The organism is uncultured Chloroflexus sp., from assembly GCF_937129525.1.
Classification (GTDB): domain Bacteria; phylum Chloroflexota; class Chloroflexia; order Chloroflexales; family Chloroflexaceae; genus Chloroflexus.
This window is the reverse complement of the sequence record NZ_CAKZNK010000065.1, coordinates 1-43,737: the sequence shown is the minus strand read 5'-3', so window position 1 is coordinate 43,737 and position 43,737 is coordinate 1. Positions and strand designations below refer to the sequence as shown.

31 protein-coding genes and 3 tRNA genes are annotated in these 43,737 nt (G+C 57.4%); 10 read left to right on the top strand and 24 right to left on the bottom strand.

Annotated features, from left to right (window positions below; translation table 11 throughout):
• The 3 genes from Q0650_RS07695 to Q0650_RS07685 form a co-directional block, all read right to left on the bottom strand.
• Positions 1–811 (bottom strand): acetyl-CoA carboxylase biotin carboxylase subunit family protein (locus Q0650_RS07695; protein WP_298817550.1); only part of this gene is annotated, 811 nt, incomplete at its 3' end.
• 11 nt (positions 812–822) lie between these two features.
• Positions 823–2,208: a CUAEP/CCAEP-tail radical SAM (seleno)protein gene (locus Q0650_RS07690; protein WP_298817548.1), complete on the bottom strand. Its 1,386-nt coding sequence runs from the start codon at positions 2,206–2,208 to the stop codon at positions 823–825.
• 308 nt (positions 2,209–2,516) lie between these two features.
• Entirely contained in the window at positions 2,517–3,401 is an 885-nt protein-coding gene (locus tag Q0650_RS07685; RefSeq protein WP_298817546.1) for an acyl-CoA desaturase, read from the bottom strand.
• A gap of 742 nt (positions 3,402–4,143) precedes the next feature.
• On the opposite strand from Q0650_RS07685, the gene Q0650_RS07680 reads away from it, so the two are divergent.
• Both Q0650_RS07680 and Q0650_RS07675 read left to right on the top strand, forming a co-directional pair.
• Positions 4,144–4,220 (top strand) — tRNA-Glu (locus tag Q0650_RS07680).
• Positions 4,221–4,222: 2 nt separating this feature from the next.
• A tRNA-Asp gene (locus Q0650_RS07675) sits at positions 4,223–4,298 on the top strand.
• An 80-nt stretch (positions 4,299–4,378) separates the two neighbouring features.
• Here the strand turns inward: Q0650_RS07675 and Q0650_RS07670 are convergent.
• From Q0650_RS07670 to Q0650_RS07660, 3 genes are all read right to left on the bottom strand, one after another.
• Positions 4,379–5,641, bottom strand: coding sequence for a S41 family peptidase (locus Q0650_RS07670; RefSeq protein ID WP_298817544.1), 1,263 nt, complete (start codon positions 5,639–5,641; stop codon positions 4,379–4,381).
• Positions 5,642–5,714: 73 nt separating this feature from the next.
• A complete protein-coding gene (locus Q0650_RS07665) occupies positions 5,715–6,791 on the bottom strand; it encodes a M42 family metallopeptidase (RefSeq protein ID WP_367280802.1) in 1,077 nt (358 codons plus the stop codon).
• Positions 6,792–6,926: 135 nt separating this feature from the next.
• On the bottom strand, positions 6,927–8,216 hold the full coding sequence (locus Q0650_RS07660) for a CCA tRNA nucleotidyltransferase (protein WP_298817542.1): 1,290 nt from the start codon (positions 8,214–8,216) through the stop codon (positions 6,927–6,929).
• Between the two features lie 219 nt (positions 8,217–8,435).
• On the opposite strand from Q0650_RS07660, the gene Q0650_RS07655 reads away from it, so the two are divergent.
• Positions 8,436–8,512, top strand: a tRNA-Val gene (locus Q0650_RS07655).
• A 98-nt stretch (positions 8,513–8,610) separates the two neighbouring features.
• Here the strand turns inward: Q0650_RS07655 and Q0650_RS07650 are convergent.
• The 8 genes from Q0650_RS07650 to Q0650_RS07615 all read right to left on the bottom strand — a co-directional run bounded on the left by Q0650_RS07650 (position 8,611) and on the right by Q0650_RS07615 (position 19,406).
• Positions 8,611–9,780, bottom strand: a complete 1,170-nt coding sequence (locus tag Q0650_RS07650) for a CPBP family intramembrane glutamic endopeptidase (protein ID WP_298817540.1) — start codon at positions 9,778–9,780, stop codon at positions 8,611–8,613.
• Positions 9,781–10,122: 342 nt separating this feature from the next.
• On the bottom strand, positions 10,123–10,779 hold the full coding sequence (gene pgmB, locus Q0650_RS07645) for a beta-phosphoglucomutase (RefSeq protein WP_298817538.1): 657 nt from the start codon (positions 10,777–10,779) through the stop codon (positions 10,123–10,125).
• A gap of 99 nt (positions 10,780–10,878) precedes the next feature.
• Positions 10,879–13,047: a glycoside hydrolase family 65 protein gene (locus Q0650_RS07640; RefSeq protein ID WP_298817535.1), complete on the bottom strand. Its 2,169-nt coding sequence runs from the start codon at positions 13,045–13,047 to the stop codon at positions 10,879–10,881.
• 151 nt (positions 13,048–13,198) lie between these two features.
• The gene (locus tag Q0650_RS07635) at positions 13,199–14,125 is read right to left on the bottom strand and encodes a carbohydrate ABC transporter permease (protein WP_298817533.1); all 927 of its coding nucleotides are present in this window, start codon (positions 14,123–14,125) and stop codon (positions 13,199–13,201) included.
• A gap of 73 nt (positions 14,126–14,198) precedes the next feature.
• Positions 14,199–15,089 carry a carbohydrate ABC transporter permease gene (locus Q0650_RS07630; protein ID WP_298817531.1) on the bottom strand — a complete coding sequence of 297 codons (891 nt, stop codon included), beginning with the start codon at positions 15,087–15,089 and terminating at the stop codon, positions 14,199–14,201.
• Positions 15,090–15,207: 118 nt separating this feature from the next.
• Positions 15,208–16,530 (bottom strand): ABC transporter substrate-binding protein, encoded by a 1,323-nt coding sequence (locus Q0650_RS07625; RefSeq protein WP_298817529.1) that lies wholly within the window; start codon positions 16,528–16,530, stop codon positions 15,208–15,210.
• Between the two features lie 151 nt (positions 16,531–16,681).
• Entirely contained in the window at positions 16,682–17,701 is a 1,020-nt protein-coding gene (locus Q0650_RS07620; protein ID WP_298817527.1) for a LacI family DNA-binding transcriptional regulator, read from the bottom strand.
• Between the two features lie 271 nt (positions 17,702–17,972).
• The gene (locus tag Q0650_RS07615) at positions 17,973–19,406 is read right to left on the bottom strand and encodes a cyclic nucleotide-binding domain-containing protein (RefSeq protein WP_298817525.1); all 1,434 of its coding nucleotides are present in this window, start codon (positions 19,404–19,406) and stop codon (positions 17,973–17,975) included.
• A 115-nt stretch (positions 19,407–19,521) separates the two neighbouring features.
• On the opposite strand from Q0650_RS07615, the gene Q0650_RS07610 reads away from it, so the two are divergent.
• From Q0650_RS07610 to malZ, 4 genes are all read left to right on the top strand, one after another.
• Positions 19,522–21,315, top strand: a complete 1,794-nt coding sequence (locus Q0650_RS07610; protein WP_298817523.1) for an aldehyde ferredoxin oxidoreductase family protein — start codon at positions 19,522–19,524, stop codon at positions 21,313–21,315.
• 86 nt (positions 21,316–21,401) lie between these two features.
• Entirely contained in the window at positions 21,402–22,508 is a 1,107-nt protein-coding gene (gene proB, locus Q0650_RS07605) for a glutamate 5-kinase (protein WP_298817521.1), read from the top strand.
• Between the two features lie 120 nt (positions 22,509–22,628).
• Complete coding sequence (gene gltX, locus Q0650_RS07600) at positions 22,629–24,140, top strand: glutamate--tRNA ligase (RefSeq protein ID WP_298817520.1); 1,512 nt, start codon at positions 22,629–22,631, stop codon at positions 24,138–24,140.
• Positions 24,137–25,990, top strand: a complete 1,854-nt coding sequence (gene malZ, locus Q0650_RS07595) for a maltodextrin glucosidase (protein ID WP_298817518.1) — start codon at positions 24,137–24,139, stop codon at positions 25,988–25,990. Before gltX ends, malZ begins: the two co-directional genes overlap by 4 nt.
• Positions 25,991–26,099: 109 nt before the next feature.
• Here malZ and Q0650_RS07590 read toward each other — a convergent pair whose 3' ends face one another.
• Both Q0650_RS07590 and Q0650_RS07585 read right to left on the bottom strand, forming a co-directional pair.
• Positions 26,100–26,600: a hypothetical protein gene (locus Q0650_RS07590; protein WP_298817516.1), complete on the bottom strand. Its 501-nt coding sequence runs from the start codon at positions 26,598–26,600 to the stop codon at positions 26,100–26,102.
• A gap of 166 nt (positions 26,601–26,766) precedes the next feature.
• Positions 26,767–27,603, bottom strand: coding sequence for a DMT family transporter (locus Q0650_RS07585; protein ID WP_298817514.1), 837 nt, complete (start codon positions 27,601–27,603; stop codon positions 26,767–26,769).
• Between the two features lie 322 nt (positions 27,604–27,925).
• Here Q0650_RS07585 and Q0650_RS07580 point away from each other — a divergent pair, with 322 nt between their 5' ends.
• The 3 genes from Q0650_RS07580 to Q0650_RS07570 all read left to right on the top strand — a co-directional run bounded on the left by Q0650_RS07580 (position 27,926) and on the right by Q0650_RS07570 (position 30,851).
• Positions 27,926–28,285: a hypothetical protein gene (locus Q0650_RS07580; protein WP_298817513.1), complete on the top strand. Its 360-nt coding sequence runs from the start codon at positions 27,926–27,928 to the stop codon at positions 28,283–28,285.
• Positions 28,286–28,315: 30 nt separating this feature from the next.
• The gene (locus tag Q0650_RS07575; RefSeq protein WP_298817511.1) at positions 28,316–29,584 is read left to right on the top strand and encodes a hypothetical protein; all 1,269 of its coding nucleotides are present in this window, start codon (positions 28,316–28,318) and stop codon (positions 29,582–29,584) included.
• An 85-nt stretch (positions 29,585–29,669) separates the two neighbouring features.
• Positions 29,670–30,851, top strand: coding sequence for a thiolase family protein (locus Q0650_RS07570; protein WP_298817509.1), 1,182 nt, complete (start codon positions 29,670–29,672; stop codon positions 30,849–30,851).
• Positions 30,852–30,861: 10 nt separating this feature from the next.
• Here Q0650_RS07570 and Q0650_RS07565 read toward each other — a convergent pair whose 3' ends face one another.
• From Q0650_RS07565 to Q0650_RS07530, 8 genes are all read right to left on the bottom strand, one after another.
• Positions 30,862–32,022, bottom strand: coding sequence for a PP2C family protein-serine/threonine phosphatase (locus tag Q0650_RS07565; RefSeq protein WP_298817508.1), 1,161 nt, complete (start codon positions 32,020–32,022; stop codon positions 30,862–30,864).
• Between the two features lie 67 nt (positions 32,023–32,089).
• Positions 32,090–33,220, bottom strand: coding sequence for a glycosyltransferase family 4 protein (locus tag Q0650_RS07560; RefSeq protein WP_333691531.1), 1,131 nt, complete (start codon positions 33,218–33,220; stop codon positions 32,090–32,092).
• Positions 33,221–33,231: 11 nt separating this feature from the next.
• Positions 33,232–34,620: an FAD-dependent oxidoreductase gene (locus tag Q0650_RS07555; RefSeq protein WP_298817505.1), complete on the bottom strand. Its 1,389-nt coding sequence runs from the start codon at positions 34,618–34,620 to the stop codon at positions 33,232–33,234.
• A 1,063-nt stretch (positions 34,621–35,683) separates the two neighbouring features.
• Positions 35,684–39,436, bottom strand: a complete 3,753-nt coding sequence (locus Q0650_RS07550) for an FtsK/SpoIIIE domain-containing protein (RefSeq protein ID WP_298817503.1) — start codon at positions 39,434–39,436, stop codon at positions 35,684–35,686.
• The gene (locus Q0650_RS07545) at positions 39,420–39,749 is read right to left on the bottom strand and encodes a hypothetical protein (protein WP_298817501.1); all 330 of its coding nucleotides are present in this window, start codon (positions 39,747–39,749) and stop codon (positions 39,420–39,422) included. Before Q0650_RS07545 ends, Q0650_RS07550 begins: the two co-directional genes overlap by 17 nt.
• A 159-nt stretch (positions 39,750–39,908) precedes the next feature.
• Entirely contained in the window at positions 39,909–41,996 is a 2,088-nt protein-coding gene (locus tag Q0650_RS07540) for a hypothetical protein (protein WP_298817499.1), read from the bottom strand.
• Entirely contained in the window at positions 41,993–42,787 is a 795-nt protein-coding gene (locus Q0650_RS07535) for a hypothetical protein (protein ID WP_298817496.1), read from the bottom strand. Before Q0650_RS07535 ends, Q0650_RS07540 begins: the two co-directional genes overlap by 4 nt.
• 95 nt (positions 42,788–42,882) lie before the next feature.
• The gene (locus Q0650_RS07530) at positions 42,883–43,161 is read right to left on the bottom strand and encodes a WXG100 family type VII secretion target (RefSeq protein WP_298817493.1); all 279 of its coding nucleotides are present in this window, start codon (positions 43,159–43,161) and stop codon (positions 42,883–42,885) included.
• Positions 43,162–43,737 lie beyond the last annotated feature (576 nt).

Sequence of the window (43,737 nt, the reverse complement as noted above, 5' to 3'; positions counted from 1 at the left end):
TCCGCAACTCGGCGTGAAGTGGTCCCTGCTCCAGGCCGATGGCTTGCGCTGCTGCTGCCGTGACCTCGTTGATCTCCCTCTGAACCGCTATCGGCAGGCGTGATGGCGTCACATAGATCGTCTCTTCGAAGAATGGCCCGTCAAGCGGATCGGGCTTATCAAACAGCGCCAGAACCTGCACCTGTCCACGATCGATCAATCCCTCCAAAGCGACTTCAAACCCTGGAATAAACTCTTCAACCAGAAATTCGTGTGTTCCTGTCCCTTCAATTTGATCAAGCAGCGCTGCCAGTCGTCTCGCCGCAGCGATGAATTGAGCGGGATTGTCGGCCCGGATGACGCCACGACTCCCGTTGAGTCGGAGCGGCTTTACCACGCAGGGATAGTCGATGGTCTGCGCCAGTGCGGTCAGATCATCAGCAGTCGAGTAGAGGTGAAATGCCGGCGACGGCACACCGGCGCGGGCAAAGAGCTGGCGCATCAGATGCTTGTCTCGCGCGGCAGCAGCAGCTTCAGGCCGGTTAAATGGCAATCCCAATCTGACGCAGGCGCGCGCGGCCAGTTCAACGCCGCTGTCATCAATCGGCACAATCGCAGTAAGTGGTTGAGTCGCGTGCAGATCGCAGATTGCGCGCAAAGCCGCTTCCTGATCGCTAAAGTCAATCAGTAACTTTCCCGGTAGCGCGCGAGCCAGCGTCGGTGGAGTGTCTTCGGCAACTGTTATCTGCGCTGCAATGCGTTCGGCAGCGGCCAGAAAGGCCGGTAACCGGTACGACGACGGGGTGGTAAGCAAGAGCAGATGTGGTTGCATAGGCAGTAAAGCTACACATAACGCGCTGTCGATTGCGTATCGGTTGGTTCCGCGCAGCAATACCACGGCTCGCTCAAGCGCGGGATCGGCGCAGTTGGTGGCAGCGTAAGCGGGCGCGGTCCAGGCCCGATCACCTGATCGCACAGATCGAGCACTCTTTGGTAGAAATCGCTCCGCGATAATTGACACCGGTCACTACATTGAGCCATCTCAAGCACTGCTCGCTGCAAAGCATCCATGGCCGGATCGGGATGCTGCCAGGGATAAACTAATCCAACAAGATCGAATGGCCCAATCAGCGCCCGCACCTCTGGCAGGCTGAGCAGGTGTGAGCCGGCTGGAATCAACAGACGCAGACCATACTGTACTGGCGCGACGCTCTCGATCAGATCGAGTTCGGCGATACCCAGAAGCAGATCGCGATACTTTTGGCGCGTCGTCCAGGGTGTGAAAGCTACAAAGGTGGCGTTGAGCGCGATGTCGTTGGCGCGTAACAACGCAACCGCGCGGGCAACATCGGCGCTGGTATGACGTTTGGCGAAACGGGTCAGGATGTCGTCATCAAGCGACTCGATGGCGCTAACGACCATGATACAGCCGGTGGCGCGCAATTCCGGCAAGAGATGGGCATAACGCAAAATATGCTCAATCTTGATCGTTACATCATAGGTCAGGTCAGGAAACTCGGCATGCATTGCGCGCGCGATGGGCAAGACGTGACCAGGACCATTGAGAAAATCGGGATCGCCAAAGGTGATATGGCGAGCGCCAGCGGCGACTTGAGCCCGAATATCGGCCAACACCGTCTCGCGCGGCACTACCCGAAAGCGACCGTTGTAGACCGGCACGATTGGGCAATGGCGACAGAGATGTTTGCAACCGCGAGTAGTTTCGGTATAGCCGGCAATCCGGCTGTCAGTGGCCGTGATCAGGGTAGCGTAACGGTCGAGCGGCGGTAAGTCGCGGCGATCAGGTGGGATCAGATTGAGCCGGTTGAGGGCAATCGCATCAACCGATGGTGGTCGTTCACCGCTGGCCAGTCGTTGCCAGATGGTAGTAATCAGCTCTTCGACTTCACCGCCGAGGCAACAATCAGCGCCGGCAGCGCGCAGCATAGCGGCGTTAAGCGGCGCGTAGAGGCCATAACAGACAATAAAGGCGTCAGGAGCAGCGGCGCGCAGGCGTGGCAACAGGGTCAATGCCAGGCGAGTGGCAGTGTGCATCGGCACTGACAGAGCGATCAACCTGCTATCGGCAACCATTGCCGCTGTCAGTGGCATGACGCTGGTATCCACGCAGGTGACCTCAGCGCCGGCCCGGCGGAGCCATGCTGCGACTGAGGCCAGGCTGAGCGGTTGATGGCCCAGTTCATAGGTCGAGATGAGTAAAGTTTTCATGTGGTTTATTGTACTGCAAGTTGGCAGGCTGGTACAGCGGATGATCGCTGGCGCTCAAGCGGTTTCTGGCCGGTGTTCAGATCGGCGAAGTGTGTCTGATCCAGAACGGTGGGGCCGGCTGGGACGCAGCCCCAGCGCATTCGGTTGTTGATGACAACAGGAGAGCGTGGATAGGAGTAGTGGCGGATATGGGGAAGTCGCGCTGTCCCCCGACCGCGCCCGGTGTATACCCAAGACAGGCAAACGGCACGGAAGGTGTTCCCCTTCCGCACCGTTTCTAAGCGGTGTTAGCTTATGCTCGAGCTACCTTAATCGCCCATTACTTCGCTCAGAGCGGTTGTCACCTGGCGCTTGCGCTGATCTTCCGGCTTCACCCGGTAGACATTCCACACCAATCCCAGTTTTTCAAGCGCGCGAATGATGTACGCTGAGATGTCGATCTGCCACCAGCGCAGGCCGTGGAAAGCTGAGCGCGGGAAGGCGTGATGGTTATTGTGCCATCCTTCACCGAAGGCCAGCAAACCTACGATGAAGTTATTGCGGCTGGCGTCGCGGGTGTTGTAGTCGCGGCGACCAAAGGTGTGGCAGATCGAATTGACGCTCCACGTGATGTGGTGGGTGAGGAAGATTCGTACCAGACCACCCCAGATCAGACCGCTCCACCCGGTGATGAGTGTTGGAATAAGAATGCCCAGCGCTGCCCACAAGTACCACGTCTTGCTCACCCACACGATGGTTGGATCCTTGGTCAGCCACTTGCCATACATCTCAATGTTGTTCTTGTGGGTGAAGAGCCAGCCGACGTGTGAGTGCCACAGACCTTCGAGCGGACTATGCGGATCTTCCTCGTCATCCGAATGCGCATGGTGCTGAATGTGAGTTGAAGCCCACGAGATGGGGTCACCTTCGAGCGCCATGCAGCCCATAATCAGAAATAGCGCTTTCAGAGGACGCGAAGTTTCAAAGCTCTTGTGGGTCAGCATGCGGTGGAAACCGATGGTGATCCCGAGGCCGGAAATAACGTACAGCGCGAGCATTAACGTCACATCGAGCCAGTCAACGTATTGCTGCCAGAGCATTACCATCGCATAGATAGTGCCGAGGAAGGGTAAGAGCACGATCAACAAAACGACAAATTTTTCGAGCGGGGTCTTCTCCAGTTTTGGTTCAGTTGTGGGAACGGTGCGAGCCATATTCTGTCACTCCTTGCAACGAGATGCGAAATCTGTTCGATCTATCACAAGAATAGAGCTTACGGCGGATCGACAGAAGTGGCTGCTGGTTAATCTCTGGTCACGATCTGAAGGGTGGTCAGGGATGACTGTAGTCATAGGGTGCGCATTATGCTGGGGCAGTAGCTCGTTTTGCGCATCCGGTCAATCGGTTACGTTTCAGCGCAGCGAGACAGTGACAACGCCGGTTACTTGCCAATCTGCTTGCGTCCTTGAGATTACATTGCCATCAGAGTGTAGAGAATGATCAGCGCAACTATCGATAACCCTGCCACTTTTATCGATTTGCAGGCTGACATGATGCCATCGACCAAAGATGACGCGACACTAACGTTTCACCGCCGGTTTGCAGAGTTCAACACCGCGCATTACCACGGTACAAACAGCGGGAGGTGGCTCGAATAAACTTGCTGGCACTCTGTTTGAAGAATGCTCAAATCCGACATTGCCGGAACTGCTCAGTAAAGGAGCTGTAACATCAGCTATCGGCTGAAGCTGGCATGAAGTTGATCTGAACAGGATTGTATGCTCAGGTATGAAAAGAAGCCTTTGCCATGTTAAAGAACGCGCAGTGCGCTGAACGTCACTTTGCTCCTGTCGGACGCTATGCGCTGAACTGTCTCATATAACGAAAAAGCTCAGAATTTGCCGATTTGCAATCTTTGCCAACCTGTGGTATACTCCCAAGCGTGTTGAGCGGGTTGGCCCCATCGTCTAGCGGCCTAGGACGCCACCCTCTCAAGGTGGAGATCGCGGGTTCGAATCCCGCTGGGGTCACCAAGGGGCCCGTCGTCTAGCGGTTAGGATGCCACCCTGTCAAGGTGGAGGTCGCGGGTTCGAATCCCGTCGGGCCCGCCAAAAGGCGGAAACAACACTGGCCAGTTATCTGGCCAGTGTTGTTTTTTCTGCTATCAGGATCGAGCGGCTCTGATGCGGGGTTATTGTTGCAGGGTGGCAATTGCCGCCAGTAACTGTTCATCGCCACTCGCGGCCAGTTCGGCTGCACTGAGATTGCGAGCTTCAGCCGGTAACAGGATCGGAGCATCAATTGGTTGAGGCACGACTCGATCAGGCTCGATACCCTTGCCGCGAATCTGTCGGCCTGCCGGTGTGCGCCACTCCTGGGTGCCGAGGAGCAGTTGCGCGCCACCATTGAGACGGAATGGAGTGAGTACAGTGCCGGTTCCAACGGTTGTTTCGCCAATCAGCACGGCCCGGCCAGCGTCTTGCAAGGCTCCGGCCAGAATCTCGGCGGCGCTAGCTGAACCACCATTGATTAACACAACCATTGGGATGTCTTGCGCGATACCAGCGATGCGAGTGGTGGTGACGCGCTGTGATCCATCGCGATTGCGCTCAATCAAAATTGGTGTGTTAGCGGGCAAAAACTCACCAGCGATGGTGATCAGCGCGCTGAGCAGTCCGCCCGGATTGTTGCGCAGATCGAGGATAACTGCTCGCGCTCCGGCGTCATTGGCGGCAGTCAACGCCTTCCGTAACCCACTCGCGGCCTGTTCATCAAATGATGTGATGCGAATCAGAGCGATTTGATCGGGGAGTAGCGCCCAACTAACACTCGGCGCAGTGACTCTGGCGCGGGTGATGGTGAAACGTAACAGCCCTGCGTCCCGCCGACTTACTTCAAGCGTGACCTGCGTGCCAGCAGGGCCGCGAACGCGCGCGACCAGTTCATCGATCGTCCAACCGGTAATTGAGGCGCCATCGACTGCTAATATCCGATCACCGGCACGCAGACCTGCCGCTGCCGCCGGAGAGTTTTCTATAAGGGCCAGGATCAACAACTCGCCGTTTCGCTCTCCGACATAAATGCCGATCCCTTCAAACTCACCGCTCAGTGACTCTTGCCACTGCGCTGCCTCGGCGGCGGTTAAGAAGCGCGTGTGGCCTTCATCGCCAAGCGTTGCCAGCATTCCATCGACTGCGCCTTCCAGCATGCGATTCGGATCAGCCGCAGTCGGGTCAACGTATCGCTCGCGGGCCAATTGCCATACATCCCAAAAGACGGCAAAATCGGCGCAGACATCGGCTGATTCCGGGCAGGAGCTGTCCGCTTGAGGTCGGTTGAGCCAGATGCCGAGCCAGATGCCACCGCTCATGCCACCGAGAAGCATGATCAGCATGAGTGCGCTCACCAGCCAGAGCGGGAGGCGAAACTGAATGATGCGAAGGAGCGTAGACATAAAAATTTCTCTCGTTTGGGTTATGATTCCGGCAGGTTTGGCTATGTTGTACGTGCCCGCGCGCTTGTTGTGATTATGGTCCCTGCTGTAACCGTTGCACTGTGGCGCTATCGAGCCGACGGATCAGCGCGACCAGCAGTTGGACTGTTTGCTCAATGTCACGGCGATGCACGATTGCCGACGCCGAGTGAATATACCGTACCGGTGGCCCAATCACGATTGTGGGAACACCGCTGCCGAAAATGTGCATGCGTCCGCCATCGGTGCCGCCACCGGGCATCAAATCGAATTGGAGTGGAATACCCTCTTCGGCGGCAACATCGATCACCAGATGCCGCAAGCCGGCATGGGCAATTAGCGATCCATCGATAAGGAGAAGTGCCGGCCCCTGACCAAGGCGACTCATCGCATCATCGGCGCCAACGCCGGGCATGTCGCCGGCGATGGCTGTGTCGATAGCAATGCCGATGTCGGGTTGGGTTATGTAAGTGGTCGTCGCAGCGCCCCGCAGACCGACTTCTTCCTGGGCATTGCCGATGCCAAAGACGATGTTGGGATGCTGCTCATTGTTCAGGCGGCGCAGGGTTTCAATCACTATCGCGCAGCCAACGCGGTTGTCCCATGCTTTTGCCAGCAAGAGATCAGGATTGCGCATTGGGGTCAATGGGCCGACCGGCACCACCGAATCACCGGGTCGCACTCCCCAGGAAACTGCCTCTTCACGCGATGCGGCGCCGATGTCGATATACATCGCCTTTTTGTCAACCATCCGACTGCGCTCTTCATTGCCAAGGATGTGGGGCGGTTTGACGCCGATCACACCGATGATCGGGCCGCTGCGCGTGATCACTTCCACCCGCATGCCCAGGAGCACGTGATCCCACCAACCACCGAGCGGTTGAAACTTGAGGAAGCCATCATCGGTGATGCGAGTGACCAGCAATCCAATCTCGTCGAGATGCGCAGCTAACGCGATGCGTGGGCCGCTTTCCTGCCCGACATGACTGGCGATGATGCCGCCTAGATGGTCAACTTTGACCTCGCCGATTGCTTCAAGGTAGCGGCGCATAACGTCTCGCACCGGCCCTTCATAGCCTGAAGCCCCCGGAGCTTCGGTTAAATCTTTGAACAGTTGCAACATTGCATCCACAGTTTTGTCCCTTCTTCATCGTAAGTAGATAGGGAAGGATTAATCCTGCTGGCCAATCCACTAACGCCATCGTTCCCCAATCGCTAACTGATAACTGGTAACAGATGTATCAGCCCTATTTCGGCACAAAACCTCTCATTTCAATCGGGATCCGGCGCTAGCCAGTTGTTGCCGTACCCATTGTTCAGCGGCGGCTCGATCGCCGATGAAACCATCTAGCATGGCGGCGCGCAGGTCGCGTAACATCTGACCGAGTTGCGGTCCCGGCGCTACTCCCAATTCGCGCAAATCATCGCCATTTAAGAGCGGGCGTAGCAGGCGCCATTCGCGCAAGTAATGAGCGGTTATTTCTGGTACTGGTGATTCTGTTGCGTAGTGTAACACAGCGATTGCGGCTACGCTATAGTTGCGCAATAATGTATCGAGCTGACTTGGACGACCGGCTGCCTTTATTGCCGGAATGAGGCCTCGCAGCGCGATCATGTCATCAATGAGACGGCGCGCGGGTGTAGCGAGATGGTAACGTTGCTGGAATGTTTGCAATGCGTCGTCACTCAAATCGTAGAGCAGTAATCCGGCCAGTACCAGCTCTGTTGGCGCGATGCCGGCAAGCTTGAACTCATCGCAACGATAACGGTTCAGCCGTTCGGCGAGCGCGGGTGTCCAGCTCAGACCGGCAACCACCTGTTCGGTCATTCCCCAACGGTCAGCGAGCGCGATAACTGCCACCGGATCGGGTTCAGTCAGCGTCAGGCATAGTTCAGTCTGGATTCGCTCTGGGGAAAGGAGGGCGAGATAACCCGCTTCCAGGGCAGTCGTAATCTGCCGGGCCGTCGCGGGATCGGGCGTAAGATCGAGCCGGGCTGCCAGTCGAACGCCACGTAGCAGGCGAGTGGGATCGTCGCGCAGGCTGCGCTCGTGCAGTAGGCGCAGGCGACGCGCCGCGAGATCGGCAACGCCACCGATCGGATCGAACAATGGCATCGGTAGCAGTCGGTCTGCCTGAGCTGCCAGTCGGATCGCCATGGCATTGATACTGTAGTCGCGCCGGTGCAGATCAATGGTAAGCGGCGCCGGGTATACCTCCGGCAAGACTGCCGGCTGTGGATAATGTTCAGCGCGGGTTTGGGCCAGATCGATCAGCCATCGCTCAGCTACAATGGTTGCCGTACCGAATGATGGATGGCGAGCCGTTATTTCGCCGTTCCAAATAGTTGCCAGCATCGGCGCCAATTGATTGACATCACCCTCGACGGCCAGATCAATGTCGCGTCCAATCGGCACATCTAAAAGCAGATCGCGCACTACCCCCCCAACCAGCCAGAGGGTTGCATCGACAGTGGCAGCTTCTTCGGCGGCGCGAGCTAACAGTTGTTGGAGGGCTGGATCCAGGCGAAATAGAAGCTGGTCGTCATCGAGCATCATACGAACATGTGAAGCTTTGCATTAAATCAGGTAGACTTGTGACGCACCACGCTGTCTTATTGTCAGTCATAACATAGAGTGGTGGACATGCGCCAACTGTTTCGTTTTTGCCCACCATCTATGTCGCGTTCATCCTGTGAGCCGGCTGATCGTGTTTCCACTCCAACGTGATCACGCGCTTGACAGCACAGGCATTCAATGATAGGATAAAGCTCGCGCGGGCGATTAGCTCAGTTGGTTAGAGCGCCACGTTGACATCGTGGAGGTCAGTGGTTCGAATCCACTATCGCCCACCACTCCATTGTAACATTTTTCCCTCTCTACTGATTACATGAGGTTAAATGTGCTCATTTGCCGGTAAAAACCGGCAGTTCTTTTTCCAGCGCGAACACTCTCACTGCCCAAACACTACCGCCAGCATAACCATCACAAAATTGTAGAGACCATGCACGATGGCAGCGGTTGTCGTGTTCGTATATTTCCGCGTGAGACCACAAACCATACCGACGATAAAGACCACCAGCAAGGCGTCCCAGTGGTACTGAAAGGCATGCAGACTGGTGAAAAAGAGGTTCGAGATCCAGATCCCCAGCCGTGGCTGTAACACGCCACGCACGGCCAGTTCTTCGCCGAGACCGGCGGTCACCCCGATCACCAGCGCGCCCAGCGGGCTGATGGCGAAGGCCATTAATTCGCCAAATGCTTCATCATCGGTAGTTGGCCAGCCCATCATTTGCCAAAGCGTATCCATCAAAGGCAAGATGAACGACATGATTCCGGCCAGACCAAGCCCAACCACAACGCCTATGGCCAGATGCGATGATGTGGGTTGTGTCAGGCCGAGCCGTTCCAGCGTTGCGCTGAAATTGCGGCGAATGCCAAAGCCTACAGCGAGAAAGGCAGCCGGAATCGTCCAGACCAGGCCGTAGACCTGGCTGCGCAACTGTTCATCGGCGCTCAAGTCGCTAAACTCTTCGCTGCCGAGCGAGTTGATCAAGGCCAGCAATGGCGGCTCACCGACCACCAGCAGCGGCACGAACATCATCAGGGTGATGGTCACGACGACCATCAGCGCAATCGTATGCACAAACGATGAGGGATCGAAAGGGGTGAATCGGGCCAGACCCTGTCGCAACGGCGGCAGCAGCGTGAGCATGCCGATCCCGATGGAGGCAAAGATGCCCAGCATGAGGCCGAGAATGCCGAACATTGCATTCGGTGAGATGTTCGGCGGCTCGGTTGAGTTCAACCCTCCCGGCGGGAGATCGATCAAGCTGACAATACCCAAACCGAGCGCATACACCGCAGTTAAACCGAATAACAGCGCAACCCAGAGACCGGTTGCAATCCAGGCCCAATTGAATTGCGATCCGGCGAAGTAGGCCAGTATCGCCAAACCAACAAAGGGAAGGGCGTTGAAGCTTGCCGAAGTGAAAAGGCTCAGCTCGCCGCCGACACTGGCGCCGACGCTGATCAGCAAGATATACCCTGCCACTCCGGCTATCCAGGAACCTGGACGGCGGATGGGTGGTTGTTGTGAGGTAAGAACTACCGGTTCTGACATGTTGTCGCTCCTTTTAAGCCAGCCGATGGTTGCATACGCAGTGTGCCAGAAATGAAGCCGGCTTGCAAGTTACAAAGTTGTGCTAGCTAGAGGTAGGCCGAACTTTGCGTCAGCAGGCAAGGTGTAAGAACGCGCATCTACGAGTTCTTACACAGACAATGCCTGTTGGGCTGATTTTGTTGCCAGGGCCAGAGAAATGAGGATGGATGCCTGGGGCGTGGCTCGATCTGCGTTGTCAGGCTCGATCTGATCGGCGAGCAGGGAATGCAGCATATGTGACCGGCGCTACGGTCATTTGCGCTGTGTTGCCTGCTGAACCTGCTCGCCCGAACGCGGCAAGATTTAGACAGAGACGGGCAAACGGGCAAGGAGCTGATCGAGGCGCACTTTTGATAGATCGGGCAATATCACATGCGCTTTGCCAACCCGTTCTTGGGGGCCGATCCCAATCACGTAAAACCCGCCGGTCAACGCCGCTTCGACGCCGGCAGTCGCATCTTCAACGACCACGCATTCAGTTGGTGACAGACCGAGGAGTGTAGCAGCGTGTAAAAACAGATCGGGCGCCGGTTTCTGGCGGGTTACGCTGTAGCCGTCGGCCACGGCGTCGAACAGTTCGGCAATACCGAGTCGTTCGATCACCTCGCGCGCGTTTTTGCTCGCCGAGCCGAGCGCCGTCTTCAGTCCGGCATTGCGAATCTCAATCAGAAGTTCGCGCGCGCCGGGCAGCATATCCTGGGGAGTCATTTCGCGGATGTATCCAAGGTAATAGCCGTTTTTGCGCTCCATCAGCTTGCGCAGGGTCTCTTCGGGATAGGCGCGACCTTTGAGTAACAGCAGAAGCGACTCGCGACGTGAAATGCCACGGAGGGCTTCGTTGTCGGCGCGCGTAAAGGGGATGTCGAGTTCATCGGCCAGGCGCTTCCAGGCGCGATAGTGGTATTCGGCAGTGTCGGTCAGCACACCGTCGAGATCGAAGATGAAACCTTTGATCGGCATAGACAACCTCATTTGGTCATAGTCAATACAACAGGGAACGAACAAAACCGCAGGCGAGAAAATATCTCTGCGTCTATTCGTTCCCTGTGTGATGAACAATTATGCTCTATCGGTGGTATAGCTCCCGTCAGGGTAGCATGTAACCGTATGTTGTACCCCGCGCAGCGTGAAGCGGAAGGTCAGGCGCTGCCAGCGCCTGGGCAGGCGTGGATGTACTTCCCAGGTGCCGTTGGGGTGGATCCGCAATCCGCCAAACCCAAATACCACCGCCTGCCACACGCCGCCTGCCGAGGCAGCGTGAATGCCGTCACCGGCATTGCCACGCACATCGCGCAGGTCGGCGCGCGCTGCCCTGATGAAGTGTTCATACGCTTCGGCGACATCACCCATCTGGCAGGCGACAATTGCCTGGATCGGCGGGCCGAGCGATGAGCCGTAGGTGTGATCGGTGCGCGGAGTGTAATAGTCATAGTTGACCCGGATCATGCTATCGCTGTAGTGCTCGCGCAAGAGAAATTGCAGCATCAGCACGTCAGGTTGCTTGATGGCCTGGTATTCGTTGGCGCCCTCGATACCAAAGATTTCATGCATCGATTTCGCGCGCGGTTCGTAGTCGGCCAGATTGACATCCTTCAGCTTGAAGAACCCGTCGAATTGTTCGATCAGGCCGTTGGCGCTGACGTTGACGCAGATCTGTTCTGCCACTTTATGCCAGTGTTGCAGGCGTTCTGGCGAAAGGTCGAGGCGTTGACGTAATTCGGCACCTTTGTGCGGCGCATGCTGATCAAGCCACGCCAGCGTTTCCAGTCCGGCGCGCAAATTCCACTGTGCCAGCAGGTTGGTGTAGGCATTATTATTCACGTGATCGTGGTATTCATCGGGACCGATCACGTCGGTGTAGCCATAACAACCGCGTTCAGCCAGCCATTCGGCCCGCGAAGCAAAGAATTTGGCCGTATCGAGCACAATCTCGGCCCCGCGCTCGATGTACCATTGATCATCACCGGTTGCCTGCCAGAACTGTTGCACGGCGTAGGCCACATCCGCCGAGATATGGATCGCCAGATCACCAGTCCATACTCGGGCCAGCTTCTTCCTGTCATGGAAGTCAGGCACCCACGTTGGTGTCACTTCCTCGCCGGTGTCGGCGCTCTCCCAGGCGAACCAGGCGCCCTCGTAGCCGGCAGCGCGGGCTTTGGCGCGGGCGGCAGGCAGGGTCAAATATCGGTAGTCGAGCAGATTGCGCGCAATGTCGGGCGCAGTGTACGTGAAGAGCGGCAGCATGAAGATTTCGGTATCCCAGAAGGCATGGCCGCGATAGCCAAAGCCGGAGAGGGTTTTAGCGCCGATGTTGACCCGCTGATCGTGACGCGGCGCGGCGATCAATAACTGGAAGATGCTGAAGCGCACGGCCAGATCAGCCTCTTCGTCGCCTTCAATCTCGATCTGACAGCGTTCCCATTCGCGCGCCCATGCCTGCCGTTGCGCGGCCAGAGCCTGCTCCCAATCGGTAGCTGCCTGCGCATGGTGATGAGCCAGGGTAAGCGGCGAATCTGTGTCACGCGAAGTGGCAATACCGACAAATTTCGTTACCTCCACCGGCTGGCCTGCGCGCGCCGGATAGATCTGTTGTAGGGTTGGAATATTCTCAACATCCCAAAATGCAGTGCTAGCCGCGTTACCGGTCAGACGCATTGCCAGCGCTACCTCGATCCCGCTTTTGCGGGTGCGGGTGCGTAAGAAGACGGTGTCATCGGCGAGTTGACCTTGATCGAGCCAGCGCCAGTGCAATAATCCTTCATTGTCAGTCTGGCCGTTGATCGCAGCGCGTACCTCGATCTGCCCGTCAAATTCAGGGATGATCTCGCAACGCGACGCTAGCAGATGCTGATCGGCCAGCGAGGCAAAGCGCGAGAAGATCAGGGTGGCTACCCGACCCTGCGGCGATTGCCAGCGAACTTCGCGGCGCAGCAGGCCGCTGTGCAGATCGAGTTCGCGTCGGTATGCAAGTATTGTCCCTGTCGCCAGCGAAAACTTCTCGCCGTCGAGTAACACCTGCATCGCGAGCCAATCGGGAGCGTTGGCTAACTCGGTAAAGACGATAGGCGCATCGTCGAATACCCCGTGAATAAACGTGGCGCGGCGGTCGTTTGGATAGCCCTCCTCGAACGCGCCGCGCGTCGATAGATAGCCGTTGCCGATGGTAAAGATGGTCTCTTTATGGTGCTGTTTGGCTGAGTCGAAGGTGTCTTCTACAAGGATCCACATACCTCACCTGTGTCTCTATTGACCGGAACATGCAGGCATACAGGATTGATGGCGCGCAAGAGGTGAAAGGCAACGTTTGAATGCGGGTGTATCCATTCCGGTCATGCCTTCACATCTCCGCGCCGTTGCGTGTTCCGGTCTTTGCGATACTTCATCCCTCCTTAGAGCCGGTGGCGGCAATACTGCGCACGAAGTATTGCTGAAAGACGAAGAAGATGATCAAAATCGGTAGCGTGTTAAAGATCGAACCGGACAGAATGATCGAGTAGAGCGTATAGTATTCGCCACGGAACCACTGCAAGCCGATAGGCAAGGTAAACTGCTCGGGTGAGCGCAGTACCAGCAATGGCCACATGAAGTTATTCCACGCCCCCTGAAAGGTCAGCAGGGCGAGCGTTATCAACTGAGTCTGACTGATCGGCAGCACGATGCGGAAGAAGGTGCCCCAGCGCCCCGAACCATCCATCATTGCCGCCTCTTCCAGTTCTTTGGGAAATGATTTGTAGAACTGGGTCATCATGAAGACGCCGAAGGCGTCGGCTACACCGGGCAGGATGACTCCCCAGGGGCTATCGATCAGGCCAAAACCGGTCGGGATGCGCCATTCCCCCAATTCCAGGCCGCCGCGGATCAAGCCCGGCCCGATGATCAGGAACGAAGGGATGAGTGTCACCACACCCGGCATCATCATTGAGATGAGCAAGAGATTGAACCAGAACGACTTCAGCGGAAACTCAATACGCGCGAAGGCGTAGCCGGCCATCGCGCAAAAGAGCACCCGGAAAATAGTGACAATCACCGAGATGAAGACGCTGTTCCATACCCAGCGCGGGAAGAGTTCGAACGTGCCGAGGATGGTTAAGTAATTGTCGAGCGTGAATGGGATCGGCGCCCAGATCGGTGGCGTATAGATGTTGGCGACCGGTTTGAACGAGAAGACCAGTGTAAAGTAGAGCGGCGCCACTGAAAGTACCGCCCAAAACGCCAGCATCGCAAAGAACAGGTATTTGCGCAGCCGGTCGAAGAAGACGGTGCGTTCATAGACCTGCGCTTGTGAAGGTGTCGTTGTCACTGCCATTGTCAGAAACCTTTCTTCAGGTTCTTGTTTTACGCGGCAGAAGCCGCCTAATCTGCCCTTCGCGCGCTTGCGGTTAGCGCTCCGCTCCGCTGCCGCTGCCTTCAATCACTCGTCGTTGCAACAGGGTCACCATCAGAATGATCAGGGTCAAAATCACCGCCAGCGCAGAAGCCTGGCCCATCTGAATGCGCGTATCACGGAAAGCCCACTTGTAGATCAGGTAGGTGATCGTTGTCGTACTATCGAGCGGGCCGCCGGCGGTCATGACATAAATCTGGTCGAAGACCTGGAAACAACCGATCACACCGACCGTTACCACAAAGAAGATCACCGGTCGCAACATCGGCACAGTGATGTAGAAGAACTTTTGCAGACCATTCGCGCCATCGATCTCGGCAGCTTCGTAGACGGCCAGCGGAATATCCTGCAACCCAGCCAGGAAGATGAGCATAAGCGTCCCGCTGGTGGTGAAGATATTCATCCCCATAATCACGTAGAACGCGGTGCGCGGGTCATCGAGCCAGTTAACCGTCAGGCCGGTGATCTGATTGAAAATACCCTGCGGCGCGAAGATCCAGATGAAGATAAGTGAGATCACCACTGAAGAGGTGACCGATGGCAGGTAGAAGATGGTGCGGAAGAACCGTTGGAAGCGCAGGTTCTGATCCATCGCAAATGCCAGCACCAGACTGAGAAAGGTCTGGATCGGCACGACGATAAGCACATACTTGAAGGTGTTGGGCAACGCTTTCGCCAGAAAGAGTTCATCTTCCAGCACCCGCTGATACCCTTCCAGCCCCCACCAGCGCGGCGGTCTGAGCAGGTTGTATTCGGTGAACGAGAGGTAGACCGCGTAACCCAGTGAAATGAGGCTAAAGATGATGAAGATGATCAGCCATGGTGAAATAAAAAGGTACCCATTCAGTGCTTCAAACAACTTGCGGCGGTCGCTCTTCGTTCGCATAGTGCGTCTCCCGTCGGGATGGGCCGGAAGGCCATGACTAACTACACTGCGTCGTTACTGCAAGCCGGGTAGATGGTGGCGACCGGTGACAACGAGAGCCGGTCGCCACCCAGACACCTTAGCGCAGCGCCCTTCGGATCGACTCCGCCGCCTGCTTCATCGCCTCTGGCGCGGGTTGATTCTCTTTGAACATACGCTCAAGCGCCTTGGACATCTGATCGTTGACATCTGAGCCGACCACGCCCCAGAAGAAGGGTCTGGCGCCGAAGAACGAGCCATTAAAGATTGCCGCCGAGTTGGGATTGTTCTTCAGATAGTCGCTGTTCTGCAATGACTGGCGCGACGGCAGCGCGAAGCCACTCTCGAGCACCGTCTTCTGGCTGGCCTCACTGGTCAAGAAGTTGACCACCTTCCAGGCTGCCTCGGGGTTCTTGGTGTTGGCCGAGATGCCCCACGCGACGGTGAAGATCAGGTTACCCTCGCCACCGGGGCCGGCTGGCGGCATCACCACGCCGTATTGCGTATTGGGGAACTGGTCGCGCAGATAGGGGATCAGCCAGCCACCTTCGTAGACCATCGCGCACTGACCCTTGCCGAAGAGCGTACCCTGCCAGCCTTCGCCAAGATCGGAGGGCAGCGCGCCGATTTGGGCCGCGCGGAACGAAGCGTAGAACTCAGCCGCTTTCACCGCCGCCTCGCTGTCAAGCAGCACGTCAGTGTAGTCGCCATTCATTACCATGCCGCCGTTCTGGAAGACGAAGACCGGGAATCGGCCCGGATCGGGTGGAGTGCAGAAACCGTAGATCGGCTTGTTTGGATCGCTCAGATCGGTCAGCGCCGCCGCCGCTTCCCGCAGATCGTCCCATGTCCAGTCGTCGGTCGGGTAGGCAAGACCGGCCTTGTCAAACAGTGCCTTGTTGTAGAACATCCCCAGCGTGTTGAAATCTTTGGGAATGCCGTAGGTTTTACCCTCGTAGGTGAAGGCATCGATCAGCGATGGAATGAACTCGGTGCGAGAAACTCCGCTGGCTGCCATCAGATCATCGAGTGGCAACAAGGCATCGTTCGCCGCCAGCTCAAGCCACCAGAAAATATCGACGTAGAAGATGTCTGGTTCGGTGCCTGACGCAATCGAGGTCAGCAACACCTGCTTGTAATCGCCGGTAATGGGTTCGTACTTGACCAGAATGTCGGGGTTCTCGACCGAGAATTTGTAGAGCAGCGACTCGAGCAAGGCGGTTTCAGCCGGGCTGGAAGCCCATCCCGACAGCCGCACTGTAACCTTCTCGGCAGGAACAACCACTGTCTCGCGCACCGTCACCGTCTCGCGCACCGTCTGCGGCGTTGGCGCGGATTGTTGCTGGGTTGTGGTCTGACCGCAGGCGCTCAGCGCCAGCGCCAGGGTGGTCAGGATCAGCAGGAATTTGATCAGGCGATTCATGGGTTCTCCTCTCTTCACTAAAATTATGTACCATTCTTAATTGTGAAAACAGTTACGATTTTAGATCATTTTTTACCCTCCTTTACTGGCGCAGCAACCCCCTACCGACCATCGACGGCGCGTGATCGGGAATGCAGATTGAGCTGGATTGTCAGGCAGAAGCGCGAATGATCAGGGATGGTTGCAGCAGAACGTGTTTCTGTGCGAGCGTTTGCCCCTCAACGAGCGCCACCAGCAGCTCGACACACTTGCGGCCAGCCTCGGCAATCGGCTGGCGCACGCTGCTCAGCGGCGGAACGAGATATTGCACCATCGGCGCATCATCGAAGCCGATGATGGCCAGATCGGTTCCGATTGTCAGGCCGCGTTCACGGGCAGCGGCCATTGCCCCAATCGCCATCGTATCGTTGAGCGCCATAATTGCCGTTGGGCGCCGTTCGGCGGGGAGATCGAGCAGATGTAATGTCATAGCCCGCCCAACCTCGAACGTGCCTTCACCGCGCAAGATGTATTCTGGTTCTGGGGTAATCTGAGCAGTCTGAAGTGCCTCGAGATAGCCTTGCAAGCGGTCGTTGCCGACCCGCGAGTCGGTCGGCCAGGCCAGGATGGCGATCCGACGATGACCACGACCAATCAGATATTCAATCGCTTGTCGCGTGCCGGCAGTGCCATCAATATCAACCCAGGCAAAATCCCATTCTGGATTTGAGCGCCCAAACGCGACAAACGGAAACTTCTGTTTGAGCAGAAATTGAATGCGGGGATCGTTGTAGTTGACACTTGAGAGGACGAATCCATCAACATTTCCACTGCGGATCAGATCGCGGTAAATCTCAACCTGTTCGTTACCTTCGAGGAAGGGAAACGGCAAGACATAGTAACCGACCACGCCGGCTTCACGCACCATACTGCTCAGAAACTGGTCGAGAATGTGGTTGACCTGGCCGGGTTCGGTTTGCGTCCACGAATAGCCGATCATGAAGCTGCGCCCGGCCCGCATATTGCGCGCAATCCGGTTAGGTCGGTAGCCGAGTTCTTGCACTGCCGCCTGGATGCGGGCCATCGTTTCGGGCGCAACCTGCATTTCGCCGTTCAGCACCTTCGAAACGGTCTGATAACTGACCCCGGCGCGTGCCGCTACGTCTTTGAGCGTGACTTTAGTGGCTGCCATAGACCCTACCATCTTGCCAGGCGAACGTTCGCCTTTATGATACACCGCCTGATGACACTTGTCAAGGGGAAAAGCGAACGTTCGCCTGAGAACTATCTGGTACCGCGCGCGTCGTCCACCGGCTCATGACGTTACCACCCACAACTGGCGACCGGAGCCGGGTCATGAGGCTGGCGAGCCGAACCGGCGTATCACGTTGACTGAAACGGGCGGTTGGCGTATTCGATGCGGTGAGCGCGAGCGCAGGGAACGGCGCGGGCTGCGATGATGGTTAGACCGGAACGATCTCTTCGACCGGAACCAGGCGGAGGTTGCCAATCGGACAAGCGCTGACACAGGCCAGGTCGGTATGGCCGAAGCAGAGATCGCATTTGTCGGCGCGATGGGTTGGCCCGGTAGGAGTAAGGGGTATGGTGGGGCGCAGCCGCTGCTGCCAGCGGCGGAAGAGATCCCACAGTGGGCCGGCGCGACGACTGGCACGTGGCACCGATTGTACCGCATCATAAGGGCAGGCAGTGACGCATTCGCCGCAGCCGGTGCAACGGGCGGTGATGCGCAAGGCGCCGTTATCGACTCGTTCGATGGCATCTTCGGGACACACTTCAACACATTCGGCGCCGGTCACACATTGCCGACAACTCTCCAATACGTCAAAACGATCAATCGGAGTGCCGTTGAGGTGGAGGCGGGTATGGCCATGGCGATGGGCGCAGCCGGTTTCACATAGCCGGCAACCGGGTGGGCAGCGCGCCGGATCGCGCGCCAGAATGTGGGTGGCGCGCAACAGGCCACGATCGACCGCGAGGCCGATGTCGCGGGCGCGGGCAACATCACTGCGCACAGCGGCTGAATGTTTCAATCGACGCTCGGCAATGGCGCGCAGATCAGTCTCAAGCGCTGGATATTGTTTGATCAGTTGGTAGAAGTCGGCGCCGGGCAATTCCAGCAGATCGGTTGTGGTGAGCGCGCGGGCATTGGCGCGGTGCGGTTCGCCGGTCAGCAACGAAATTTCACCGAAGAGGTCACCTTCGCCAAGACTGGCAATTGTCTGCCCGCTCTGCTCGATCACAACCTGCCCGCTTTCTATCAGATAGAGTGAGTCGGCTGCTTCACCCTGTCGCACGACGAGCGTGCCACGAGGTATATGGCGTGGGCGAAGACGGGCAGCAATGGCGATCCGTTCTAAAGGCAATAATCGGCTCAGACCAGGAATACGGGCCAGCGTCGCTTCAATCATCCGCCGTCGATAGACCTGGCGAAGCGCAGTTGTCAGAAGCGGTAAAGTCGCCAATTCCTCGCGCAGGGTGGCAATCTCGATTTGCAACAGGTAGCACGAACTCTGGGTGAGAGCGCTCATGTGGCGGAAGAATTTGCCGAAGAGTGGCCCTTCCCCAAAGCAATCGCCTTGACCAAGTACCCCTATCAGCACTTCGCGCCCATCTTTGTCACGCAACCGTAATTGCAATGACCCGCGCAAGAGGAAGAAGAGATAGCGGTACCCGCGGCGTTGTCCGATAACGGTGGCCCCACTGGGAAAAGCGCGAAAGATACCCTGTTCGTACAGAACTGTCAGTTCGGTTGCCGGGACGCCGCGCAGACAATCGAGCGCCGCCAGTGCGGCAAGAGCTTCTTGCTGTCGTTGCTGGCGGAGAACTGCGTGAGTTTGGGCAAGCTGATTATGCGCGGGACGCTTCAACGAAGACATAAGCGGTTCTGATACAATGACAGGGGTATGGCAATTTTGTGCTATTGTACCATACGCCTTGCTCAGGGGCGGTATAATAGAACGGCGGAATTCGCACCCACACAGGAATACTCGCATGCCGTTGCGCAGTTTGACCGTTGATCTTGCCCGTGGCCACGCCCGCCAGTTGCTGCCTGATGAGGTCGAACGTGACTATCTCGGTGGGCGAGGCATCATTGCCTGGCTTCTCTGGCATCAGCTTGAACCGGATACACCGCCGCTGTCGGCGGATAATTTGCTTATCTTCGCCGCCGGGCCGCTTGCCGGTAGCGCCAGCTTTGCTACCGGTGGCTTTACCGTTGGCACGCGCTCGCCGCTTACTGGTGGGATCGGTTATGGGTGGGCGCCAGGACATTGGGGCGCCGCGTTGCGTCGGAATAATGTAGATGCGCTGATTATTCGTGGTGAAGCGCCCGATTGGTGCTACCTGTTTATCGATGGCGAAACAGTGCGCCTGCGTTCGGCCCGGCATTTGCTTGGGCGCGATACCGTCTCCACTACAGCCACGCTGCACGCCGAGCTTGGCGGCGATGTGCGGGTACTGGCAATCGGGCCAGCCGGTGAGGCCGGGGTTGCCTACGCCAGTATCGTGGCCGAAGGCCAGTATCTGGTTGAACCAGCCGGTACCGGCGCAGTGATGGCCGATAAGAAGTTAAAGGCGATTGTGGTGCGTGACCGGGCGCCTTTGCCGGCTGCCGACCCTGCCCGCATGCAGACAGTTTTGCAATCGATCCGGCAGCGTGGCGAGAAACATCCGACAGCTCAAGCAATTCGCACTATCGGTAGCGCAGGGTTGCTGCCGTCAGCCATCAAGCTGGGTGCGCTGATCAGCCGTGACGCGCGCGTGCCTGCCGATGGGGTGGCAATTGCCCGCATGTTTAGCGAGATCGCGCGGCGTGGTGGCCGACTCGAACGTGGCTGCGCCGGGTGTCCATTGCCGTGCTACATTGATCTGCGCGCGAAAAGCGGCGAGACCCATCCGTTGCCGAGTCTCGAGTTGATCGCCGGTTTTGCCGCTCGTGCCGCTATTACCGATCCTGATGCTATGCTGGCGATTGCCGACCGCTGTTTGCGCCTCGGAATCGATCCGGCAGCAGCAGCGGCAGCGATTGTCTTTATGACCGAAGCTCAGGATGAGGGTCTGGTGCGGCAACGCACGCTCAACTGGGGCGATGGCGCGGCAGTGATCGCGGCGCTTGACCGCATGAGTCAGCGGCAGGAGAAGCGCGATATTCTCTCGCTCGGTGTGGGTGAGATGCAGGAAGCAGTCTGGGGTTCGGCAGCTTTTGCGCCCCAGGTGAAGGGGCTGGCAATGCCGGCCCTCGATCCGCGCGCCCTGACTGAGATCGGTCTGGCAATGGCTACCAGTCCGATTGGTGGAGATTATCGTTACGCGATGGCGTTTGAAGAACTGGTCGCCGAACCACCGGCCTGGTTGCCGCCGCCAGCGAGTGGCCCACGCGAGAGCGAAGGCAAGGCACTCCGCCTGATCTGGCACGAGCGTTTTGCCGCTGCGCTCGATGCCAGTGGTTTTTGCCGCCGTCTCGGTTTGATGGCGTATCAGATTACTCCCGGTGAACTGATTGCCTTGCTCGGCGCTGTGAGCGGGCGCTCAATTACCGGCGCCGATCTGGTCCGCATTGGTGAACGGATCGTGACCATCGACCGGCTCTTTACCCGTCGTTATGCGCTCAATAGCCAGGATACGCTGCCGGAACGCTATCTGCGCGAACCGCTCAACAGCGGGCCGAGCGCCGGCTATACTCCACCGCTTGAGGCATTGCTGGCAGAGTACTATGCCCGTCACGGTTGGGATGCGAACGGTGATCCGACGCCAGCTCGCCTGGCTGAATTGGGTATCGCTGACTAAACGTTTCTGACGAACACTTTGCCCTGCTGCGGGCACAATCGGGTAATGGCAGCTACTATTCGTCGTGGAGCGAACTTTCTATCGCTATGAGCCGATTCGTGATCAAACTGGGTACAAGTGTATTAACTGCCGGCACCGACCGGCTGCACCGACCCTATTTTGTTGAGCTGGCCCGGCAAATCGCGCGTCTCAAAGAGGCCGGTCACGAAGTTGTGCTGGTGTCATCAGGAGCTGTTGCCGCCGGCAAAGAACGCCTTGGTGTTCCCCCCAATCAGCGGGCGAATATTCCGCTTAAGCAGGTTTTTGCCGCTGTTGGTCAGAGCCGGTTGATGCACCTTTATGAACAGATCTTCGAGTTGTACGGTTTGCAGGTAGCTCAGGCTTTGCTTACCCGCGACGATCTGCGTGATCGCCGGCGCTATCTCAATGCGCGTAATACCCTGACCCTGTGCCTGGCGCAGGGCATCGTGCCGATTATCAATGAAAATGATGCGGTAGTCACCGCTGAGATTCGCGTCGGCGATAACGATAATCTCTCGGCGCTGGTGGCCGGTTTGATTGATGCCGATCTGCTGCTCATTCTCACCGATATTGCCGGTCTTTACAGCGCCGATCCGCGCGCCGACCCGCAGGCCGAATTGCTGCGCGAAGTGCCGGTCATTGATGAGCGGATCTGGGCTATTGCCGGCGGCAGTGGCACCCATCGTGGCACCGGTGGGATGCAGACCAAGATTCAGGCTGCCGAGCTGGCAACTCATTCCGGGGTTGCAGTTGTGATTGCTGCCGGTTACGAGCCAGACGTGATTACCCGCGTTGCCGCTGGCGAACGCATTGGCACTTTCTTTCCTGCAACGACGACTCATCCTGACGCTCGTCAGCGCTGGATTCTGGCGGAAACAGTGCGTCATTCGCGCATTGTGGTGGACGAAGGCGCGGCGCTTGCTCTCACCCGCCACGGTAAGAGTTTGTTACCCGCCGGTATTCGCGAGGTAAGCGGCGAGTTTGATCGCGGCCAGACGGTGCGGATTTTCGCGCTCGATGGACGTGAGATTGCGCGTGGCTTGACCCAGTATCGCTCGCACGACGCGCGCATGATCGCCGGGCTACGCTCTCAGCAGATTCATTCGATTTTAGGGTATGATTATGGGCCGGAAGTGGTACATCGCGACGATATGGTCGTGCTGACCGACTGAAAGGCGCGTAACATCCTACCGGGTAGGTGATTGGTTGCGCCGATGTCGTTTGACTGGCGCGCAACCCTGCTTCCATTACACCCATTGCGCTGCTGCATTTTGCGCCAAAAGGAGTTGCTCATGCATACAATTGAAGGGCCGGTGCGGGTACGCTTTGCTCCTAGCCCGACCGGCAACCTGCACATCGGCGGCGTTCGCACCGCTCTCTTCAACTGGCTCTGCGCTCGCCATTACGGCGGCCAGTTCGTTCTGCGCATCGAAGATACCGATGAGAAGCGCTTTGTGCCTGGCGCCGCCGACGACATCAGCGTTTCATTGCGCTGGGTCGGTATTGACTGGGATGAAGGCCCCGATGTGGGTGGCCCGTATGGCCCCTATGTTCAGTCCGAACGGTTCGAGCTGGGTATTTACCAGCCTTTTGTTGAGCAGTTGCTGACCGCCGGGCTGGCCTATATGTCGTTCACCACTGAAGAGGAGCTGGCCCAGATGCGGGCTGCTGCCGAGGCTGCCGGGATCAAGGCGTTTCGCTTCCGCGGTCCCGAACGCGACTGGCCGCTCGAACAGCAGCGTGAGCTGGCGGCGACCGGCAAGCCGTATACCGTTCGCCTGAAGACGCCACTAGAGGGTGAAACCCGTTTTCGCGATCTGATTCGGGGGGGTGATGAGATTGTCGTGCAAAACGATCAGTTGCAGGATATTGTGCTGATCAAGTCAACCGGTATGCCGGTCTATCACTTCGCGCATCTGGTTGATGATTATCTGATGAAGATCACCCTCGTGATGCGTGGCGAAGAATGGGTGCCCAGCACACCGTATCACGTGCTGTTGTACGACTTTTTCGGCTGGCCGCGTCCATTGTTTGCCCATCTACCGGCAATCTTGCGTTCCGATGGCAAAGGGAAGCTGTCGAAGCGCAAAGATGATGTGGCGACGCAGCGTTTCCGCGAACGTGGTTACCTGCCTGAAACGATGCTCAACTACCTGGCCTTGCAAGGGTGGAGCTACGACGGCGTTACCGAGATCATGACTCGCGAAGAGTTGATTGCTCGCTTTACCCTTGAGCGGATTCAACCCTCACCGGCGCGCTGGAATCCGGAAAAGCTGCGCGATATGAATGGAATCTACATCCGTAAGCTGACTACCGACCAGTTGGCCGAGCGAGTCTTGCCCTTTATGCAGCAGGCCGGCCTGATCGGTGATCCAGCCACGGCGACCGAGCAGGAATACCTTTTGCGCCTGATTCCGCTGATCCACGAGCGGCTAGAAGAGCTACAGGAAGCGCCAGAGTTGCTCGAGTTCTTCTACCGTGACGTGAAACCGGGCGAGACGTACAATCCGACCGATCTCATCCCCAAAAAACACGATACTGCCCAGACGGTTGCCATGCTTCGCGCAGCCTGGGAGGCGCTGAATAATCAGGCAGATTGGACTCCGCCGGCACTTGAAACGACATTGCGCGGCTTGTGTGAGCAATTGTCGGTTAAGCCAGGCCCTCTCTTCGGCGCGATCCGGGTTGCGGTAACCGGTCGGAGTGTGGCGCCACCGCTGTTTGATACGCTAGCCGGAGTGGGACGTGAACGCGCGTTGGCGCGTCTGGCTGCGGCAATTGCCGCTTTGGAGCAGATGGAATGAATACATTCTCCTGGGAATCCAGCATTCATCACGATGGGTCGCCCATCTATCTGCGTTTCAGTGGCCGTTTAGGCGATACGGCAGTCTTTCGGTTGCGACTGGCGGCTGATGCGCCGGTTAGCGGTGTCTTCTTGCGCACCTGTCCCGATGGCGAACAGCAGATTACGCCGTTGCGCGATGTCGGTGTGCAAGGGGTGTGTCGCTGGTGGGAAGGTGAGCTGCCGATCCGGATGTTGCGCACCAATTACCGTTTCTTGCTACGCGCCGAAGATGGTACGCGCTGGTATAGCGCCGGTGGCGTAACCCGACACTACCCGACCGATGCGAACGATTTCGTAGTGCTGGCAAACTACCATGCGCCGGTATGGGTGCGCGATGCCGTCTTCTACCAGATCTTCCCTGACCGTTTTGCTGACGGTGATCCCGCTAACAATGTGCGCGATGGCGAATATCTCTACCGGGGACGACCAGTAGTAGCCCGACACTGGGATGAACTACCCAACCGCGCTACTGGCCCCATCGAGTTCTTTGGCGGCGATCTGCAAGGTATCGCTCAACGACTCGATTACCTGACCGATCTCGGTGTTTCGGCGCTCTATCTGAACCCTATCTTTCGCGCGCCTTCCAACCACAAATACGATGTGGAAGACTATACCAGTATCGATCCCCATCTCGGTGGTGAAGAAGGGTTGCTAACCCTGCGACAGGCGCTTGATGATCGCGCAATGAACCTCGTGCTCGACATTGTGCCCAATCATTGCGGCGTGACTCATCCGTGGTTTGTGGCGGCTCAAGCTGATCCGCGCGCGCCAACTGCCGAGTTTTTCACCTTTCGCCGCCATCCCGACGAATATGAATGCTGGTTGGATGTGCCGACATTGCCGAAGCTGAATTACCGTAGCGTGCGCTTGCGTGAAGTAATGTATGCCGGTCACGACGCGATCATGCGGCGTTGGTTGCGACCACCGTACCGGATCGATGGTTGGCGGATCGATGTGGCCAATATGCTGGGGCGTCTTGGCCCTGACAACCTCGGCCATAAGATCGGGCGTGGTATTCGCCGCGCAGTCAAAGCTGAACAGCCCGATGCCTACCTGCTCGGCGAGCACTTCTTTGATGGCACGCCGCACTTGCAGGGTGAGGAACTCGATGCCACGATGAACTACCAGGGCTTTACCTTCCCGATCTGGCGCTGGCTAGGAGGCTTTGAGTTCAACCCCCAACGGCCCGAAGCCGATACCCGTCCGATTGCTGTCGAGACGGTCGCTGCCCAATGGACAGCCTTCCGGGCTGCGATCCCGTGGCAGGTGGCGACACAGCAATTCAACCTGCTCGGCAGTCACGACACGCCGCGAATCCGGACAATTGTCGGCGATGACCTGGCGCGGGTGCGGGTGGCGATGACACTACTCTTCTGCTACCCCGGTGTGCCCTGCGTCTACTACGGTGACGAGATCGGGCTGGCAGGCGGTGGAGATCCCGATTGCCGACGCGCGATGCCCTGGGACGAGGCGAAGTGGGACCACGATCTGCGCGCATTTGTGCAACGGTTGGCCCGTTTACGGCGACACGCGCCGGCGTTACGTTGGGGCGGCTTCCAGCAGCTCTACGCTCAGGGTGAGACGATTGCTTTCCTGCGTGAAGCGCCTGAAGAACGATTGATCATAGTGGCCCGGCGCAGCGACGATGGTTTGCGGGCATTACCGGTACGGCACGGTGGGTTAGCCGAGGGCACGATGCTGCGTGAGCTGAATACCGGCGCTACAGTAACGATTCGCGGCGGCATGCTGGATATAAGCAGTTTACCAGCAACCGGCGCGCAAATCTGGCGGACTGAAGCGCCTATGTAATAACGTGACCCGGTTCAATGCTAAACTTCTGATGTGGTCGGGGCCGCCGTCGCAAGGCGCAACTGCCCCGACCTGCTAAACCCGGCATCGTTGCGACAACAGCCATATTTCAATAACGTGGTGGCTGATAGTTGGTTGGGTAGTTTGCTGCGCTGTTTCGGTAAGCAAAGTAGGCCTGCACTTCGGGCTGATTGTACAACACCAGGCTGACGATCCCGAACACCAGCGAAAAGATGTTGCCGGTGATGATGTTGACGATTTGCAAGATGGCCAGAGTCTTGTTCGGTTGCAGAGGCTGGGGAGGCTCTTGCAACAGTTTGTAGGCATAGATCCCGGCGAGCACAGCGACCACAATTGAATAAATGCCTAGCGGCGCGCCACAGATGGTGAGAATCCAGACAATACCGCTCAAGCCACTGATAACTGCGTCGATAATCGCCATGATGGCGATGGTGAGCACAGCGCCCGGTTTGGCAGGACTTCCATACCCTGCTCCCGGTGGTGGCTGATACTGAATCTGATAGGGCTGATAGGGCTGTTGAGGCGGTGGCGGGTAAGGCTGATCGGGCTGGTAGCGACCGTAATCGTCGGGTGGCTGCGGATAGGTCATTGAGGGGCTCCTTTCTCGTGGCGCGCCTGAATACTACTGGTTGCCAGTCCGATACTACCGGAATCATACCACACGCCGATAACCAATGATCCTCGGCCATAAACATTTGCTATGTGTTGTTAAAAGCGATGCTTCTTGCTCCCCATTGAATAGCTATAACACACTGTCAGGTCAGACTAACTAGCAACACACCGACCAGAATGCCGATGACTCCCAACCATTGACTGCGCGCCAGTTGTTCGCGCAATACCAACCAGGCCAGAATGACGGTGACGGCGCTGAAGATGGAAGCCAGCGCCGTCACCACGCTGACATAGGCCGTAGCGATACCGGTATTGTAAGCAAGGAACGCCAGCGTATCGAGCATGCTTGCCCCGATGATGAAGTGGAGCGGTAGTCGGCGCCACTGAGGTGGGGCCGGTCGGGCAAGCATGAGCACAGTCACCGCTGCGATGGCAGTTAAGACCCTTCCGATCAGGACAGGCCAGGCAATGCCGAAGGTAGCAGTCACATCTTTGAGCAGCCAGAAGAAGAGACCAAAGCTGATCGCTACGCCAATCGCTTCGGGAACGCCGCGCAGGTTAACGTCCGTTTCGCTCTTGCCGCGGGATACAACCATGACCCCACCGATGACAAGGCCGGCTCCAGAGAGTGTCAACAGCTCGATTTGCTCGCCTCCAAGTACGGCAAGCATCGCTGTGACAGCGGCAAAACCGGCTGCAATTGGCGAAACGATCGCTAAAGTGCCAATGGCAAAGGCCCGATACAAGAGCAGTGTTCCGAGCAGGTTGAGCAGGTTAACGGCAATCGCGTTCAGCCAGGCCGGTCCCCACGATGGCATCGGATCGCCACGGACAGTAATCACCAGCCCGATGGCAACAATGCCGACAAGTTGTCCGCAGAGCAAGGCCCATTGCCAGCCGATCTGCCGGGTTGCGCGGCTGATGAGAAAGTCGCCTGTGCCCCAGCTCAGCGCAGCGATCAATCCGTATACGATACCCATAGCTTGCGCTCGTGATTGGTACGATCTGTAGAAGCAGTTGCCATAATCCGACGAGAGCAATCAGGTGATTACCGATTGCTGATGATTGTTTCATCTGAACCGACACATCTCTGCCGGTTTACTATTTTCGCCGACCGCGAGCCAATCCAGCTCTGAAGGCAATTGCAGCTACAATTGCGACCAATAGCAAGATGATGAGGCATTCGGTTAAGCCAATTGTTGACATAATACTCCGGGGAAGGATTTTCAGGATGGTCGATCCATCTCCGGCTCAGTATACCGCATGTCGTTCCGTTTGCTGACGTGCTACAATGGCTCTGTTATGGAGCGACTCTTTGCCTTACATAGCCGATTACAACTGACAATCATCATCGTGATCGTGGCAAGCCTGCTGTGGGCGCTGATAGTGGCATGGCGCAATCGGGGTGGCATGCAACCTCTGAGTGGTATTTTGCAGTTGCTGATCGTAGCGCAGGCGCTGATTGGTATCCCTTTGCTCTGGTACGTCGATCCGATGCGAATGGCATTACACCTCTTTTACGGTGTAGTAGCCGTTGGACTGATCCCGGCAGCGGCGGTAGCGTTGCGCGCGCGCGCGCCGCGAGTGGTTGGGTTCGTTTACGCTGGCATTCTGTTGATGCTCTTGATTGTGGTTATCCGCCTGTATGAGACGGGCGGATGAGGAATTCCAGCGAGAAGCGGATATGTGATTATGAGAGAACGATTTGACTTTATCGTCGTCGGGGTGTCCGCTGCTGAGGCTGCGCTGGCTGCTTTATTGGCCCGTGATGGTTATGCTGTGCTGCTGGCCGGTATCGGTGAATCGAACGCTGATGCTTCTGAAGATCGGAACAGGTTTCACTGTTTGCCACCACTCCAGTCTGGCCTTAGCGATGGGCCGTATGCCCGGATTGCTGCCTATGCAGGCGCGCATCTACCGGTGGCACGGCGCGAACCGGCCTGGCGCATGCATTTCGCGCAGCAAATTATCGACATCCCGGCTGACGCCGGTCAATGGCGACGATTGCGTCGGGCTCTCTTTCCGATTCAGCGTGATGCGGCAGAGCGTTTCTGGCAAGTGCAGGAAACGGCAGCGGCAGCGGCGTTACGGCTGGCGGCGCAATTCGATCCGCTAACCGGTTTGCAGGTATGGCGCCAGCAACGGCTCACCGTTGGCGATATGTTCAGACGTTATGATCTCGTTGATCTGACTCTGCGCGCGTTTGTCGATACGATTCTGCTTGCTCATGGCCTGCCGGTCAGTGATCATTGTTCGTGGGCTGCCGGGAGCATTGCTTTGCTGCCACCTCATGAAACGCTTGTCGGTCATGGCGATACGCTCACCCACATTTTTACCGATGCCCTGATTCGGGCAGGTGGTGAATGGTCTGCCCATCATCAGGTGGTAGAACTGCTTGCCGATCCAACCGGTGTGCGTGGTGTGCGATTAAAGAGCGGTAGCGAAGTTGCCGGGCGCGTAGTTGTGCTTGGGCCGGCGGGCTGGCCGTTGATAAGTCGGCGCCTGGAGTCGCCACCTATGCTGGCAATTGGTGCCCTTACGGTAGAGGAGGCACAGTTGCCTTCCGGTCTACCGTGGTATCACATTGTTGCCGGAGAGCCGGTGCCGGTCATTGTGAGTCTGACCCCATCTGATAACCACTCTGCATCCTGGCGTCTCTCCGTAATGTTACGATTACGGCTTGATGACCCGGTATCGATCCAGAATGGTGAACGGCAGCCAGCCCCTGAGCTGGTTGCAACTTTGCAAAGCGCGGTGTGTAAAGTGCTGCCTGAACTGGCGAGCAAGATTACGCTCCATTCCGTAACGCTCTTACCCGATCCCACCCGACCAACGGCTCGTCCGCCAATGATCCAGGCCGGACTATGGCTCTTGCGCCAGCCGGCCTGGTTGCCGCCCGGGTACGATAACGGCAGCGGCACACTTCGGCTGTACCGGCAATTACGCGGCTTGATACGCTGAGACATTGCCCGTTATAATATCCGGTATCGTTATGTCAGAGGCTGTGGTCGCAGCCACACCACCTTGCACCGTGAGGGAACAACGTATGGACGATGTTGTCATCGTAGGGGCAGCTCGCACGCCGATTGGACGCTTCAACAGCGCGTATAGCGGCCTGACCGCGATTGATCTCGGCGCAACCGCCGTGCAGGCTGCTGTGCAGCGAGCCGGGATCGAACCGGCAATGGTTGATGAATGTATTATGGGTTGTGTTGTGACTGCCGGGCTTGGGCAATCGCCAGCGCGTCAGGCTGCGTTGCGCGGAGGTTTACCGGAGAGTGTTGGCGGCTTGACGGTAAATAAGGTTTGCGGGAGTGGCCTTAAGGCCGTGATGGTCGGCACAGCGCTGATCAAAGCTGGCGAGGCTGAAGTTGTCGTGGCCGGTGGAATGGAGCACATGAGTGGTGGTCCGTATCTGCTGCCGCAGGCGCGCCACGGTTACCGGCTTGGTCACGGCCAGATCATTGATGCCGTCGTCCATGACGGCCTCTGGTGCGCTTTCGAAAATCACCACATGGGCGTTGCCGCCGAATGGATTGCGCGCGCGTTTCACGTGACTCGCGAGCAGCAAGACATGTATGCGCTACAATCCCATCAACGCGCTGTTGCTGCCCAGGATAGCGGCGCATTTCAAGAGGAGATTGCGCCGGTTACCGTTCCAGGTCCGAAGGGTCAAACCAATCTGGTGACGGTCGATGAAGGGCCGCGACGTGATACCTCACTGGCAGCGCTGGCCAAACTCAAGCCGGTATTTGTCGCCGATGGCACAGTCACCGCAGGCAATGCGCCCGGTATTACCGATGGAGCTGCTGCCGTTGTGTTGATGACGGCGAGTCGGGCTGCTCAGTTGGGATTACAACCGCTGGCTCGCATCGGCGTGGCCGCCCAGGCTGCTGTCAAGCCTCTCGAACTTTTTACCGCGCCAGCGTTTGCCATTGAACGACTCATGAAGCGGGCCGGACGCTCATTCGATGATTACGATCTGTTTGAAATCAACGAAGCATTTGCTGCTCAAGTGATTGCCAATCTTCGCGCCCTGAGTCTTGACGCCGATCGGGTGAATGTCTATGGCGGCGCCATTGCCCTTGGTCATCCCATCGGTGCCAGTGGGGCGCGTGTGCTGGTAACACTCATCTCGGCGTTACGGCAACGCGGTGGGAAGCGGGGAATTGCAGCGCTCTGTCTGGGTGGTGGTGAAGCGGTAGCGTTGGAAGTGGAAGTAGAATAGGATTGCGCGATCAGCAGTTCTCACTTCGATAGATCGCCAGCATTGTCAGATCATCCTCTGGCTGTTGGCGACCACTATACTCCAATACAGTTTGCCGGACGGTCTCCAGACGAAGAGCGGTGTTGTTGGCTGCCTGTTGTAGGGCTGTTAACAGCCGCTCTTCGCCGAATAGCTCGCCGACTGATGTGCGCGCTTCCGTGATGCCATCAGTATAAAGGAAGAGAGTATCGCCACACCCGATCGAAACCGTATCAACGGTAAAGCAGGCATTGGCTATCCAGCCTATCGCCGGCCCGCCGAGCGATAGCATTTCGACACTCCCGTCGGCGCGCAAGATAAAGGGAGAGGGATGACCGGCATTGATATAGTGCATCACGCCGCCAGACGGGTCGATGACGGCGCAAAAAATTGTCGAGAACGTGCGCTTTGTGTGGTGATGGCGAGCGATATAGTCGTTGGTCATCGCCACAGCGCGAAGCGGATCGGCACTGACGGTCGCCAGTTGCTCGATAAAGGCGCGTAACAGTGATCGGGTGAGCGCCATAAAGAGCGCCGCTCCCACTCCCTTGTCACAAACATCCCCCAGAAAACAGGCAATTCGCCGATCAGGCAAGACGAAGACATCATAAAAATCACCGGCTACCTCACGCACGGTCACGAATGTTGCCCTTATTTCCCAGTTGGGAATGTGAGGCAATCTTGCCGGCAAAAAATCAGCCTGCATCCGTCGTCCTAGCTCAAGTTCGTACTGAAGAGCTTTCAAGCGAGACTGTTCTTGATCACGCAGCCATTTACGTTCCAGGCAGGCGTGGATCCTGGCGTGCAGTAAGGTCGTATTGATCGGTTTGGTTAGATAATCCTCGGCTCCGGCCTCGATACAACGCACGATGTCCTCAATCTCATCGAGCGCTGAAATGACGACCACCGGGATATGGCGTAATTGTGGATCACGTTTGATCTGCTCGAGGACGGCGAAACCATCCATTTCTGGCATCATGAGGTCGAGCAGAATGGTGTCGAATGGCTGTCGCTGGAGGTATTCTAAACCTTGTCGGCCATGTATAGCCGTGACTACGGTGTAGCCGCTCAGGCTAAGCTGACGCTCGATCAGATGTCGATTATATTCAGTATCATCAATGACCAGGATTCGTCCGGTTGGATGGTTTGCCATAGAAAATGACAGAAAACGTAGAACATAGTCTTTACAAGTATATGCAATGATACCATGCTTCCGGACGTTATGATCGCGCGCAGGCCTGCTGATAGGCTGCTTCAGCGATAGGCGCCAGGTTGTCCCAGCGCAGGCGATGCGCCGCAGCGAGCGCTGCTGAGCGCAAGCGGACGCGCGCGTCGGCATCATCGAGCAGGTGAATGACGGCGGTAGCAAACGCTGTGGCATCACCCGGTGGAACGAGGATACCGGCAGCAGGCGCGAGATAGTCGCGCGCTGTGCCCACATCACTCGCAACAATCGGCAGGCCGGCAGCCATCAGCTCTGTCAGCTTGGCCATACCGCGCGCGCGATTGATAAGCGTATCGCGAATCGGCGCAATCGCCACATCAGCGCTGGCCAGCAACCGGGGAATTGCGGTTGGTTCCTGCCAGCCGCGATAATCGATCATTGCAGCCCAACCCTGTGCTGTTGCAAGGGTCAGCAAATGTTGTTCTTCGCCTCGTTCACCTTTACCGATGATCAGCAGACGGGTATCGGGGCGTTGATGGTAAACAGAAGTCAGTACTGCCGCTACCTCTGCCAGGTCTAGTTCCCAAAATCGGGTATAGAGAACAATGGTTGGATGTGGCGACGGCGATGGTGGCGGTACTTCCATCTGCCACGCGCCGTTGGGGAGGTAGAAAACACGCTGTGGCGACACTCCCATTGCCCAAACCAGCGTTTCAAGCGCGCGGGAAACAACAGTCACCGCGTCGGCGCGGCGAGGTAAATCGCGTTCCTGCCAGGCAAAGAGCGCTTTAGCCGGTGGCGGATATGGCAGCAGGTCATTCCATCCACCTGGCCCTTCCCAGTCGTCGCAATCGACGACCAGTGGCACGCGACCACGGGCCAGCACTGTCAGCCCGCCAAATCCCTTCGGCTTGAAGAGATGAATAAGATCTGCTTGCGCTCGTCGCACTGTTTGCCAGAGCGCAAGCGTATGCCAGAGAGCCGCCGGCGGGCCGCCAACAGGCGGCGCAGTCGTATGGGTTACCGCAACACCATCGTAGACTCGCGTCGTGCCGCCATCGACCGGGTTATGCACCGGCGGAGCGACAATGGTTATGGTGTGGCCGCGCTGGTGCAATGCCTGCGCCAGTGGCAACATGCGGGCGAGTAATGTGCCCTTCGGTCGAATGCCGAAGGGCGCGATCATCACAATACGCATCAGCGACCGGCGCGAATGATTTCCATCATCTCTTCGACCCGCGTGACCTTCACCCGCGGTCGGCCCTGCGCGGTGCCCTGCGCTGTCTCATACTCGTTAAGCCGCTGCCAATCGGCATAAGACACGAAATCAACGCCGCGCTCGCGCAAAAGATCTGCAATATCGCCGCTCTGAGGCGCGCCGGTGAGGTTGGGCAGATCGGCCAGCATACTGTTGACTGTAGCTACCGCATCGGGTTTATTCGTGCCGATCACGCCCGATGGGCCGCGCTTAATCCAGCCAACTACGTACTCTCCGGGAATCGGTTCGCCGTTGGGTCCATCCAGCACTCGACCGTCACGATTGGGGATGGTGCCACTTGCTTCATCGAATGGCACGTCGGGTAACGGTTCGCCGCGATAACCGACTGAGCGCAATACCATACCGCAGCTCAATTCTTCGGTCACGCCGGTGCCACGCGGACGTAAACTGCCATCGGCAGCCTGAACCAGCCGGTTGCGTTCAATTGTCACACCGGTAACCCGGCCATCCATCCCGTGAATGGCAATCGGCGAAACGAGGAATCGCATAACAATCCGTCGTGGCGCGCCGGTATCGCCGCGCGCTGCAAATTCGCGCAGCATTTCCACATTTTTCGCCGCAGTCTTGTCTTTGGCCATCTCCGCTTCACTCAGCGGATCAAGCTCAAGATCAGCCGGATCGACAATAACATCAACCCCTTTCAATTCGCCGAATTCCTTCAATTCGGGGTTGGTGAAGGCGGCCTGAACTGGCCCGCGCCGACCCAACATAACCACTTCCCGAACCTTGCTTTGCCGCAGTGCAGCCAGTGCGTGATCGGCAATGTCGGTCTTGGCCAATTCATCAGGATCGGTCACCAGGATGCGGGTAACATCCATCGCCACATTGCCATTGCCAACTACCACCACTCGTTCAACGTTCAGATCGACGTTGAGATCGCGATAATCAGGCCGCCCATTATACCAGCCGACAAAGGCGGTTGCCGGCATACTGCCAAACAGATCCTCGCCGGGAATACCCATACGCCGATCTGACTGCGCTCCAACCGCGTAGACAATCTGATCGTAGTAGTTGCGCAGATCGGCGTGAGTGAGATCAATTCCAAACGTCACGTTGCCGAAATAGCGCACCCGTTCATGCGAAGCCAGTTTATCGTAAATGCGGGTGACGGCCTTGATTGATTGGTGATCGGGGGCCACTCCTTCACGTACCAGACCATATGGCGTAGGGAACCGGTTGAAGATGTCAATCTGGCATACAAGGTCTTTCTGCTTTAGCAGAGCTTCGACGGTGTAAAAACCGGCTGGACCGGCGCCAATGATTGCAACGCGCAACGGTCGCTGGGTGCTTCCCAGAGGTTCGCTCACGGCGCACTCCTTGCTGTCTGGTCATTGATCAAACCGCTTGTGATATACGGCACAGATTGACCGAAATGTACCATGATTGTTACGTCATGTCAAACTGATTGTCTGTGGCTCAGGCAGCTACGTGCTGATAACAATACCGCGTCTCAGACAGGTAGCAAGCGCCAGTCGCTACGCTTTGCCAGGGATTCGTTACACGACAGATGAAGTGCCGTTCCGGGCCTGTGGGACAGTCTTGCGGCGTTGTTCGCTGGCGAGCAGTCAGTCTTCCTATGGCTGGCAACAAGCCGATAGGCATTCGTCACCACCGGGTTTGCACCGATCTCAATCAAATGCGTTCTCGCATTGCTCATTCACCTCAGGCCAGATAAGGCCTGAAACCTGGCGGAACCTCTATGTTCAAGACGCGCAACATGTTGCCGGCTAGTGCGCAGCGTGATGTGGGTTGCCGACAATGGATCCAGCGAATGCGGGCAACGAAGAAGTTGCCCGCGCAAGCCGTCTAGCAACCTGCGCGCTACCGCGTAGGGTAGCAAGCAACGTTATTCAATTATGTGTTGCCTGCCTTGCGGATTGCGCATTTGCCGCTCATCACGTGTTCAGCCGGCAGGTACCGTTGTGGCAGACAGTTCGTTCACTGTGCGGGACGCGAACCAGATTACCGGCTAACGACAGGTGTGACCCCGGTTGCGAGGAATATGCTCAAGAAGGTGCTCTCCTCGCAAGCTATTTTGCGCCGGGCGCTACCGCGCCAGGCGGTAAACAACGCGATGGTTACCCCCTTGCAGATTGCGCATTTGCCGCTCATCACGTGTTCAGCCGGCAGGTACCGTTGTGGCAGACGGTTCGTTCACTGTGCGGGACGCGAACCAGATTACCGGCTAACGACAGGTGTGACCCCGGTTGCGAGGAATATGCTCAAGAAGGTGCTCTCCTCGCAAGCTATTTTGCGCCGGGCGCTACCGCGCCAGGCGGTAAACAACGCGATGGTTACCCCCTTGCAGATTGCGCATTTGCCGCTCATCACGTGTTCAGCCGGCAGGTACCGTTGTGGCAGACGGTTCGTTCATTCCCCAGCAAGCTGGATCATCTGCGGCTCATCATCCCCATTTACCAGCAGTGCCCGGCCTGGTGGTTGTTCAAGCTGGCGCTGATCGGTTAACGGCAGGTTTAGGCCGAGCAAGCGGGTGCCGGTATCATAGCGGCCCGGCCAGAGTACGATTCCGCTCCGCGCGCCATCGAGTGCGCGCAACAACTGGTCGTCAGCATAGCTGATACCGGCGCTAACGAATAGATGCAACGATTCGTCGCCGGTTTGAGCCAGTTCGACGAGCTGACTGAACAGGTTAGGTGTGGTGCTGTAATTTTGGGTAAAGTGATCGCGCCAGCGTTCACGGCAGAGATGATAGTCGTCAATAATTAGCAGATACTTACGGTCTGCTTTGCGTCGTAGGTCCATAAATTCATCATTCAGTGCGGTAATGCTGGTTTCGTCGGCAACGTAGCGCGCGGTTGGCGTAAGCGTTTGCAGCCGACTGAGACTCCGGCGCGGCCCATCCACAATGATCAGTTGGATAGGAGGCGATACGCCGGCTGCGATCTGCGCCAGCGTAATGAGAGTCGTGCTTTTACCGCTACGTCGTGGGCCGATTAGCAGGGCGTGTGGCGTTTCCGGGCTGAGGCGAAGCGTGGCTGGGCCAGGAGGCTCAATGGCCCAGCCGCATGGAAGGATGAGCGCGCGCTCAAGTTGTTTGCCCGGCGGGAGCTTTGTTTTCGATACATGTTCTGGAAGCAGCGCCAGCGATGGTGGGCCTGCGTTAGACGCTGGTGTCGCCGCAGCCAGAGTTGCCGTTTGCATCCGAATTGCTCTCGCCAGCTCACGCTCATCCTGGGTTTCATTCATTCCAGCGGGTAGGGCAATCTGCACTTCTAACAAGCCCTCATCGGGGTGCAGCCAGTAACCGCGACCTGGGGTTGCCGGTGGCAGGTGAGCCGGTGGTCGTTGTCCGAAAACCTCGGCATAGTCATTCAGCTCGGTCATGCGCAATGCCAGTCGTTGCTCGAACTGCATTGCCAGTCGATGCGGGAGATCTGCCGGTCGTTCGGCACTGATGATGAGGTGGAGTCCAAGATCACGTCCGTTACGGGCAAGGCGCACCAGTTCGGTCAGATCGCTTTCGCCATAAGCGTCACGCAATTCATCACGCACTACCGCCAGCCGGTCGATGATCAACAACACCGGCGGCCCTGGTGACTGACCGGCGGTCATACGAGTGCGTCGTTCACGCAAGAGGTGTTCCAGTTGGCGAAACAGCGCCTGTAGCGCTTCGCGCTCGAAAGGTCGCACTATTGCGCCAATGTGGGGCAGATCGGCCAGCAAATTGAGTAGATAGCCGTCGCCATCGATAACATAGCACCAGAGCTGTTCAGGCGACATCCGTGCCGCGAGATCCAGCACAATCCGGAGTAGCGCCACGCTCTTGCCACTGGCCGGTCCGCCGAATAGGGCCAGGTGTCCGTTCTGCAGATGGATAAGTAGCGGTGTTTGCCGGCTCTGCTGCGGTATGTCAAGAAGGCCAATTGCCACTTCCAAACCGGTGGTTGGCGCAGTAAGCGTGAGTCGGGGTGAAAGAGGTGGTTGCCAGATTGACGGTGGTTGCCAGTTGAGCGTCGCAAGAAATCTCTGTCCGGTAGCGCATAATCGTTGCGTGATCAGCTCAAGATCGCTCTGTCCATCGGGCTGCGCCGTGAGGCGCGCTACCTGCACCAGCCGCACTTCACCGCCGCTGCGCACATAGGCGCGACCGGGTAGTTGTGGCGGTAAAAACGCGGCATCGGGGCGCTGTAACATCTCCCGGCTATCCTCGCTGCTACCCAGTCGTAACGCGATAAAGTAGCTCAACTGGCTCCGAATCTCATCGCTGACAACCCGACCTGGTTGCTGGGTGGCAATCAAGAGATGTACCCCTAGTGATCGACCTTGCTTGACAACGCGCACCAGCGCGCTGACAAAATCGGGGCAACTACGGGCCATTTCATCAAATTCATCCAGAACGATGAGCAAATTGGGCAATGGTTCCAGCGGGTGTTGACGGGCCAGCGCGCGATAATCGGCAATATTCTCGACGTGGATGCCATGCCGTTCGGCGACAGTGCGTAGTATCGTTTTGCGTCGCCGCAGTTCACTATTGATGGCGGCAATGGCTCGCGTTGCCAGTCGATCATCGAGATCGGTGACAAAGCCGGTGGTATGGGGAAGGTTGGCAAAAGGTGCCAGCGCTGCGCCGCCTTTGAAGTCGATCAGCAGCAGGTTGAGTCGATCGGGGCCGTGGGTGATGACAAGCGCTGCAATCATTGTTTGCAGCAAGACACTCTTGCCCGCGCCGGTCGCGCCAGCGATGATGCCATGCGGCCCATGTTGCTGCTCGTTGAGATTGAGCCAGCATGGTTTGGATTCGCCCATTACGCCGATCGGCACTTCAGGGTGCCAGCTACTCGTCGGTTGTTGCAGCCAGCCTGCCGGGATCGAATGCCCATCACCAGCCGGTAAATCCAGCAGATCGAGCAATCGCACATGGCGCGGCAAGTGCAGACCAGACCCAATCTCATTGAGGCGGATGGTTGCCAGTCGGCTGGCAAGCCGTTCAATATCGGCGCGCTCGAGCAGATCTGGCTGGAAGGGAGTTGTAGGCCATGCTTCACCCGCTCGCATCCAGCGTCCCATGCGCTGATCGACCTCAACCACTGCTGCGCAGTGATCGGGCACATTTGCCCAGTCGTCGGTCAAGACCACAACTATCAGACCGTATCTGCCGCCATCACGTAAGAGTTGACCAAGCGCGGTATGTCTGGTGACAAGCGCAGCGCTGTCAACCACAATGATGATTGGCAATGGATTGGACGATGTAGTTTCTCGTCGCCGACTCAACTCATCAAGCAAGAAGGTCAACAGACGCTCAATCGCAGCCGGTTCAGCGGCTGCCAGCACTCGCCCAATCTGCATCTCGCCGGGAGTCTGGCTGTGTGGCAGACGCGCGATCCACTGCCAGTCGGCAATAGCATTGGTGGTCGCAATCAGGGCGATACGCAATTCAGTGGGGGCATGCAGTGTGGCAGCCTGCGCCAGCATTGCGTATACCAGACCTAATACTGCCGGGCGCGATCCGGCAATCCCAAGTGATCCGAGGTGAAGGAGCGGCAAGCAGATGGGTACCTGATGCAAGGTGCTATGCTCAGCAATGATCTGATCAATCCGACGATCAGCCGGAGTATTCGGCGTCACAACTGCCCGGCTCGATGCCGGCATCGCGCCGCTGCCCAGGCGTAGATCGAGGGCATCGTCATCGCTCAATCGTCGTTCCCACAGCCGCGGTTCTGGCGCTCGTGGTCTGCCGTCAGCTCCAGCAATCCGCAGTAGTTCAGCCGGATCAGGAGCAAGGTAGCGACGGGCGGCTCGTTCCTCCTCGTGTAGGCGGCGTAAACGCGATCGCGCTGCGGCCAGCCGATCGGCGAAGAGCGCCTGTTGTTCTGCAAAATCTTTAACACTGCGCCGCCGATTGTTGCGTTCGTAGATCAGGGTTGCCCCGCTGCTCAAGACCGCCAGAATGAGCGCCGGTAACGCCGCCAGCCACGAACCATAACCTGCCAGCGCACTCGCACCGAAGAGTAGCGCCGCAATGATGGGCAGGATCGCTTGCAGCCATACGGTATTGGTTTGGGGCGATAACGGCGCAGGTGGAGCCGGCAAATCGACTGTTTCTGCGCTCCAGCGCGGGCGCAGACGCGGTGGACGGTTGAAAGTGCTACTGTTGTCCGCCATATTTCGCTGCCTGTTGATGGGCGAGCCGCTCCCGGTTGATCCGATCTTGATCTGCGCGGGCGCGCGCACTGACTTGTGTAATCGCTTGCGCTGCGCGCAAACACTGTTCACGAAGCTGAGTCGCTTCCGATTGGATAGCTGCATGGCGCGCAGTCCATTCGCTCTTACGCGGCCCTGCCAGTCCTGCCAGTAGTTCATCGGCTATGCGAGCGCGCTGAGTGGCAGCAGTATCAAGTGCGTCTGCTATGCGGCGCAGTGCGCCAACTGCTTCATCGGCGGCGTGCCAGTCCCACCATACATCAGGCCGACTCATAGCCTGTCTCCTGCTATACTGAACACGATAGTTTCTGGAACCGTTCCGGTTTTCCCGATGTCAGGTTCTGACACCGGCAACATCTCAACAACTCGAAATAGTCCAGACACCGGCAGAGAAATGCCTGTCTCGCTACATGTTGGGTTGCCTCAAATTTGTCTACGCAAAAAGCGGAGGTTCCTGGAACCATTCCAGATCAACCGGTGTTAGTTCTGTCCCTGTTGGGACTCGCAATAATTCGAAATGGTTTGGATCGATCATAAACGGCATCGTCTGCGCCGCTTCCGGAAACTGCGAGTAATCAAAGCTCTCGTAAGCGCTGTGCGCAATGGTCGGCTGATCAACCCGGTTATTGTTGATCTCGTATACCGTCAAACGATAGCGCTCGTTATCGTGACCAGCGCCGACCGCTTTGGACAGAGCATCATCACTATCGACATAATGACGCGCGATAACCGGTTGATGATTGATCATCTGCGGCACGTCATCCCATTCTCCCTGTGGGCGCACTGCTCCCAGCGTTGTGACGCTGACTAGCCGAATGTTGCCCTGGCTCAGTGCCTGTTGTATTTGTGGATCGTTGCTTAGCAGAATGCACATTCCCCCACCCATACTGTGACCGGTCAGATGCAGCAAACTGCCTGGCGGTAACTGATCGATCACGCGCAAGACCCGCTCACGCACGGTTTGGTAGTAGGCATTGTGTTCAATTCGTTCAACACCCCTTGCCGTTTCAATTACCGAAACGACACCATTGGTTCCGTATGCCATATTGTCGAGATTCAAACCGCTGATGCCGACTGCGTACTCTTTTTCGCCAACTCGCGCTGCTCGCACCTCCTCGCCGAAATATGGACTAATCAATCCGTGCGCATTCGCTTGCAGTGCGGCTGGCGTGATCCGGTAGGGTTGACCTGGATTGACCTGACGTTCGAGTGGTGGGAAGACCGCGATGGCAGTGGCCTGACCATCTGGTTCCGCGTCTGGCCCGGTTGTCGGTCGGGTGAGCGGGCCAAGGAAGAGCGCAGTTCGCGCGCTGCGGTTGAGCTGTTCGAGGCGAATGGCGTGTTCCCTCATATCGTCCAGTGAAAGATGACGGAAACTATCGAACCAGAGGCCGCTTTCCAGTGTAGCCAGTACATTGGCTGGATCGGCAGTCAGTTCTTTCAGCCTCGGTCCACTGACCAGACCGACTACCCCTCCGATCTGCGCGCCGGTAAGAAACCACGTCAATAGATTAGTCGATAGACTCGGCTGTCTGGTGGCAATATTGCCGCTCAGCAAGATGCTTTGATGGAGGAGTTGCCAGCTTTGCTCACGATTGGGCAGCAATAATAGCCAGGGTAGTGACTGAAGCAACAGCCGTTGTTGATAATAGTGCCAGATCGCACTGGCGCCCCTTGATCCGAGCGCAACGCATCGGTCGACAATCTGTTGCAAGAGCGTGTGCGGTATTCCTGTCGGTGCGCTCAGAAATGACGGCGCCGCTACAAATCCGCTTAACGGCCCAAACAAAGTGGGTGTAAAGCGCGCCATCCAGCTTACATTGATAAGGGGTGATGCGATCGAGGTTGCCATCGCCTGGAGCCGAACCAAAACCCGATCACGCCATAGTTGATTGCCAATCGGCATAAGCATTGTCTGCCATGGGAGCCAGGGGATGATTGCAGTCAAACCGATTTGTGTTGGCCATTGACGATGAGCTTCCAACATAGAACGGATGAAAGGCCAGATGGCGCTCATCCTGTTCCGGCTGAATGGCAGAACAATCCTGCTCAGCCAATTCGCTGCTAATCGAGCTGCGATCTGCCGACTCAGGCTGATGAGCGACCATGTCAATCGCGGGGCGCGTACCTCCCAGATCAGGCGCCACGCCAGTCGCGCGCCGAGATCGAAACGCAGCCAGCCCGGATAGTGACGCGCAACCTGGTGGTTTGCCAGACCTGCTCTCATCGCGATGAGCATTTGAGCGTAATTTCTGCCGCTCAACATCCCGCTATCGGCAGTTGCAAACCGATCGGCGATACTCCGTGCCCAGGTTGCCAGTTCGCCGATAGCGCGACAGTGAGCGAATAGCGCTGCGCTCAAGCCACTGATTGCCGGAACCGAATACTCGCGGCAACGACTGCTGAATCGGTCGAGAGCCTGGTTTAATGCCCGTGCTTCGATTTGCAACCGCTCATTCTCACCAGTGATGGCGGTAGCGTACCGATATAGCTGATCGGGAATGGCAGCAACAGTGTTCATGCGGCCTCACAGATCCACGCTCCGAACTCCCGCACCCGTTTACGCAGACCTTCCCACCCAACCGGCCACAATGCCAGCAGATCACTTTGATCTGGCGCTTGTGCAGCCCACCAACTGCCCTGGCGTCCGGTGATCACCAATGCTCCACGAGCTTCAGATTGTGGATCGCGTATCTGCCGGATTGCGGCCAGGGCGTAGCGAGTTGGTTTTGGTCCAATTGCTTCAACCAGCGCGCGCGCCGCTTCTGGTCGATTGCTGCGTTGTTGCAAAGCCCACATTGCCATATTCACATCGTTTTGCTGGAGCGCATTGAAGGCGGTCAGCACAGCCTCACCGGGCAGCAGCACTGGCGTTTCGTTATCCGGTTCGTGAACATCCGTTTCTCCCAGAATCTTGAGCATGATTTCAGGAATTTGTTCGACGCTGGTCAGCGCCTCAAAACGATGCACGTCGGGTGCCGGGCTTTGATGTAACACAAAACGATCACCTGCGCGGCTGATGTGGAAAAGGCTTGCCGGTGAGTTGCCGACGACAATCAGGAGGCTATCGGCCAGTGCTGTCACGCGCAGCAGTGCCGCTAATTCGGCGTGAGGTGTGGGTTGACCATCGGGTTGAGCTGGCAATGTCAGCAAATCACGCGCCATTAGGCTACCCGCAGCCGCGCTCAGGGCGCCCTCCAAAACTGGACGCGCCGGCAGCGTACTCTGACCAAGCGCAAAGGGGCGGGGCAACTCCAGCAATCCCAGCAACAATAAGAGTTCGGCATGACTGATTTGAAATGCTAGCGCCATATGCGATTCTCCACATTGATCAGGCGAACATTTTTTGACTGCCGCTGTCGCACAGGCCGGTAGGAGCGTATTTGCTCCCACCGGCCATGTCCTGCCTACTGCCCGCCAGCCTGCATAATGTTCTGATTAATCTGCGCAACTTGCCGGCGCAACTCTTCAAGCGCATCCCGAATTGCAAGCAGTTTCTGATGCGTTTCAGCCCAGTGCGCCCGAAACTGTGCCGCCAGTCGTCCGTCCCAATTGTTTGGGTCTGACAATACCTGCCCTTCCCGGTTCAGGTCACTGATCTGCTGCAACAGAGGCCCTTGGACGATGCGCTGAAACCGTTCAATCGATTCACGCGCGGTTGCGGTTGAGAGGACGCGGTCGCTCATTGCAGTCTCCTTTCAGCGGGAGCGAAAACACCTTGCATATATAAAACCGCGCAAAACTGGCAAAAGATTCGGCAACTTCGATCAGAAACGGCAAAAAGCTGGAAAACGCAGCTCCCGTCACTCATCGCTGCATGTGGAAGGAACAAAGCAAGAATCTCACGCTGCAACGGGAGATTGCTGCTCCTCGCGATAAACACAGCAGAGTGGAGCGACGCAGCAAGAGAATTCGTTCGCGGGATTAACGTCCTGGGTAGCGTTACAGAAATCTCGTAATCACGCAATGGGGTCATTCCTCTGGGAGCGCGAGCGATTGCTGAGAGCAATTAGGTGTGCTGGAAGCGGCTTACGCGAGAGTCGCAATGAACTCACCGGATCTGCCACCTGCTCAGCGCTCGACTAGATGGGAAACGGTTTGCAAGAGGAGGTTGTTACGAACGTGCCAGGGAAACCCATTGCTCCCGGTGAGCAAGCAGGTTTAGAGGAAAGGTCAGCTATCCACATCGCGCTAATGATGGGTGAGTTTCATGAGATTGATGACCAACCGCCATCACGCCAGCCAAATGGCCGTTATTACCC

What these genes read in the sequence shown, in the direction of transcription:
- Q0650_RS07690 (WP_298817548.1), bottom strand. Translation starts at nt 2,208, where the DNA reads ATGAAAACTTTACTCATCTCGACCTATGAACTGGGCCATCAACCGCTC.
- Q0650_RS07685 (WP_298817546.1), bottom strand. Translation starts at nt 3,401, where the DNA reads ATGGCTCGCACCGTTCCCACAACTGAACCAAAACTGGAGAAGACCCCG.
- Q0650_RS07670 (WP_298817544.1), bottom strand. Translation starts at nt 5,641, where the DNA reads ATGTCTACGCTCCTTCGCATCATTCAGTTTCGCCTCCCGCTCTGGCTG.
- Q0650_RS07660 (WP_298817542.1), bottom strand. Translation starts at nt 8,216, where the DNA reads ATGATGCTCGATGACGACCAGCTTCTATTTCGCCTGGATCCAGCCCTC.
- Q0650_RS07650 (WP_298817540.1), bottom strand. Translation starts at nt 9,780, where the DNA reads ATGTCAGAACCGGTAGTTCTTACCTCACAACAACCACCCATCCGCCGT.
- pgmB (WP_298817538.1), bottom strand. Translation starts at nt 10,779, where the DNA reads ATGCCGATCAAAGGTTTCATCTTCGATCTCGACGGTGTGCTGACCGAC.
- Q0650_RS07640 (WP_298817535.1), bottom strand. Translation starts at nt 13,047, where the DNA reads ATGTGGATCCTTGTAGAAGACACCTTCGACTCAGCCAAACAGCACCAT.
- Q0650_RS07635 (WP_298817533.1), bottom strand. Translation starts at nt 14,125, where the DNA reads ATGGCAGTGACAACGACACCTTCACAAGCGCAGGTCTATGAACGCACC.
- Q0650_RS07630 (WP_298817531.1), bottom strand. Translation starts at nt 15,089, where the DNA reads ATGCGAACGAAGAGCGACCGCCGCAAGTTGTTTGAAGCACTGAATGGG.
- Q0650_RS07625 (WP_298817529.1), bottom strand. Translation starts at nt 16,530, where the DNA reads ATGAATCGCCTGATCAAATTCCTGCTGATCCTGACCACCCTGGCGCTG.
- Q0650_RS07620 (WP_298817527.1), bottom strand. Translation starts at nt 17,701, where the DNA reads ATGGCAGCCACTAAAGTCACGCTCAAAGACGTAGCGGCACGCGCCGGG.
- Q0650_RS07615 (WP_298817525.1), bottom strand. Translation starts at nt 19,406, where the DNA reads ATGTCTTCGTTGAAGCGTCCCGCGCATAATCAGCTTGCCCAAACTCAC.
- Q0650_RS07610 (WP_298817523.1), top strand. Translation starts at nt 19,522, where the DNA reads ATGCCGTTGCGCAGTTTGACCGTTGATCTTGCCCGTGGCCACGCCCGC.
- proB (WP_298817521.1), top strand. Translation starts at nt 21,402, where the DNA reads ATGAGCCGATTCGTGATCAAACTGGGTACAAGTGTATTAACTGCCGGC.
- gltX (WP_298817520.1), top strand. Translation starts at nt 22,629, where the DNA reads ATGCATACAATTGAAGGGCCGGTGCGGGTACGCTTTGCTCCTAGCCCG.
- malZ (WP_298817518.1), top strand. Translation starts at nt 24,137, where the DNA reads ATGAATACATTCTCCTGGGAATCCAGCATTCATCACGATGGGTCGCCC.
- Q0650_RS07590 (WP_298817516.1), bottom strand. Translation starts at nt 26,600, where the DNA reads ATGACCTATCCGCAGCCACCCGACGATTACGGTCGCTACCAGCCCGAT.
- Q0650_RS07585 (WP_298817514.1), bottom strand. Translation starts at nt 27,603, where the DNA reads ATGGGTATCGTATACGGATTGATCGCTGCGCTGAGCTGGGGCACAGGC.
- Q0650_RS07580 (WP_298817513.1), top strand. Translation starts at nt 27,926, where the DNA reads ATGGAGCGACTCTTTGCCTTACATAGCCGATTACAACTGACAATCATC.
- Q0650_RS07575 (WP_298817511.1), top strand. Translation starts at nt 28,316, where the DNA reads ATGAGAGAACGATTTGACTTTATCGTCGTCGGGGTGTCCGCTGCTGAG.
- Q0650_RS07570 (WP_298817509.1), top strand. Translation starts at nt 29,670, where the DNA reads ATGGACGATGTTGTCATCGTAGGGGCAGCTCGCACGCCGATTGGACGC.
- Q0650_RS07565 (WP_298817508.1), bottom strand. Translation starts at nt 32,022, where the DNA reads ATGGCAAACCATCCAACCGGACGAATCCTGGTCATTGATGATACTGAA.
- Q0650_RS07560 (WP_333691531.1), bottom strand. Translation starts at nt 33,220, where the DNA reads ATGATCGCGCCCTTCGGCATTCGACCGAAGGGCACATTACTCGCCCGC.
- Q0650_RS07550 (WP_298817503.1), bottom strand. Translation starts at nt 39,436, where the DNA reads ATGGCGGACAACAGTAGCACTTTCAACCGTCCACCGCGTCTGCGCCCG.
- Q0650_RS07545 (WP_298817501.1), bottom strand. Translation starts at nt 39,749, where the DNA reads ATGAGTCGGCCTGATGTATGGTGGGACTGGCACGCCGCCGATGAAGCA.
- Q0650_RS07540 (WP_298817499.1), bottom strand. Translation starts at nt 41,996, where the DNA reads ATGAACACTGTTGCTGCCATTCCCGATCAGCTATATCGGTACGCTACC.
- Q0650_RS07535 (WP_298817496.1), bottom strand. Translation starts at nt 42,787, where the DNA reads ATGGCGCTAGCATTTCAAATCAGTCATGCCGAACTCTTATTGTTGCTG.
- Q0650_RS07530 (WP_298817493.1), bottom strand. Translation starts at nt 43,161, where the DNA reads ATGAGCGACCGCGTCCTCTCAACCGCAACCGCGCGTGAATCGATTGAA.